We start from the raw sequence: 52598 nt of genomic DNA on the forward strand, positions 1-52598 counted from the left end.
CTTTCTTCTTGTTGGTAGGCTGAATTGCCAGTCCATGGCAAGATATTCTTCCATATCATGGAAATAAGCAAGCAATTTTTATTGCTATCCCTTGGCGTGCTATCCTTCCATTATCTGGAAATGAGGAATGCTATGAACAAGATCAAAGTACTGCTGGCAGACGATCATCCCGTAGTAATGGGCGGTTTTGCGATGGCGCTGGCCGGTTTCGGCGTAGAAGTTGTTGGCCAAGTACGGACGCCGGCCGAAGCGGTGGAGGCTTACCAGGCACTGGTACCAGACGTTGCCATTCTCGATATGCGCTTCGGCGAACAGATGACGGCCTGGATGCGGCGCGCCGGATCCTGGCCGTATCCCCCAAAGCGCACATCATCTTCCTGACCCAGTTCGACCAGGACGCGCTGGTCAAAGAGGCCTACCGCATCGGCGCGCGGGCGCTGGTGACGAAAGACTGCGACCCGTCCGAGCTTTTCAGCGCCGTGCAGCGCGCCGCGCAAGGCGAGCTGTATTTCATGCCCGCCATCGCGGAACGCCTGGCCAGCCTGTCGGTGCTGGGCGAGCAATCGCCGCAGGCGCTGCTCGACGAACGTTCGCTGGAAATCTTCAAGCTGATGGCGGAAGGCCTGACCAACGCGGAAATCGCCGATAAACTCGGCGTCTCCAGCAAGACGATCAGCAACTCCAGCCAGGCCATCAAGGACAAACTGGGCGTTGAACGCGCGGCCGATATCACCCGCCTGGCGGTGCGCCACGGCGTGCTGCAAGCCTGATGCGCGCCACTTGGCGCGTCGGCACGCGCGGGCGGCTGCTGGCAATTACCTTGCTGCCCGTGCTGGCCTTGTTCTCGACACTCACCTGGTACAACTACCAGTCGCGCCAGTCCGAGGTGCATGCGGAGTTGGCGGAGCGCGGGCAGCTACTGGCCAGTGCGCTGGTGGCGAGCAGCGAAATCAGCCTGGTGCACGGGCAGTTCGACGAGCTGCGGGCCACGATCAACGGCATGCTGCAAACCGATAGTGCAATCAATCGCGTGACCCTGCTCGATGCGGAGCGCAAGCCCTTGCTGGAAGTGGCGGCGCGCGGTGATGCGCTGCCCGAGTCGCGCTATTACGAAGCGGCAGTGCATAAACGCTTGTTGTACGTGACCGGCGGCGGCAATCGCAATGTGGGCACGATGGGTTATGTGCAGGTGCGGATGTCGCCGACAGCCTTGCTGCGCAAGGCGCGCGCGCGCTTCCAGCTGGAATTGGCGGTGGCGCTGGCGGGCCTGCTGGTATGCGCGGGCCTTGCATGGCAGATGACCAGCGGCTTTGCTTCATCGCTGCAGGCGTCGATGCAGGCGGTGCGTGCGGCGGATGCGGAGAAGCGCCGCCTGCTGCAGCGCGTAACCACGGCGGTGGAGGATGAGCGCAAGGCCATCGCACTGGAGATCCATGATGAACTGAATGCGACGCTGATCGCGGTGCGGCTGGAGGCACAGCAGATCGCGGGCCTGGCTGCCGCGCTGCAGCCGGCCGAACCCGCGGAGAAGGTCCGCGACAAGGCGCAGGCGATCACCAAGCTGGCTTTGGGCTTGTACAACAGCGGCCGCACACTGGTGCGCCGCTTGCGCCCGGAGATGCTGGACATGCTTGGCCTGCAGGGTGCGTTGGAAGAAATGGTGCGCCAGGTCGGCAGCAGCCATCCTGCCTGCCGTTTTTCGCTGCGCACCGATGGCGAATTTTCCGGGCTGGATGGCGACGCTGCGATCTCGGCCTACCGCATCGTGCAGGAAGCGCTGTCGAACATCGTGAAGCACGCCCGCGCCAGCACCGCCAGCGTGGAAGTCGCGCGGCACGGCGATGCGTTGCAGATCGCCGTAGCCGACGATGGCATCGGCTTCGACCCGGCGCGTACCGCTGCGGGCGTGGGCCTGGCGGGCATGCGCGAACGGGTACAGGCGCTGGGCGGCAGCTTCGCTATGGACTGCTCGTCCGGCACCCGCATTGCCATTACGCTACCGGTGGAGGCGTGGCGCGCGGAAACTTGACGCGCACCAGCAAACCGCGTCCACCCGCGCCCCGGTCGAGTTCAAGCTCGGCGTGGTGCAGCACCGCGATATCGCGCACAATTGCCAGTCCCAGGCCGGAACCGCCCGGGTTGGCCTGCATGGTCGACGCGGCGCGGTAGAAGGGCGAGAACACCCGGTCGCGATCTTCGGCTGCAATGCCGGGACCACTGTCCTCCACCTCCAGCACCACCTGCGTTTCGCCAGGCAGCACGCGCAGCACCACGCTGCCGCCGCGCGGCGTGTAGTGCAGCGCGTTGTCGACCAGGTTCGACACCAGTTCATGCAGCAGCAGGGACTGGCCATTGACGCTGGCTTCGCTGTCGCCTTCCAGCGAAAGGTCGATGCCGCGACTCACGGCCGACAAGGCCAGCTCCAATGCGACTTGCTGCACGGTCTCGCGCATTGGTACCGGCACTGGTTCGCGATGCTCGCTATGCTCGATGCGCGCCAGCATCAGCAGGCGATTGGCCAGGTGTACTGTGGAGTCGGTGGTGGCGGCCATGCTGGCCACCACGTTGCGCAGCTCCGGCGAGACCGAAGCCGCCCGTTCCAGCTCGCGCTGCGCCAGTTCGGCTTGCGTCTTCAGCACCGTCAGCGGGGTGCGCAACTGGTGCGAGGCGTCGGCGATGAAGCGCCGCTGGCTCGCAATCAGGCCCGCGATGCGCGTGGTCGAGGCATTCATGGCCTGCACCAGCGGCCGCACTTCCTTGTGCACCAGGGCCGGATCGAGGTCGGACAGGGCGGATACGTCGCGCGATTCGACCTCGTGCTTCAAGCGCATCAACGGGCGCAGCACCAGCTTGACCGCGAACCACACCAGCAAGCCAGCCAGCAGCACCACGCTGGATTGCCACGCAATGGTGTCGTACAGGATTTTCAGCGTCAGGCCTTTGCGCGCATCGAGCGTCTCGCCCACCTGGATCAGGGCGATGCCACGCATATTGTCGTCATACACCGGTTGCAGCAGCGCTGCGATGCGGATCGGCTGTCCGTTGTAGTTGGCGTGGTAGAAGCGCACCAGGGCAGGGTAGTTCTCGGAGCGCGGCACATTTGCCGGTACTGCGGGCAGATCGTCGTAGCCGGACACGGTTTCGCCTTTGATGCCGGTGACCTTGTAGTAGATGCGGCCCAGGGTGTCGGTCTCAAAGCTGTCCAGTGCTACGTAAGGAACGTCGACCACCACCTTGCCGCCTTCCACCGATACGCGTTCCGCCAGGGCGCGGGTGGAGGCCAGCAGCGAGCGGTCGTAAGCCATGTCGGCCGCGTCCACCGCGTTGTAGTAGACGGAGATGGTGTTGATGATTTCCAGCAGGACCAGCGGCAGCAGCAGCCAGCGCAGCAACTGGCCGCGCAAGCTGCCCATTGCGAGCATGGCTTTCATCAGGCTTTCGCTTCGGCCGGCTGCAGCAGGTAGCCGATGCCGCGCAAGGTGGTGATGGCGGCGGCGCCAGGCTCCTTGCGGTCAAGCTTCTTGCGCACGCGGTGGATGTACAGCTCGATGGCGTCGAGGTTGGCGTCATCGGCCAGCGAGAACACCTGGTCGAACAATTTTTCTTTCGCCACCGGCTTGCCGCCTTTGGTGATCAGCGCTTCCAGCACTGCATGCTCGCGCGGCGTGAGCTGCAGGTTCTCGCCGAAATAGGAAAACATGCGGCTGACCGTATCGAAGCGCAGCGCGCCGCATTCGTACACCAGTGATTCATTGCCTGCGCTGCGGCGCAGCAAAGCCTTCACGCGCGCTTCCAGTTCGGCCAGTTCGAAAGGTTTGGCGAGGTAATCGTCGGCGCCCAGGTTCAGGCCTTGCACGCGGTCTTCCAGGCCGCCGCGTGCGGTCAGGATCAACACTGGCGTCCTGCCGCCGCGCGCGCGCAGGCGTTTCAGTACTTCCAGCCCGTCCATGCGGGGCAGGGTCAGGTCGAGGATCACCAGGCCATATTCCTGGGTCAGAAGCAAGGAGTCGGCATCGGCGCCGTTATCGGCGCATTCGACTGAAAGGTTGGCATCGCGCAGGGCTTTGGAAAGCCAGTGTTGTAATTCGGTGTGGTCTTCCACTAACAGTATTCGCATGGCATTTGCCTGAAAGGCGTTTGAAAGGTTGGCGATTTTATAGTTGAACCGTGCCAGAGCGAGGCATGACTGAAATAACTATAAACCCAGGAGACTGATTGTGAAAAGAACTTCGATGGCAGCGGCCGTCGTATTGATGCTTGCCGCCTATTCTTCCGCCAACGCCCAATCCAATGTTCAGGTGTACGGCCTGCTCGACATGGGTGTCGACATTTCCAACAATGCCCAACCAGGCGGCGGCAGCGTAACCCACGTCAGTTCCGGCGGCATGAATACTTCGCGGTGGGGCATCAAAGGCAGCGAAGACCTGGGCGGCGGCCTGAAAGCCGTGTTCCAGCTCGAAAGCGGCATCCTGATGGACACCGGCGCGCAGGACGGCAACCTGTTCAAGCGCCAGGCCAACGTGGGCCTGGAAGGCAACTGGGGCCGCGTGGTGCTGGGGCGCTCCTTCACCAGCGTATACGACACCGTCATCCGTTTCGACCCGATGGGCTTTGCGCCTTACTACTCCTGGGCTACCGGCGGCAGCGCCACGCTGGCAAGCAAGTACGGCATGACCACCGGTTTCGACAACCTGATCAAATACTCCGGCAAGACTGGCGACTGGAACTACGGCTTCAGCTACGGCATGGGCGAGCAGCAGGGCGCCGGTGCGAGTTCGGCCGACAGCGCCAAGTATGCCGGCGCCGTCAGCTACCAGTCCGAGTCCCTGGGCGCCATGTTCACCGCGGAGCGCGTCAACGGCAATAACGTAGTCGCCACCGGCAACCGTGACGAGACCACCGCATATCACCTGGGCGGTTATTACGCCACCGGCGACTTCAAGTTCTGGCTTGGCGGCCGTACTTACAAGCTGGTGGCAGGCAAAGCTGCCACGGCTGATATAAAAGGCAACACGCTGTGGGCTGGCGTGGCATACAAGCCGCAGCCAAACGTCACCATCACCGGCGCCGTGTACCACATCGACCAGCGCAACCTGGCAGCCGGCAAGGACGCCGATCCGACCATGTATGTGCTGCGCTATCGCTACGCAGCATCCAAGCGTACCGACCTGTATGCAACTGTCGGTTACACCAAAGGCAAGCATGACCAGCTGGTCGGCCTGTCGCGCGACGATGCTGCCTTCGGCGACAGCCAGCACGGCGTAATGGTTGGCATCCAGCACCGCTTCTGATAATAATGAAGCCATGAAGATCCTGTTCTCCATCTTCGCTACGGTCCTGCTGTTGGCAGGGCAGGTGCAAGCCGCTGAGTGCATCGTGCCGTCCAAGCCCGGCGGTGCGATGGACCTGACGTGCAAGCTGGCCCAGAGAGGCCTGGCGACGGTGCCGGGCGGCCAGCCAATGAAGCTGGTGTATCGCCCGGGCGGGATCGGTGCTGTGGCATGGCACTCGCTGGTATCGCAGCGCCGCGCCGAACCGAACACCCTGGTCGCGTTTTCCGGCGGTTCGCTGCTGAACCTCGCGCAGGGCAAGTTCGGCAAGGCGACGGCGGACGATGTGCGCTGGGTGGCGGCGTTGGGCGCGGACTACGGCATGATCGCAGTACGCTCCGATTCGCCATACAAATCGCTGGCCGACCTGGTGTCGGCGCTCAAGCGCGATCCTTCCAAAGTGCTGATCGGCGTCAGCGGCACCATCGGCAGCCAGGACTGGCTGAAGGTGGCACTGCTGGTGCGCCAGGCAGGCCTGGACCCGAAAGTGCTGCGTTTCGTGGCGCTGGAAGGCGGCGGCGAGTCATTCACTGCGATGCAGGCGAACCATGTGCAGGTGGTGTCGGGCGACGCTTCCGAAGCCAACCTGGCCGGCAGCACGATCCGCGTGCTGGCTGTGATGTCGGAAGAGCGCTTGCCAGGCAAGCTGGCGGCAGTGCCGACGGCGCGCGAGCAAGGCTACAACATCGTCTGGCCGGTGATTCGCGGCGTCTGGATGGGGCCCCAGGTTGCCGATGCCGACTACCAGCAATGGGTGAAGACCTTCGAGCACCTCATGTCAACACCGGAGTTCGCGAAGCTGCGAACGGACGCGGGGCTATATCCTTTCAGCCTGACAGGACAGGCACTCAACGAGTATGTGCATAAAGCCGTGGACGATTACGGCAAACGCGCCAGCCATCTAGGCCTGGTGCGCTAAACATCCTTCAAAAAATTCTAGGAGACACAAATGATCAAGACGACCCTGGTGGCCGCCGCGGGCCTGTTCGCGTGCACCGCATTCGCACAATCGCCTGCCGGCTACCCTGCCGATTACCAGAAAGTGATCGATGCGGCGAAAAAAGAGGGCAAGCTGGTGGTGTACGGCGCCACTGACAGCAAGGCTGCACAGCCGCTGGTGCGCGACTTCAACGCCCTGTACCCAGGCATCACCGTCGAATACAACGACATGAATTCGACCGAGGTGTACAACCGCTTCATCTCCGAGATGGCGGCCGGCGGCAATACCGCCGACGTGATGTGGTCCTCCGCGATGGACCTGCAGATGCGGCTGGCATCCGACGGCTACGCACTGAAATACAAATCGGTGGAAGCGTCCAAGATTCCTGGCTGGGCGGTGTGGGACGACCAGGCCTACGGCACCACCTTCGAGCCTGCCGCCATCGTCTACAACAAACGCCTGGTCGATGCCAAGGAAGTACCGCAGACCCATGCCGACTTCGTGAAGCTGATCCAGCAGCCGAAGTTCAAAGACAAGGTCACCACCTACGATATCGAAAAATCCGGCGTCGGCTTCATGTTCATGAGCCAGGACGCGAAGGAATATCCGAAATTCCTGGAACTGGAAAATGCATTCGGCGAGGCGAAGGTTCGCGTGCAGTCCTCCACCGGCACCATGATGGAGCGTATTTCGTCCGGCGAAAACCTGATTGGATACAACGTGCTGGGTTCCTATGCCCTGGTGCGTGCCAAGACCGATCCATCGATCGGCGTGCAACTGCCGAAGGACTACACCCTGGTGATGTCGCGCGTGATCTTCATCAACAAAGGCGCCAAGAACATCAACGCCGCCAAGCTGTGGCTCGACTACACCCTGTCGCACCGCGGCCAGACCATCATCGCCAACGAATCCAAGCTGTTTGCGATCCGCGCCGACGTGACTGGCGAAACCACATCGTCCGACCTGGTCAAGCAGATCGGCCAGGACAAGATCAAGCCAGTGCCGGTGCATCCAATCCTGTTGCAGTTCCTGGGCCCGCAAAAACGCATGGCCTTCCTGAAGCAGTGGAAAGAAACCGCGGGCAAGAAATAAGGAGCTGTAAATGACAACCGCGACTTTGCAGGGAACCGGGCGCGCCGGCATTGCCAACATCAACTGGCCGCGCGGGATTGTGGCAGTGCTGACCTGCACCGCTATCTTCCTGCCGCTGTTCCTGATCTTCTACCAGAGCTTCCTGTCGGCGCCTTTCTTCATGCCTGGCAAGGAAGTGGGACTGGATGCCTTCCGCTTCATCTTCGATGACCCGGATTTTGCGGTGGCATTCAAGAACGGCTTGCTGCTGGCGGCCGGCCTGGCCGCCATCGCCGTGCCTTTGGGCGGCATGCTGGCTTTCCTGATGGTGCGTACCGACCTGCCGGGTCGCGGCTGGATTTCCCCGCTGCTGCTGGTGCCGATCTTCGTCTCGCCAATGGTGATGGGATTTGGCTATGTGGTGTCGATGGGCCCTGTGGGCTTTTACTCCACCTGGGTGAAAGACCTGATCGGCTTCATTCCGTGGAACGTCTACTCCTTCACCAGCATTGTGATCATTGCCGGCCTGACCCACGTGCCGCACGTCTACCTGTACGCTTCGTCGGCGCTGAAGAGCCTTGGCTCGGACGTGGAAGAAGCGGCCCGTGTGGCAGGCGCCTCGCCGCTGCAGGTGATGTTCAATGTGTCGCTGCCGATGATCATGCCGGCGCTGGCATATGCGGGCGTGCTGGTGTTCTTCCTCGGCTTTGAGGTATTCGGCCTGGTGCTGGTGCTGGGCGATCCGGAAGGCCACCTGGTATTGCCGACCTACCTGTACAAGCTGACCAACAAGCTGGGTACCCCGTCCTATCACCTGATGGCGGCAGTGGCAGTATGCCTGGTGGCGGTGACCATGCCGCTGGTGATGATCCAGCGCTGGCTGCTGAAATCGGCCAACAAATATGTGTCGATCAAGGGCAAGGGCGCGCGCAGCAAGGCGCTGCCACTGGGCCGCTGGAAGTGGCTGGCGTTTGCCGTGCTGGGCGCATGGCTGCTGGTCACCATTGTGATGCCGCTGTCCGGCATTGCACTGCGCTCCTTCGTGCAGTACTGGGGCGAGGGTGTGAAGCTGGCAGACGTATTGACGCTGCAGCACTTCCGCGACATCTTCGAACAGCATGCACTGATCCGCGGCATTATCAACACGGTGCTGATCGGCGTGATCGGTGGCGGCCTGGCGATCTTCTGCTACAGCTTTATCGCCCTGGCCATGCACCGCAAGCCGGACCTGCTGACCCGCATCCTGGATTACAGCGTGCTGGTACCGCGTGCGATACCGGGCCTGCTGGCTGGCCTGGCCTTCCTGTGGGTGTTCCTGTTCGTGCCTAGCTGGCTCGATGGCATGCTCAAAGGTTCCGGCAACGGCTTGGCCGTATGGCTGGTAGAGAACGCGATTCCGGCGCTGCGCAGCCTGCGCACCACGATCTTCGCGGTGTGGCTGGCGTATTCGGTGGTGTGGATGGCCTACGGCATGCGCCTGATTTCCACTGCGCTGCTCCAAGTCGGTCCCGAGCTGGAGGAAGCGGCGCGCGCTGTCGGCGCCCGCCGTGGCCAGGTAACCCGCGACGTGACCCTGCCGCTGATCAAATACGGCTTGCTGGGCGCATGGCTGATGATTTTCCTGATCTTCGAACGTGAATACTCGACAGGCGTGTACCTGCTGTCGCCCGGTACCGAAGTAATTGGCGCGCTGATCGTGTCGCTGTGGGCGGGTGGCTCTACCGACCTGGTGGCGGCCCTGTCCTTTATCAACATCACCCTGGTCGGCATCGGCCTGGGCATCGCGCTGCGCTTCGGCGTCAAGCTGCACAACTGAGACATAGATCATGAAACGAGACCTCAAAATGAACGAACTGTCCGTCGAAGACCTGCATCTGGATTACGGCACCGGCGCTCACGCCAATCCGATCCTGAAGGGCGTGTCGATGCACCTGCAGAAGGGCGAAGTGGTGGCGCTGCTGGGCCCTTCGGGCAGCGGCAAGACCACGCTGCTGCGCGCAGTGGCCGGCCTGGAAAGCCCGCGCCAGGGTTCTATCGACATCGGCGACCGCCGCGTGTTCGACGGCAGCAAGAGCTTCGAAATGCCGGCAGAGCAGCGCAACCTTGGCCTGGTGTTCCAGTCGTATGCGCTGTGGCCGCACAAGACGGTGTCGGAGAACGTGGCCTACGGCCTCAAGCTGCGCAAGATGAACAAAGAGGAAATCGGCCGCCGCGTGACCGAGGTGCTGAAGCAGCTTGGCCTGGGTCACCTGGGCGAGCGCTTCCCGCACCAGCTGTCGGGTGGCCAGCAGCAGCGCGTGGCGATTGCCCGCGCACTGGTGTACAACCCTCCGGTGATCCTGCTGGACGAGCCGCTGTCCAACCTCGATGCAAAACTGCGCGAGGAAGCGCGCGCCTTCCTGCGCGAACTGATCGTGCGCCTCGGCCTGTCGGCCCTGATGGTGACCCACGACCAGGATGAGGCGATGGCGATTTCCGACCGCATCCTGCTGCTCAATAACGGCAAGATCGAGCAACAGGGCACGCCGCAGTCGATGTACGAAACCCCGGAAACCTTGTTCACGGCTGAATTCATGGGCAGTAACAACCGCCTGCCTGGCACGCTGGTTTCGCGTGAAGGCGACAGCGTAGTGGTCGATGTTGCTGGCACCAGGCTGCAGGCCACTGCGCGCGGCAAGGGCGGCGATACGATTGCTCCGCTGATCCGTGTTGAAGAAGTGCGCGTGAACAGCAGCCAGGCCGAAAACTCGCTGCAACTCGCGCTGGTCACCTGCATGTACCTGGGAGACCGCTGGGAGTGCCTGTTCAAGTGCGGCGATATCAGCGTGCGTGCCCATTCCAAATACCGCCTGCAGGACGGCCAGTATTGGCTGCAACTGCCGGCCGACAAGCTGTGGGTCTTCTGACCCGCCACCGTTGCTTCCTCCAAGCTTTAGCGGCCGGCTTGCTGGCCGCTTTTTTTTGCAGGTGGCTTGATACTCCGCTGCCCTGGCTGATCGGGCCGTTGTTCGCCAGTGCGGCGCTGCGCATCGCAGGCGTTGAGCTGTGCTGCCCGGTTGCCGCGCGTGCTGCCGGGCAGTGGGCGATCGGTACGGTGCTTGGACTGTATTTCACCCCCGCGGTGCTGGCGGTGGTGACGGCGCGTGCCGCTTATATCGCGGGGGCAGTGGTGTTTGCCCTGGCGCTGGGATGCCTGTGCGCCTGGCTGCTCAAGCGGCTGGCGGACGTCAGCGCTGCCACCGCGTTCTTCTCAATGGCGCTGGGCGGAGCATCCGAGATGGCGGTGCAGGGGGAGCGGCACGGTGCGGTAGCGCAGCACGTGGCGGCGGCGCAGGGCGTGCGGCTGATGTTCGTGGTCAGCTTCCTGCCGTTCCTGCTGCGCTATTGGAGCGGGCATGGCATGCCGCCGTTGCCGGTGGCGCCGGTCGCCTTCGGCGGCGCGGCAGGCGTGATGGAGAGTGCATTGTTCGCCTTCTGCCTGCTGGCTGCGGCCACTTGCGCCGCTGGCTGGCTTTTGTGGAAGCTTGGCGTGCCGAATGCCTGGGTGCTCGGCCCCCTGGTCGCGGCCGGCGTGCTGGCGGCGGCGCAGTTGCCCGTCGGTGGCGTGCCGGAATGGATGGTGCGCACCGGCCAGCTGTGCATCGGCCTGTCGCTTGGTACGCGCTTCACACCCGGCTTCCTGCATACCGCCCCGCGCTTCATGGCGGCGGTGGCCGCCTGCACCGCGACCGCGCTGGGATTGGCCGCGCTTTTCGGGCTGCTGCTAGCGAAAATCGGTGGCCTGCATCCCGCCACAGCGTTGCTGGCGACGTCCCCCGGCGGCATCGCGGAAATGGCCTTGACGGCACGCGCGCTGCATGTCGAAGTACCGGTGGTGACGGCCTTTCATGTATGCCGAATGGTGGTGCTAGTATTGGCGGTCGGCCCGGCATTTCGCCGCCTGCTACGCACGTGATTTGGTTGTCGTAAAGTATTGAATTGCGATACTTTGACAAGTTGGGTTGAGAGCTTGCGCAATGTGCTGTATGTTGTCGATATTTTCACTATTCCCGTGACGCAACATGAGCCATCCCAGCCAGTTCGATCTCCTGAAACAGCGCCGTTTCGCGCCGTTTTTCTGGACCCAATTTCTCGGCGCCTTTAACGACAACCTGTTCAAAACCGCTCTGATCGTGGCGCTGGCGTTCGAGGCGTCCAGTTGGACCACCCTGGATCCTTCGTTGGTCACCAACCTGGTACCCGGCCTGTTCATCCTGCCATATGTGCTGTTCTCCGCCACCTCCGGCCAGATCGCCGAAAAAGTAGAGAAGAGCAAGCTGGCGCGCTTTATCAAATGGCTGGAGATCGGCATCATGGGGGTGGCAGCCATCGGCTGGTTCAGCCACACGCTGGTTCTGCTGATGATCGCCATCTTCGGCATGGGCATGCACTCGACCCTGTTTGGCCCTGTTAAATACGCGTATATGCCGCAGCACCTGAAGTCGGAAGAACTCACCGGCGGCAACGGCATCGTTGAAATGGGCACTTTCGTCGGCATCCTGCTAGGCCAGGTATTCGGCGCAATCATCGTCAATCACAAGCCGGACGGCATTACCTGGCTGGCCGTCGCCACCGTGTTCTTCGCGATTGCAGGCCTGGTCACAGCACACGGCATTCCGAATACGCCGGCGCCGCAGCCTGACCTGAAAGTGAACTGGAACCCGTTCACCGAATCGATCCGCAACCTGCGCTTCTCGGCCGGCAACCGCTCCGTCTTCCTCTCCATGCTGGGCAACTCCTGGTTCTGGTTCTACGGCGCGATCGTGCTGGCCCAGTTCCCGGTGTACGCCAAGGACTACCTGAAAGGCGACAACAGCGTCTTCGTGCTGCTGCTGACGATGTTCTCGCTGGGGATCGGCGCCGGCTCGCTGCTGTGCGAAAAGCTCTCCGGCCGCAAAGTGGAAATCGGCCTGGTACCGTTCGGCTCCATCGGCCTGTCGGTGTTCGGCATCGACCTGTACCTGGCGAGCCAGGGCTACAGCGCACCGGGCCAAGTGGATGCCTACGCCATGGTGATGCTGCCAGGTGCATGGCGCATCATCTTCGACGTGGTGATGATCGGCGTATTCGGCGGCTTCTTCATCGTTCCACTGTTCGCACTGATCCAGTTGCGTGCCGACCCGAAGCACCTGTCGCGCACCATCGCCGGCATGAACATCATGAACGCCCTGTTCATGGTGGTGGCAACCGGCGTGGCGATCCTGCTGCTGGGCCAAGGCTTTACGATTCCGGAAGTTTTCCTGGCCACTGCGATCATGAACGCCATCGTGGCGGTGTACATCTTCTCGCTGGTGCCTGAATTCCTGATGCGCTTCCTGGCATGGCTGCTGATTCATACCGTGCACAACGTGAAGACGGTCGACGCCGACCGCATTCCGGAAGAGGGCGGCGCTGTCCTGGTGTGCAACCACGTCAGCTACGTCGACGCGATCGTGATCGTGGCAGCCAGCCCGCGCCCGATACGTTTCGTCATGGATCACCGTATTTTCAAAACTCCGTTCTTCGGCTGGATCTTCCGTACCGCCAAGGCGATTCCGATTGCGCCTGCCAAGGAAGACCCGTGGCTGATGGAGAAAGCCTTCGTCGACATCGCACAAGCGCTGCATGAAGGCGAGCTGGTTTGCATTTTCCCTGAAGGTAAGCTGACCAGCACCGGTGAGATGAATGAGTTCAAGGGCGGCATCAGCAAGATCATCGAGCGCACCAAAGTGCCAGTGATCCCAATGGCATTGCGCGGCCTGTGGGGCCATTTGCTTAGCCGCAGCAAGGACGGCCTGCTGGAGCGTGCTTTCCGCAAAGGCTTCCGTTCCCATCTCTCGCTGGCGGTCGGCGAGCCTGTCGAACCTTTGGAAGTGAGCCCGGAACTGCTGTATCGCCAGGTAGCAGAACTCAGGGGTGACTGGAAGTAGAAATATGTAGTCAATGGTCCGAGTGGGCTACATACCTCTACATACAAAGGCGCCATCCCGGCGCCTTTGCTCCTTTTTACAATTGGTTTTCCAAAAACTTTTGTGAGAAGGGCGGTCAATGAAAACAATCCTGAAAACCGGCATCTCCGTCGCCATGCTGTCTGTGCTGGCTGCTTGCGGTGGTAGCAATGGTACTGACAAAGCTCCCAAGCAGGTCTCGGCAGCGGTGGACTTCGACAAGGACGGCGTTACCGGCTGGACCGGCAGTTCCTCCGACTACACGCCAGAGACCGCGCCGACCAACGTGGTATTCGAGCAGCGCACGCTGCCAGCTCCGCTGACCGGCAAGGGCTACCTGGTTGGCGGCACCAATCGCAGCGACGACCTGTTCCTGTTCGTGAAGAAGCAGTTCTTCGGACTGGAAAAGAACACTACCTACAACATCAACTTCTCGCTCAAATTTGCCAGCAACGCGCAAACCGGTTGCATGGGTGTGGGCGGTGCGCCTGGCGAAGCGGTGTGGGTCTATGCAGGCGCCACGGCTGCCGAACCAAAGGCTGTCACAGTCAATAATGCGATCCGTATGAACATCGAGCGCGGTAACCAGGCCGAAGGTGGCAAGGACGCGCAGGTGATCGGCAATATCGCCAACGGCCAGACTTGCGGCACCGCAGTGTCGTATGCCAGCAAGACCGTGAAGAGCGAGAAGGTGCAGAAGGTGACCACCGATGCGAATGGCGCGCTGTGGATCATCCTGGGCATCGATTCAGGCTTCGAGTCGTATTCGCAGGTGTTCCTGCAAAGCGTTCAGCTCGACGCGACTCCAGTGACGCAGTAATCGTCACGGTGTTGACCTTCAGGCAAATTTAACCTACTGTGTCGGCGGGGCGGAACCGCCAAGCCGGCCTGTCTTTGCCATGTGCAGGGACAGCCTCTGCGGGGTTACCCCGCGGGATGTTTGATGTTCTGCATTTCGCCGCATGAGCCGCATTGCGTTCCCACGCATAGTCTGCTCACGCATCACGAGACTCGTTGACGGCTCTCCGCTCCTTCAATTCATGAATATCGAAAAACTTACCGCGCTGGCGCTTGCCGACACGATGCTGGCAACCGATGGCAGCCCGGAGAACCTGGTCGCTGCGTGCACCCGCGTGTTCGATGCTTCGCAGCCATGGGCGCCTGGTGTCTGCATGGCGCTCATCTTGCGGACGGGCGATAACTTCCATTACTTCAGCCGGCATGAGTTGGCGAATATCCTTTGGGAGCTTCTTGGCCGTGGCTACGTTGACCTTGACGAAGATGAAGATGAAGATGTGGAGGCGGACTATGAGGACGACGAAGCCGACGAGCCACCTTTCATCGAACTGCCAGACGTACGGCGCTACTGCATCGACCAGCCGATACGTCCTCCAAAGCCGGCATGGCTGGCCGCACTTGCGTTGCCGGAACTGGCAACAGTTGGCGACCTGGCAGCTTGGCTGAACGAGCCTGTCGGAGCGCTGCGCTGGTTTGCCGACCAGTGGCGCATCGCACGCGACGAGCAATCGAGGCTTCAGCATTACCACTATCGCTGGGTGCCCAAACGCAGCGGCGGCGTGCGCTTGATCGAGATTCCCAAGGAACGCCTGCGCCGCATCCAGCAGAAAATCCTGCGCCACATCGTGGACCTGGTACCGCCGCATACGACCGCGCATGGCTTCAGGCGCGGGCACTCCTGCGTCACGCACGCCGCACGGCACACGGGCCAGCACGCCGTCATCCGCATGGACCTGAAGGATTTCTTTCCAAGCATTCAGCACTCACGCATCCAGGCGTTGTTTGAAAAGCTCGGTTACCCGGAAAGCGTCGCGGGAATGCTTGCGCGCATTTGCGTCAACCGCGCGCCGCATGGCCTGTTTCGCGACAAGCAGGCCGGAGGTTCGCTGTCATGGTCCGAACGCCAGGCCCTGAAATCGCCGCACCTGCCGCAGGGCTCACCGTGTTCGCCCGCGCTGGCCAATCTGTGCGCTTACCGACTGGACATAAGGCTTGATTCGCTGGCGCGCTCGCTTGGTGCTTCATACAGCCGCTATGCCGACGACCTGGCCTTTTCCGGAGGGGACGAATTTGCACGGTCCGCAGAACGCTTCCATATCCAGGTCGCGGCAATCGCGCTGGAAGAGGGCTTCCGCGTGAATACCCGCAAAACCCGGTTGATGCGCGAAGGGACGCGCCAGCAAGTGACTGGCATCGTCGTCAATGCTCATCCGAATATCGCGCGCGATGAGTACGACAAACTCAAAGCGACGCTGACGAATTGCGTGCGCCATGGCCCGGAATCCCAGAACCGGGAGAGCCATCCCAACTTCCAGGCGTACCTCGCAGGCAGGATTTCTTATGTGGCGATGGTAAATTCCGACCGCGCGGCCAAGCTGCAGCGGATTCTGGAGACCATAGTTTGGCCAACTTGATTACAATGTCTGATTCTTTTAATCGTATTCGATGTAATTCATGCACATTTGGGTAGATGCGGACGCCTGTCCCGCTGTAATCAAGGACATCCTGTTCCGCGTGGCGGAGCGTACGCAGATCAGTGTCACGCTGGTTGCGAACCAATTGATCCGAGTCCCTGGCTCGCGCTTTATCCGCGCGCTGCAGGTACCGGCAGGTGCCGATGTAGCCGACGCGGAAATCGTCGAGCGGGTTAGCGCCGGTGATATCGTCGTTACCGCGGATATTCCTCTGGCCGCCCTGGTATTGGAGAAGGGCGGCCTGCCACTCAATCCTCGCGGCGAGTGGTACACCAAAGACACTATCGCGCAGCAGCTGACGATGCGATCCTTCATGGAAGAACTGCGTGGCGCCGGCGTCGACACCGGCGGTCCCGCTGCGTTCAATCAAGGCGACCGGCAGAATTTCGCCAATGCGCTTGATCGTGAGCTAGCGCGTAGAAGGCATGTCCGACCTGCCTGAAGTTCGCTCTATTACAGAATGAAGTGGAACGGGCGCTTTCGTCGGCAGGGTTTCCACATAAGACCCGGCGTGAAACACGTTCCAGCCGCTTACGTCGGTCTGCAGGTCGAGATCTTTCAAAGCCCGTCCGTAAGTTAATTCGCCTCGCCAGGTTTCGCCGTCTTTGACGGTCATCGAATAAGATATCTGGAGCCCACGGCGTTGCAGTGTTCCCCGGAATTTAAGCGGCTGGGCGCTTCTTTTCTCGGCGGCTGGCAAGTCTTCATGGCCAAAGTTGATGGTCTCTCCATCAGGGATGGCGCAAGGGCCGATCATACGTGGCCAAGTCCCACTCGCCATTGGCGGCTCAACAATCATAGCGATCTCGGCGAATTCGAGCGGATTGGGTTTGTCACGTCCAAACGTCAACTGCGTTGAATCGCCATTAATGGGGCTGCGTACATCGATCATGCCAGCTGAATCACTGTCAATGTCGAGATGAACTACCAAGGCGTTAGAGAAATTCTCGACCCTGGCAAGTGCGATGTGGCCATCGCGCTCAGTAATACGACTGGCATACACTGCGTCTCGCCACTTAAACTCTTGCGGACACTGATCCTGGGCAAACGCGTGGGATGTTCCCAGCAAGGTTGCAAAAAGAAGAGGGCCAGGTCCACGTTTCATTACGTGTCGAGACCTTTAGTCAGAACCTCGGCGACAACGGTGTTCAGGTCAAGCCCACGTTCGTCCGCTACGGCATGCAAGCGCTTCACCAATTCGCTATTGAGTTTGACCGCAAACGGTACCAGGCCAAGCGCCTGATCGCGTTTGCGCTGTTCACGCTTGTCGATGGCAGGGCTGGCGGATGCGCCAAATGAAGCAGCTCCCGGTGCCACCATTTTGCCCATCAGTTTTTTCGCGTCGTTCTTTGCCAGGTCGGTTTTCTTCACAATGCTCTCTAGTTCAAAGGCGCCATTCTACGCGCTCGGCTGATAGGCGCGCTCTTGGAAGTTGCTTGCTTAGCGCAGCTTAAGATTTTTATCGGCCAATTCGACGTTGTCGGATGAGAGCCATCGGATACTGCGTCGCCCCGGCATCGTCTTTCTCACTAAGTAGAATTACTGACTGATGAGTCAGAATTCCAAATTATGTTAGAATGATCGTTCATTCTAAGTCTTTCGGAAAAAAGATGAAAAACATGCAAAAGAATTTCATGCTGCTGGGTGCCGCTGCTGCGGTAGCAGCAATGGTCGCCGGTTGCGGCGGCAAACAGGCTGGCCCAGCCCAGGGTGGCGCCCAGCCGGCACCGGAAGTGGCGGTTTTCACCGTGGCGCCGCAATCGCTTGCCATGAGCACCGAACTGCCGGGCCGCACCGCTGCCTACCAGGTTGCCGAAGTGCGCCCGCAGGTTGGTGGCTTGATCCAGAAGCGGCTGTTCACTGAAGGCGGGGACGTCAAGGCCGGCGTCCAGCTTTACCAGATCGATGCCGCGACCTACGAGGCGGCTTTTAATTCCGCCAAGGCCAACCTGGCCAAGGCCAAAGCCAACCTGGCTGCCGCCGCCCCGAAAGTCGCCCGCTATAAAGAGCTGGTGGCAATCGAAGGCGTGAGCCGCCAGGATTACGACGATGCAGTGGCCGCCCACGAACAGGCCAAGGCCGAAGTGGAAGCTGCACAAGCTGCCGTCGATTCGGCGCGCATCAACGTCGATTACACCAAGGTGGCGTCGCCGATCTCCGGCCGCATCAGCCGTTCCAACGTGACGCCGGGTGCGCTGGTGACTGCCGGCCAGGCCACTGCCCTGACCACCGTCCAGCAACTGGATCCGATCTATGTCGACGTCACCCAGTCCAGCGAAGAACTGCTGCGCCTTAAGCGCGAGATGGATAGCGGCTCGCTCAAGAAGGCCAACGGCCAGGCCGCAGTAACGCTGCTGCTGGCTGACGGCAGCAAGTATGCGTTGCCGGGCAAGCTGCAGTTTTCCGACGTGAGCGTTGATCCGGGTACCGGCAACGTCACCCTGCGCGCGCTGTTCCCGAACCCGAAGCATGACCTGCTGCCGGGGATGTTCGTACGGGCCGTGCTGGAAACCGGCGTTAGCGAGCAAGCCATCGCCGTGCCGCAAATGGGTGTGACCCGCAACCCGAAAGGCGAGGCCACGGCCCTGGTGCTGAACAAGGAAGGCAAGGTTGAACAGCGCGTGCTGCAAACCGGCGGCACTATCGGCGACAAATGGCTGGTGAAATCCGGCCTGGTCGCCGGCGACCGCGTCATCGTTGAAGGCCTGCAGAAAGTGAAGCCTGGTGCTCCGGCCGTAGTGGCAAAGAACACCGCCGGTTCGGTCACCACCGCAGCTGCGGACAAGCCAGCTGTCGCGGCGCGCTAAGCGGAGGTTTCCATCATGTCCCGCTTCTTTATCAATCGCCCCATTTTCGCCTGGGTTCTCGCCATCGTTGTGATGCTGGCGGGTGTGATGGCGATCAAGGGGCTGCCAATTTCGCAGTACCCGAGTATTGCGCCGCCATCGATCTCGATCACCGGTTCCTATCCGGGCGCGTCGGCCAAGACGGTCGAAGACGCCGTGACCCAGATCATCGAGCAGAAGATGAAGGGTATCGACGGTTTGCGCTATATGTCGTCGAACAGCGATTCGACCGGCGGCATCAACATTACGCTGACCTTCAACAGCGGCACCAATCCGGACATCGCGCAGGTGCAGGTGCAGAACAAGCTGCAGCTCGCAACGCCGCTGCTGCCTAGCGCTGTAACCCAGCAGGGCCTAGTGGTGTCGAAAGCGACCCGCAACTTCCTGCTGGTGCTTGGCTTCGTCTCCGAAGACGGCAAGATGAAGCAATCCGACCTGGGCGACTATGTGGCCGCCAACGTGATCGACCCGCTGAGCCGCGTGCAAGGCGTGGGGCGACGTGACCCTGTTCGGCTCCCAGTACGCGATGCGTATCTGGCTCGACCCGCAGAAGCTGCAAGGCTTCCAGCTCACGCCTGCCGACGTGACGGCCGCCATCCAGGCGCAGAATGCCGAAGTTTCGGCCGGTGAACTGGGCGGCGCGCCTGCCATGCCGGACCAGCAATTGAATGCCACCGTGACGGCGCAAAGCCGCCTGCAAACCCCCGAGCAATTCGGCGCCATCCTGCTGAAGACCACCGCCAGCGGCGCCGCCGTGCATCTGCGCGACGTGGCACGCATTGAACTGGGCAACGAAAACTACAACACCGTGGCGCGCTACAACGGCTCGCCTGCAGTAGGCGTGGCGATCAAGCTGGCCACCGGTGCGAACGCGCTGGATACCGCCGAAGCGGTGAAGAAGAAAATCGAAGTGATGGGCAAGCAGTTCCCGCAAGGGATGAAGGCTGCCGTGGCTTTCGACACCACGCCCTTCGTCAAGCTGTCGATTGAAGAAGTGGTCAAGACCCTGATTGAAGCGGTGATCCTGGTGTTCATCGTGATGTACGTCTTCCTGCAGAACTTCCGCGCTACCCTGATCCCGACCTTTGCGGTGCCGGTCGTGTTGCTGGGCACCTTCGGCGTGCTGTTCTCGCTCGGCTACTCGATCAATACGCTGACCATGTTCGCCATGGTGCTGGCCATCGGCCTGCTGGTGGACGATGCCATCGTGGTGGTGGAGAACGTCGAGCGTGTGATGACGGAGGAGGGCTTGTCGCCGAAAGAGGCGACCATCAAGTCCATGGGCCAGATTTCCGGCGCGCTGGTGGGTATCGCGCTGGTGCTGTCCGCTGTATTCGTGCCGATGGCTTTCTTCGGCGGCTCGACCGGCGTGATTTACCGCCAGTTCTCGGTGACCATCGTGTCTGCCATGGTGCTGTCGGTGCTGGTGGCAATGGTGTTCACTCCCGCGCTGTGCGCGACTTTCCTGAAACCTGGCTCCCACGTTTCCGAGAAGGGCTTCTTTGCGTGGTTCAACCGCAGCTTCGACCGCAGCAGCACCAAGTACCAGGGCTGGGTTGGCAAGATGATCGCCCGTAGCGGCCGCTCGCTGCTGGTGTACGGCGCACTGTTGGCAGTGCTGGCTGTGTCCTTCATGCGCCTGCCAACTTCCTTCCTGCCGGAAGAAGACCAGGGCGTGCTGTTCTCCATGGTGCAGTTGCCAACCGGCGCTACCCAGCAACGCACGCTGAAAGTGCTGGAAAAGCTGGAGCACCACTTCCTGGAGGACGAGAAAGCCTCCGTGGCTTCCGTGTTTACCGTGGCGGGCTTCAGTTTTGCCGGTAACGGCCAGAACGCCGGTCTTGCCTTCGTGCGCCTGAAAGACTGGTCCGAGCGCAAGAGCCCGGACCAGAAAGTGAAAGCGATTGCCGGCCGCGCCATGGGCGCCTTCTCGCAAATCCGCGAAGCGATGGTGTTTGCCTTTGCGCCGCCAGCCGTGATGGAACTCGGCAACGCCAGCGGCTTCGACCTGCAGCTGCAAGACCAGGGCGGTGTGGGCCACGAAGCGCTGATGGCTGCGCGTAACCAGTTGCTTGGCATGGCCGCCAAGAACCCGCTGCTGATGGCAGTGCGTCCGAACGGCCAGGAAGATACGCCGCAGTTCAAGCTGGATATCGACCAGCAGAAAGCCACTGCGCTGGGCCTGTCGGTGGCGGACGTGAACCGGGTATTGAGCGTGGGCTGGGGTTCTTCCTACGTGAACGACTTCGTCGACCGTGGCCGCGTAAAGCGCGTCTACCTGCAAGGCACGCCTGAATCGCGCATGGCGCCGGAAGACCTGAACAAGTGGTTCGTGCGTAACGCACAGGGTGAGATGGTGCCGTTCTCCGCCTTCGCCACCGGCCGCTGGATCTACGCTTCGCCGCGACTCGAACGTTATAACGGCGTGCCGTCGATGAACGTGCAAGGCATGCCGGCGCCGGGTGTCAGCTCCGGTGTGGCCATGGCTGAAGTGGAAAAACTGGCGGCGCAACTGCCGGCCGGTATCGGTTTCGAGTGGACCGGCCTGTCGGTGGAAGAGCGCGACTCCGGTTCGCAGACCACGGTGCTGTACACCATCTCCGTGCTGATCGTGTTCCTATGCCTGGCCGCGCTGTATGAAAGCTGGTCGGTGCCGTTCTCGGTGCTGCTGGTGGTGCCGCTCGGCGTGATCGGTACCGTGCTGGCCACATGGGGCTTCCACCTGGCAAACGACGTGTACTTCCAGGTCGGCCTGTTGACCGTGGTCGGCCTGTCGGCGAAGAACGCGATCCTGATCGTGGAATTCGCCAAGGAACTGCAGGAAAAAGGCATCGAGCTGCGTGAGGCCACGCTGCAGGCGGTCAAGCTGCGCCTGCGTCCGATCCTGATGACATCGATCGCCTTCGGCCTCGGCGTGCTGCCGCTGGCACTGGCAAGTGGCGCAGGTTCCGGTAGCCAGAACGCGATCGGCGTGGGTGTGCTGGGCGGCATGCTGACGGCGACTTTCCTCGGCATCTTCTTTGTGCCGGTATTCTTCGTGGTGGTGCGTGCATGGGTAGGGCGCAGGGCCGCCAAGGCAGCACCTGCCGCACCGGCCATCGCTTCGGAGGCGAACTGATATGAACAAGACTCTCTTTACCCTTGCAGCGGCAGCTTTGCTGGCCGGCTGCAGCCTGGCGCCGACTTACCAGCGTCCGGACTCGCCGGTAGCTGCGGCCTGGCCGCAGGGCGAGGCCTACAAGCCAGCCAATATCGCGGCCGATGCCAAGCCAGCCAGCGAAATCGCCTGGCAAGACTTCATCGGCGACCAGCAACTGCGTGAAGTCGTGGAGCTGGCGCTGAAGAACAACCGCGACCTGCGCGTATCGGCGCTGAACATCGAAAAGGCGAGGGCGCAGTACGGCATCGACCGTTCCGCCCAACTGCCCAAGGTGAATGCCCAGGTAGGCCAGAGCGCTTCCCGCGCTCCGGGCGGCGACATCAGCCGCCAATACACCGGCGGCCTGGCAATTCCAGCCTATGAGCTGGACCTGTTCGGAAAGCTGCGTAATTCGTCGGAATCGGGCCTGCAAACCTATCTCGGCACGCAGGAAGCGCAGCGCGCCCAGCGTCTCAGCCTGGTGGCCGAAGTGGCCAGCACCTGGCTTGGCCTGGCAGCCGACAAGGAGCGCCTGTTGCTGGCGCAGGACACGCTGAAAAGCCAGCAGATCACCTATGAGCTGAGCAAGCGCCGCTTTGAATCCGGCGCCACCTCGGGTCTCGATATGTACGACGCACAAACCAGTGTCGAGGCCGCGCGCAGCGACATGGCCCTGTACACCGCCCAGGTAGCGGCCGGCGAGAACGCGCTGGCCCTGCTGGTCGGTACCCAAGTGCCGGCAAGCCTGTTGCCGCAAGCCCTGCCGACCGCGGTGGCCACGCTGGCCGAATTGCCGGAAGGCGTGCCGTCCTCGGTGCTGCTGCAACGCCCGGACGTACTGGAAGCCGAGCACACGCTGAGAGCCGCCAACGCCAATATCGGCGTGGCGCGCGCAGCCTTCTTCCCGAGCATTACGCTGACCGGGACGGCAGGCAGCGCGAGCAGCAGCCTTGGCAACTTGTTCAAGGCCGGTACCGGTGCATGGACCTTCCTGCCGCAACTGACGCTGCCGCTGTTCGACTCCGGCGCCAACAAAGCAAGGCTGGACATCGCCAAGGCGGACAATGGCATCGCCGTGGCGCGCTATGAAAAGGCGATCCAGTCGGCTTTCCGCGAAGTGGCGGATGCGTTGGCGCAGCGTGGCACGCTGGACGAACGTGTGGAATCGCAGACCGCGCTGGCCGAAGCGGCAAGCCGCAGCTACCGCATTCACGAAGCGCGGTACCAGAAAGGGGCGGAGTCTTACCTGAACGCCCTGGTGTCGCAGCGTACCCTCTACGCCGCGCAGCAAAGCCTGATCAGCGTGCGCCTGGCCAAGGCGACCAACCAGGTCACCCTGTACAAGGTGCTTGGCGGCTGGGCTTAGCCAGGGGTTAGTCGATACCGGCTGGCGGCATCCACTCCATGATGTTGTAGATGCCATCCGCCGCCAGGATGTCGAAACCGCAGCGCAGCAGCAGGCGCTGCGCCGGACTGCCCAGCGGAACGTTGATCCGCACCGGCAGGCGCAGGCGCTCGCCCTGGGCTTGCAGGCTACGCAACAAGCCAAGCCCGATGCCGCGGTTGCGGTATTCGGGCAGCAGGCAAATATCGAGGATGCGCAATTCGCCCGGGCCGTAATCGACGTACAAGCGACCCATCGGGCGTTCGCGGTCCATGATCACGGCCAGGTCGGCATTGGGGTATTGGGTTTCGTACCAGGTTTGCTGCGCCTTGAACTGCAAGCCTTGCAGCAGGGTTTCGGTGGCAAGGTCACAGCCCCCCATCCGAACTTCAGCGCTGCGCGTGCTGGAATAAAGTTGCTGCATGAACGGCAGGTCGCCCGCTTCGGCGGGCCGCATCTCAATTGAGCGAGAGGTACGGGAGGGCATATCACTCTTTCCTTTAAGAATGAAGTAACTGCCTGTCAATCATAGCACGTTGTAATTTGACAAAGCTCACTACCTTGGCCAGAGTTACGCCTTATGACTGAAAAACGCCACATTGACCCAGAGCGCGCCGCCAATCGCCGCCGCCAGGTACTGGATGCCGCCGCCACCTGTTTCCGCCGTAGCGGATTCCACGGCGCCAGCATGTCCGAGATTTCCAAAGCGGCCGGCATGAGCGCCGGCCATATCTACAACTACTTCGCCAGCAAAGATGCAATCATCGCCGCCTTCGTGGAAGAAAACGAAACGCGGGTGCATGAAATCATCAGCAATATTGGCAGCCAGCCGGATCCGCTGCAGGCGATCGTCGACGATGTCGAGCAGAGTGTCCACAACAACCTCGACCCCGATCACTGGGCGCTGCCGCTGGAAATCGCAGCGGAAAGCGCTCGCAATCCCGCAATAGCAGCCTTGAGCCAGGATGCCGACCGGCGTATGTGCGCAAGCCTGCTGGCGCTGCTGAAGGCCGGCCGCGAAAAGCATGGCCTGCCGGCCGATGACGTCACCGTGGAAGGGCGCATGCAGGCCGTGATTTGCCTGCACCAGGGCCTGCAATTGCGGCTGCTGAACTATCCCGATTTGCCCATCCCGGAGCTGATTGCATCCTTCCGCATCGCCATGCGGGCGCTCCTGTTCACCTGAGGATATTGAGAATGTCTGAATACGTATTCCCGCCGCACCAGGCCGCGGCACTGCAAATTAGCGGTACCGACGCACGTTTCCCGGTACGCCGCGTCTACTGCGTGGGCCGGAATTATGCCGGGCACGCGCGCGAAATGGGCTCCGACCCGGACCGCGAACCTCCGTTCTTCTTCTGCAAGCCGGGCGATGCAGCGGCCGTGGTGCCGGTGGCGCCAGGCACGGTGGCCGAACTGCCATACCCGCCGCAGACCAGCAATTTCCACTATGAGTGCGAACTGGTGGTAGCGATCGGCACCGGTGGCAGCAACATTTCGGTGGCCGACGCACCGAAGCATATCTTCGGCTACGCCGTGGGCCTGGACATGACGCGCCGCGATTTGCAGGGCAAGATGAAGGATGCCGGCCGTCCGTGGGAAATCGGCAAAGCCTTCGATTATTCAGCGCCAGTGGGCGAATTGCGCCGCGCAACCGAAGCGCCAGGCATTGAAAGCGCCGCCATTACGCTGGCGCTGGACGGCACGGTTAAGCAGTCCGGCAGCATCGACCACATGATCTGGTCAGTGTCCGAAACCATCGCCAACCTCTCCACGCTATTCCGCCTCGAGCCCGGCGACCTGATTTTCACCGGCACCCCCGAAGGCGTCGGCGCAGTCGTGCGCGGTCAATCCCTGACCGCCAGCATCGAAGGCCTGTCCACCCTCTCCGTAAAATTCGCCTAATCGTTTTTGGGTCAGACCCTTGGGTCTGACCCAGGTTCACCGGTTTTAGCTACGCCCCCCGCAACCGCCAGCAAGCCTTCCAGCGCGCCTGCAGCGATGCCGACATCAGCCACGTTGCCGACAACATGCTCGCGCGGATTAATCCGCACCATCCTCCCGCCGCGCTGCACCACCCCATGCCCAAAGTGCCGCACCGAAGGAATCGCCGTCCCGGCTCCTAGTTCAATCACCACTGCCTGCGCACCTTTCCCAGCCAAGCCTCCAACCGCGCCGCCTGCATCTCGCTACGGCGCTCCACCCATCCCCAATCCCCAAACATCAAAATATTCGGCCGCGCCAACCCACCGCAATCCGGGCAGCGGGGCGGCTCGTTCCGCAAACGGCAAGCGTCAGCATCCACCTCCGGCACGAAATCGTCCGCCGGCCAGATCTTGCTGCAGCAGGGTTCCAGGCATTGCAGATGATGGATCGACCCATGACACTCGTAGATTGAGCGCGGATCGAAGCCAGCCCTCTGAAACTGTCCATCCACATTGCTGGTGAAGACAAAGCTGCCGTGGTCCATCGACTCGGCCCAGGCTTTCAGCAGCGCGAACCCTTCATGCGGCACAGTTTCGCGGTAGAGTTTCAGGCGATGGCCGTAGAAGCCCCAAGCCAGCGCCGGGTCGTCCTGGAAGGTGCGCGGCGACGCCACGCTGGTGAACTCCATCCGCGCCCGTCCCAAGGCAGGGTAGGCTTGCCAGAAGCCCTCATTGCCACGGAAATCCGGCAAGCCCGAGTCCACACCAATGCCGGCGCCGGCCGCAATCACCAGTCCGTCCGACTGCGCAATGAGTTCGGCCGCACGGGCGGCCAGGTCTGGGTCGATCATCATTCGTACAGTTTGAGGTAACTTTGACAAATCTACAAATTGCTCTGATATAATCCGTGGCTCGAGTCGGGGCGTAGCGCAGCCTGGTAGCGTACCTGCATGGGGTGCAGGGGGTCGGAAGTTCGAATCTTCTCGCCCCGACCATTAGAATCATAGGGTTACAGTTTTAAAACTGTGACCCTTTTCTTTTTTTGGCCCCCCATATAAGGAGCGCGGCGCAGCGCCTCCTGCGACGGGACTATGGGAGCAAGTGCTACAATCTGCAGTCCGCCTTTCGATTGTAGAGATATGTACGACTCAGTGCCTTTCGACCCACCATTCGTAGTCAAAGCAAACAGCCAAGAAGGCGATCGTTGGGTCGAAGTACGTGAGGACGGAACTGAGGTCCCGTGCGAGGCACCATTGACTTGGCCGTTGCATGCTACGCAAACGGCGGCAGTATCGCCTCCTGCTTCAACTGGTTCCAGAGGGTCCCCAAACACTGTTCTGAACGTGCCTTTTTCCGAGAAGGATGAGGCAAAGAGGTTGGGTGCGAAATGGGACGCCGCTCGCAAGAAATGGTACGTTCCGCAAGGCGTGAACGTCGAGCCATTCAGTCGCTGGGTTTCAGGCAATTAAGTCTAGTTCATGGCATAGCACAGCATCTTGGAACAGGGCGTCACATCGATGTCCCCAGACGGTAGCTGTCGAAATTCCCATCGCTGAATCGTCGTGCGAATAGGTGCGCACGCGGAGCGCACTCTTTCCGTACAGAGGACAGAATGAGGAAGATAATCGCTGCCTTGCAAGTCTCCCTTGATGGCTTCATTGAGGGCGAGGATGCCGAACTGGATTGGGTTGAAAGCTGGGGCGACTGTTTTGATCTGACGCCGCGGATCGATGCCTGCCTGCTCGGTGCCCGCATGTACCCAGCCTATGAAGGCTATTGGACAGCAATTCTCGCCAACCCGTCAGCTGTTCTTGAGAACACTGGACGCCGGCCTGCACCGGGTGAGATCGAGTACGCAAGTTTCGCTGCGCGCACCCCCCATTACGTGCTGTCTAAGACCTTGGACAAGGTGGGGTGGTCCAACACCAGTATCCTGAATGACCTCAACCAGGTGCGCGAATTAAAGCAGGCGATGGGAAAGGACATCCACGCAGTGGGCGGGGCATCCCTGGTCTCCAGCTTGCTGAACGCAGGCCTATTGGATGAGCTCCAATTGGTGGTCCACCCCGTGCTGCTAGGGGCTGGCAAACCCCTGTTCGAGCCACTGCCGGAACGTCATTGGTTGCGCGCGAAAGGTGTCTCGCAACTGTCGGACGGACGCGTAAAACTCGACTACTTGTGTAGCTGATCCAAAAAGAAAATAGGTGCTGCGCACCCGGGAAACTGGGTGCCAGTACCAATTCGTTCATCGTCTCGCTTCCCTAAAGTGCACTGCATGCAGCGCCATCGCGATGCTGCAGGACACTTGAGCGAGGAATACCATGAGCAAGCAATCCCAAGATTCAGCGAAACCGATCACCGTCCAGGTATCGACCGGCGAACGTCCGGAATTCAAGCAGCCGCTCGCGGCCTACGTGTACGACCAGCACGGGCAGGAAGCGAAACGCATTGATATCCGCGAAGGCCGGTTCGAATTGCCGATGCCGGACAAAGGCATGGGCCATCTCCGTGTGCTGATCGCACCCGTCAGTGAACGCATTGACGCGGCCGAGCCCAGCGCCGACCGCTTGAAACGCATGGGCGCGTACGAGCCGGTGCTGCACCGTGAGCGAGATTTCACGCGCATTGAAGTACCAGGCATCATCATCGACTGGTGGCCATTTTGCTTCTGCTGGGTGCACGGCAAGGTGGTGCGCAAGTCCGACAACCGCTCCGTTTGCAATGCGCGCGTCCATATCTGCGAAGTCGACCGTATTCCGCTCTGGATCCTGAAACTGCCGGACCGCGACATTTTCAGGCTGCGCGACGACCTGATTCAAGTCCTGGAGAAACCGCCGATACCGATTCCCGGTCCTGGTCCGCGCCGTGCTGCCTTGCGCTTTGATCCGCAGCCCGAGCCGCCGGCGCCGATCGACTTGCCAGCCAAACTCGCGCTGCACCTGCGCAGCGGCTCAGTCGATTTGTTGCGCAATGCCCTGGCCGAGAACTGGCAATTGCTGGTGCCGTGGTTCTGTTATTGGCCGCACTGGTGGTGGCTGTTCCGCTGCGATGAAATGGCCGTTGTCATGACCGACGAATTCGGCAATTTCGAGACAACCTTGATCTATCGCTGCGGTGGCGACCATCCCGACCTGTATTTCTGGGTCGAATACGATTTCGGCAACGGCTACGAAGTGGTTTACCGGCCGTCGAAGTATTGCCACACCTACTGGAACTACCAGTGCGGCAGCGAGGTCACCATCCGCGTGACCGATCCGCGTGTGCCAGGCTGTGATCGGGAGCCGGACTTGCCGGGGCGCCAGGTCGTCGTCCTGTCGATTGGGCGGAACGTCGCCGTGCAAACGGTGCAGTCGGCAGGCATGGAAGGCTTGACCCAAGAGGGCTATCCGTTTGGCGCGACGCTGGAACCGAGGGTCGACTTCAGCCGCACGGAACTGCTTGCCAGCGGCATCGCCTATTACCGTTGGTCTTACCGGCGCCTGAGTGTCCGGATGGCGCAACCACCGTGGTCGATCCGGCTTCCGAGTCAATCTCTCTCGTGCCGACAGCGATGATCTCCGACGTCTACCGCCACTATAAATCCGGCACCAGCACCTATGCCTCCTACCATGTCGGCCCCTTGCCGATCGACGGACCGGATCCGGCGCCCAAGCCGAACCTGTTCCGCATCCATCCTGCGGTCTCGCCTTCGGGCCAGGAATGGTATGTGCTGGATGAACGTGTTGACCTAGCGACCGCTTACTTCCATACGCATCTGCTGATGGGGGCGCCGAGCGGCCCGTTACCGGCCGACGATTTGGCGGCAGGGCGCTACGAGATTCGGCTGGAGCTATTCGATACGGCCGGGAACCTGGTGAACTGGACCAATGCGGGCATCGACCTGAAAGTGCCGACGGTCCCGGCTCCATTCGGAACCGGCGATGTACATGCCGACCATGCGGATCCCTACAACCGTATCCTGGCTGCCGACGGCAAGACCTTGGGTTTCCGGATGGTGGTTCGGGTCGATAACAATCGCTGCCAGGCAGACGTCCACCCGGTTGGCGGAACAGTGACGCCGGATGCGCTGTGCGGCTTCCACAACTATGGTAGTCCGGGCGATACCGCGACGCTCTCGTTCATGGCACGCCATCCGAACAATTTTGCGACCTATGCGTTCTCCACTGTGCGTGGCGATGGGCCGGAGCTTGCTGTGGCCGGCACTAGCGGGACGGTTGGCGATGGCGGTCACAATGCCTTTGTGCCGGCTGGAGCCTTCCAGTATGCCAAGCCGATTTCCGTGTCGGCCCTGCTGGGGCCGTGCCCTAACGCTGCGTTCTCGGAGCTGCTGACCGTGGGGGCAACGGCGACCGATGGCTACAGTACGCTGAGCGGCTATAACATGACCGACCATGCGGCGTTCGCACTGGCCAAGCCTTGTCCGAGCTGCGGCCAGCCTTGACATGAAAAGACCCGAAAGCTGGCTTGCTGCTTTCGGGGTTCAGTTGGCGGAAATCAGCGGCCGGGGCTGTTGATCGTGGCCGACTGGTTCTGCACCTGGCGTGCCAGTTCCTCTTTATCGATGGTTTGCGTATTGGTGAAGGTAGGAGTGCCAGATTTGCGTGGGATGTGCGAACCGGTCGTCACGACCATCTCTTCCTTGGCACCGCTATCTTGTTGCGGCAAGTCGGCACAACCGGAGACGAGAATTGCGGTTACCGCAGCAAAGATCACTTTTTTCATACTTATTCCTGTTTATGTGAATATGGAAAACCTGGAGCGCTCACGCTTCAGGTGCACCCATGAATCTAGCATGCCATTTGTCACATATTTGTATTTTTTAATAATATTTGTGTTTGTGACAATCTGCGAATTTCTTGCCGAAACGAAATGCTATATTCGCGGCGAGGAGCGTATTCGCATCTTTTTTTCAACTGATGTCGATTTGAAGAAAGCTGGCGCGTCGTAGGAGTACAAACCACCCTGTTAATTCCTTTTGAGAGGCCAGCATGAACAAACAAATCTTCGTCAACCTGCCCGTCAAGAACCTGGAAAAGTCGAAGGCATTCTTCGCCGCCCTGGGTTACACGTTCAACCCCCAGTTCACTGACGAAAACGCCGCCAGCATGGTAATTCACGACGGCAGCATCTATGCGATGTTGCTGGTCGAAGACTTCTTCCGCACCTTCACTTCGAAGCCGATCGCCAATGCCAAGGAAGCGACCGAGGTGCTGGTCTGCCTCTCTTGCGAAAGTCGGGAAGAGGTCGACGAACTGGTGCGCAAGGCCGTCGCCGCAGGCGGCAAGACGCCGCGCGAGCCGAAAGATTACGGCTTCATGTACGCTCATGGTTTCGAAGACCTCGACGGCCATATCTGGGAGCTGGTCTATATGGCCCAGCAACCTCAGCAGTAAAATTTCTGTGCCTGTGACAATAGAATAGAATCCCGGCAAATTTCGACACTAAACTAATCAGTAGATAAAGTTTGCCGGAGGTTATCGTGTTGTCCTCTTGGGTACGCTGGTTATTGATCGGAACTGTGGGACTCGGGATATCCATGTATGCCATGGATACAGTACGTGTGGCCTCGAGTTTGCCGGTGCCGCCGCCGTCGCAGGCGATGAAATCGCAGAAGGATGTGAAGCGGCCTGCCAATGCCATCGCCAAGGCGTCGCAAATGGACAAAGTGGCGGATGCACTGGCCGGCAACTGATTCCAAAAATCGCCGCGTCGCGCCAAACGACGCGCAAAATTTCATCATGTGTTCATAGAAATGTTTCCATGAGGTAAGTTACCATCGAGCCCGCGCGGCATCTTCTCCGCGCGTCGTTCGAAAGGTGACCATGTCCAAGCAAGACCAAGTTGTTTCTCTTCCCCGCAGGACCTTTTGCGCCGGCTCGCTCGGCTTGGCAACGCTCGGCCCATTGGCGCTCGGCGGCTGCGGTGGCGGAGGGAAGGGTGCCTTAGGTGCAACAGACTCCGCCAGCCCGCAAGCTGCGCAATCCGCCTCACCCGCGCAACCGGCGCAGCCGGCACCCAATGCGCAGGGCCGCACCTTCAAGCATCCGGGCCTGTTGCATACCGAAGAAGACTTTGCCCGTATGCGCGCCAAAGTGGCCGCCGGTGCGCAGCCTTGGACGGATGGGTGGAACGCCTTGCTTGGCAGCGGCCGCTCGCACCTTAATAACAGCCCGCGCCCCTTGCAGACCGTGATCCGCGGCGGCACCGACAGCAATTTTTCCCAGCTCTATGTCGATGTGGCGCGGGCCTATCAGCTGGCGCTGCGCTGGAAGGTTTCCGGCGACACTGCCTATGCCGACAAGGCGGTCGAATTCCTGAACGCGTGGTCGTCGACGCTGACTACGATCACCGGCAATTCCGACCGCTTCCTGGCTGCCGGCATTTACGGCTTCCAGTTCGCCAACGCCGCCGAGATCATGCGCAGTTACAAGGGCTGGGCCGCCGCCGACCTGCAGCGCTTCCAGTCCATGATGCTGAATGTGTTCTATCCCCTGAACCACCAGTTCCTGCTCGATCACAACGGCTCCGAAATCACCAACTATTGGGCTAACTGGGACCAGTGCAATCTGGCGACTATCCTGGCCATCGGCGTGCTGTGCGACCGCGAAGACCTGTATAGCGAGGCGGTCTCCTATTACCTGACTGGCCGTGGCAATGGTGCGTCGAGCCAGGCCGTGCCGTTCGTCCACCCCGGCTACCTTGGCCAATGGCAGGAGAGCTCACGTGACCAGGGCCATTGCACGCTCGGTATCGGACTGGCGGGGGTCTTCTGTGAAATGGCCTGGAACCAGGGCGATGATTTCTACGGCTACGACAACAACCGCTTCCTGGCTGGCGCCGAGTATGTGGCCAAGTCCAACCTGAACGATGCGGGTGGCAATCCTTACTATACGTCGATGCCGTTTGACACCTATATCAACAGGCAGGGCACGGGCACGGGAATTTCGCCAGCCGCTCTGCCTCATATACGGCCAGTATGGGAGATGGTCTACAACCACTACGTGAACCGGCGCGGACTTGCGGCGCCGTTCTGTGCCCAGATGGCAGGCAAGGTGCGCGCTGAGAGTGATGGCGGCAATGGCGACCAGCTTGGCCTGGGTACGCTTGCTTTCAGCCGCGATCCGCTGGCGCAGGGTGTGGCACCGAGCGGGCTGACGGCGCGGCTGGTGGGCGGTAAAGTCGAGCTGTCCTGGTGGGGAACGGCTACAGCCAGCAGCTACACAGTCTTGCGGTCGACCGTCGCGGGCGGTCCGTACACCACCGTTGCCAGCGGTATCAGCGGCTTGCTGACGTACACCGATAGCGGCATGGCGCCCGATACCTATTTCTACGCGATCACGGCGCAGGCTCCGGGCGGCAATAGTGCAGCTTCCACCGAAGCACGGGTGATCACTGCTGTTGCGCCACATACGGTGCTCCAGTTCAGCGAGACCCAGGGCACGACAGCGTCGGATTCCAGTGGCAATGCCCGTCATGGAAGCCTGTTGAACGGCGCCCAATGGACGGCCGGGAGGCAGGGCAACGCTGTCTTGCTCGACGGCGTGGACGATTACGTGGCGCTGCCTGCGAAGCTGGTGGATGGCCTGGCCGACTTCACTATCGCAGCCAGGGTGTGGTGGGACGGTGGCCGCAACTGGGCGCGCATCTTCGACTTCGGCGCAGGCACCACCCATTACATGTTCCTGACGCCGCAAGCTGCCGGCGCTGGCGTGCGCTTCTCCATCAGCCTTGCCAATGGATGGGGCGAGCAGTCGCTGGCGTCTGCGCCGCTGCCGTCAGGACAATGGGTGCATGTGGCGGTCACTTTGTCGGGCAGCACGGGCACTTTGTACGTGAACGGCAGCCCGGTCGCCACCAACAGCGAAATGACCCATGCGCCTTTCCGCATGCGCAGCACGACGCAGAACTGGATCGGCCGTTCGCGGTTTTCTGCCGACCCTTATTTCAACGGGAGAATCGACGACTTCCGCATCTATAATGGTGCCCTCAGCGCGGCGGAAGTCGCCGCCTTGGCCACCTAGGAGAGTAAGCGATGCGCATTGCTGTGATGTCGGATATCCATGGAAACCTGTGGGCTTTGGATGCAGTACTGGCCGACATCGCCCGGCGCAACGTTGACGTCACGGTGAATTTGGGGGACATCCTGTCCGGCCCGCTGTTGCCGGCGGAAACCGCCGAACGCCTGATGGCGCAGGACTTGCCGACGATTCGTGGTAATCACGAGCGCCAGGTGCTGGAGCACGATCCCGCACGCATGGGTGCCTCGGACCGCTGGGCACACGAGCACATTGCACCGGTCCACCGCGGGTGGATCGCGTCCCTGCCTTCTTCCATGCGCTTGCAGGATGATGTGCTGATGGTGCACGGCACGCCGGGCTCGGACCTGGTGTACTGGATGGAGACTGTCGACCCGGCAGGGCAGCGCATCGCGACCTATGCGGAAGTGCAGGAGCGGGCGGGCGATGCGCAGGCGTCGCTGATCCTGTGCGGGCATACCCACGTGCCGCGCTCAGTGCTGCTGGACGATGGGCGGCTGATCGTGAATCCGGGCAGCGTCGGCTTGCAGGCGTATGACGACGACTTGCCGTATCCGCATAAGGCTGAAAACGGCACGCCGCACGCGCGTTACGCGGTAGTCGAACGCACTGCCAGTGGTTGGGCAGTCGAGCAATATGCGATCGCATACGATTGGAATGCCGCGGCGGAAGTGGCGCAACGCCACGGCCGTCCCGATTGGGCATTTGCCCTGCGCACCGGGCGAATGAGCTAAGCGGGGCGGTGGCTGACTTCGATAAGCATGCCGCCGGGAGCCTGGCACCAGAAGGCCAGGCAGCCATAGCTCACGGCAGGGGCGGGCGGCAGGGGGAGGCCGGCATCGGCCAGGCGCCGGTAGGCCGCGTGCACCGCCGCGTCGGAAGGCTGCAGGAAGCCGATGTGGAAGCCGGCCGGGTAGTCAACCTGCTTCGCCTGTTGCAGGATCAGGGCGAAACCGTCTTCACCCCTTAGAATTGCCATGCCATTGGCGGGAGCATGCAGCCGTTCGAAGCCAAAACCGTGCTGGAAATAGTGGGCCGCCGCTTCCAGGTCGGTTACGGGCAAATCAATATGGTTAAGCTTCATTGTTGATCTCCGGTATTAATGGCATATTTCTATCCTAAGCCGGAAATGCTTTGGAGAGCGAAATGCCGAAACGTGTACTGTGCGCTGTCTTTGCCTTCGCGTTGCCCTTGTGCTGCGCGGCGGCCGAACCCGATAGCTGGATCACCACCGACAGGCCGGATTTCGTCGATGCGCCCGAGGTCGTTGGCAAGGGCCGCATTCAGTTGGAGACCGGCGTCCTGCAATCGAAGGAAGCCCGCAGCACGCCCTCGCTGTTGCGCGTCGGCGTCACGGACAGCCTGGAACTGCGCCTCGAATCCGACGGCCGCCTGACCGACCGCAGCGACCCGGCACGCCCGCAAGGCTGGGGCGATGCCGCCGTGAGCGTTAAATGGCAAATGCACGAGGGAGAAGGCGCTGTGCCTTCGGTCGGCCTGATCATGCAGGCGGATTTCGCAACGGGATCGCGCGATTTCAAAGGCAACGGCAGCCGGCCGTCGTTCCGCATCCCGCTTGAATGGGAACTGCCGCACGACCTGGAACTGGGCGTCATGCCCGGCTATTACCTCGATCGCGATGAGCACGGGCGCCACGTCTCCACCGGGCAGTTCGGCATCACCCTGGCGAAAAACCTCGGCGAGCGCGCCTACACCTTTATCGAGCTGGCGGCGCCCCGCATCTCCCACGCACGCGATGGCGGCACCACGGCCAGCTTCGACTTCGGCGGCGGATATTCATTCACGCGCGACCTGCACGTCGATGCCGGCGTCATGCTCGGCCTGAACCACCGCACGCCGGACCTGGCGTTCACCATTGGCCTGTCGGTGCGCCTGTGAAAAAGGGCATGCCGGGGCAAGTGGTACTGGTGCTGCAGGGCGGCGGCGCGCTGGGCGCTTACCAGCTTGGCGTCTACCAGGCCATGCACGAAGCGGGTGTCGAGCCGGACTGGGTAATCGGGACCTCGATCGGCGCACTGAATGGCGCCATCATCGCCGGCAATCCCCCGGAGCAGCGCTTGCCGCGCCTGCGCGCGTTCTGGGAAGCGATGGAGCGTCACGATATATTCGGCAGCCTGCCGCCGGCATTTGCCAATGCGCTCACGCTGGCGCAAGGCATTCCCGCCTTCTTCGATCCCAACCCGCTCGCGTGGTGGAATCCTGCCGCCCCGCTGGGCGTGGAGCATGCTTCGTTTTACCGCACCAATGCGCTGCGCAATACGCTCGAAGGCCTGGTGGACCTGGCCTACCTGAATGAGCGCCACACCCGCCTGACCGTCGGCGCGGTCAATGCACGCAACGGTGTCATGCGCTATTTCGACACGCGCAAGGAAGCGCTGGAGCTGTCGCACGTGATTGCATCGGGCGCCATTCCACCGGCCTTTCCGGCGGTGCGTATCGGCAGCGAACCCTTTTGGGACGGCGGCATCTACTCCAACACACCGATCGAGGCGGTGCTGGATGACGAGCCGCGCCGCGATTCGGTGATTTTCTCGGTCCAGGTGTGGAACCCGGACGGCAGCGAGCCGCAAAGCGTGCTGGATGTACTTGAGAAGCACAAGGAGATCCAGTATGCCAGCCGCGCCAGCCATATCGAACAGCAGCGCAAGCTGCACCGCCTGCGGCGCGTGATCCGCGAACTGGCGATGAAGGTGCCGGAAGATGTGCGCACCTCGCCGGAAGTGCGCGAACTGGCGCTGTGGGGCTGCGGCACGGCGATGCACGTGGTGCTGCTGAAGGCGCCCCACCTGAGCTGCGAAGACCATACCAAGGACATCGACTTCTCGAGCGCTGGCATCAATCAGCGCTGGCAGGCCGGCTACGCGGATGCGCAGCGGGCTTTCAAGGCAAAGCCATGGGCCGCAGGAGCGGACACTTTCGAGGGGATCGCCATTCACGAACAATTTTAACTATCATTTTCATAGAATTAATCAAATTTATCAATCGCTCGTGTCTCTTTAGAATGATTTCACCAATCACATGAAGGAGCCAGTAAATGAGCCAGACCCCTATCACCACCGCATCCGGCATTCCAGTTGTCGACAACCAGAACTCACTGACTGCCGGCCCGCGTGGCCCCGTCCTGCTGCAGGACTTCCACCTGATTGAAAAGCTCCAGCATTTCAACCGCGAGCGCATCCCTGAGCGCGTCGTGCATGCCAAAGGCTCCGGCGCTTACGGCACCTTCACCGTCACCCACGACATCGGCAAATACACCAAGGCCAAGCTGTTCTCGGCTGTCGGCAAGCAGACCGAAACCTTTGTGCGCTTTTCCACCGTTGGCGGCGAGCGTGGCAGCGCCGACACCGAGCGCGATCCGCGTGGCTTCGCAGTGCGTTTCTACACTGAGGAAGGCAACTGGGACCTGGTCGGCAATAACACCCCGATGTTCTTCATCAAGGACGGTATCAAGTTCCCGGACTTCATCCACACCCAGAAACGCGACCCGCAAACCAACCTGAAATCGCCGACCATGATGTTCGATTTCTGGAGCAGGACGCCGGAGTCGCTGCACCAGGTCACGATGCTGTTCAGCGACCGCGGCACGCCCGACGGCTACCGCCACATGGACGGTTTCGGCAGCCACACCTTCAGCCTGATTAACGCTGCCGGTGAACGCGTTTACGTGAAGTGGCACCTGAAGACCAGGCAGGGCATCAAGAACCTGAGCCCGGCCGAGGCAACGCGCCTGGCCGGCGCCGACCCGGATCATGCGCAGCGCGACCTGTTCAACGCCATCGCATCCGGCGATTTCCCGCAGTGGGAGGTGAAGATCCAGGTGGCGACCGAGCAGCAATTGGCAGTGTGGGAAAAGCGCACCGGCTGGAATCCGTTCGACCTGACCAAGGTGTGGCCGCATGCGGACTTCCCCTTGATTCCTGTCGGCGTGCTGGAGTTGAACCGCAATCCGGTCAATTACCATGCGGAGGTGGAGCAGGCGGCGCTGTCGCCGGCCAATGTGGTGCCGGGCATGGGCTATTCGCCGGACAAGATGCTGCAGGCGCGCTTGTTCGCTTATCACGATGCGCAGTTGTACCGTGTGGGCACCAACCACCAGCATCTGCCGGTGAATGCGCCGCGCTGTCCATTCCATAATCAGCAGCGCGATGGCGCGATGGCGGCGGGCTTTGGCGGCGCGGAGCAGAATTATGCGCCGACCGATGCGGCCGGCAGCAATCCCGAGGGCATGGGGCATGGCGAGCCGGTGCTGGCGCTGAATGGCGGGGCGGGGCGCTTCGATGGGCGGGGCCGGGAGGATGATTACACTCAGGCGGGGAACCTGTTCCGGCTCTTGCCGGCGCAGGAGAAGCTGAACCTGTTCGAGAATATTGCCGGGCCGCTGAGCCAGGTCAACGATGAGATTATTCAGCGGCAGCTGGGGCATTTCGACAAGGCGGATGCGGCATACGGCGCGGGAGTGCGGGCGGCGTTGAAGGCGCGGGGACGGAACGTCGACTAGAACCGCTACCCCGATGTCTGACCCGCAGGGTCATAGGTGTCTGACCCTGCGGGTCAGACACCGGGTTACCGGTTTGGATGTGTACAATAGCGGTTCCGATCAACCCAAGCCTCTGAACGGGATCGTAATGACCATCAAAATCAGCCAGAATTTCGACTCTGGCGCCATCGAAGTAGTCCGCGCCGACAACGCTGCGAACATCGAACTGAAACTGCGCAAGGACAACGCCGCCGACATCCACCAGTGGTTCCACTTCCGCCTGCAGGGCGTGCGTGGCGAAGCGGTGACGATGAAGTTCGTGAACGCAGGCGACGCTACCTATGCCAAAGGCTTCGAAGACTACAACGCTGCCGCCAGCTACGATGGCGAGAACTGGTTCCGCGTCCCGACCTCGTTTGATGGCCAGGTAATGACCATCAAGCACACGCCGCATAACGACAGCGTGTACTACGCTTACTTCGAGCCCTATTCGTGGGAACGCCACCTGCGCCTGCTGGGCGAAGTGGCAGAGAACCCGATCGCGCGCGTGCTGGATATCGGCTCCTCGATCGATGGCCGCGACATGAACCTGGTCGTCATCGGCGAACCGGAAGCTGAAAAGAAAATCTGGTTCATCGCCCGCCAGCACCCGGGCGAGTCGATGGCTGAATGGTTTACCGAAGGCCTGATCGATTCCCTGCTGGATGACGCCAACCCGATCGCGCGCAAGCTGCTGCAGCGCTGCTGCTTCTACATCGTGCCGAACATGAATCCGGACGGCTCGGTGCGCGGCAACCTGCGCACCAACGCCGCCGGCGCGAACCTGAACCGCGAGTGGATGACGCCTTCGCTGGAACGCTCCCCTGAAGTGCTGTGCGTGAAACAGAAGATCCACGAAACCGGCGTCGACATGTTCTTCGACATCCACGGCGACGAGGCGCTGCCTTACAACTTCGTGGCCGGTAACGAAATGCTGGAGAACTTCACGCCGGAGCAGATGGCGCGCCAGAAGAACTTCATCGACCGCTACAAGAACGCGACTCCCGACTTCCAGGATGCGGTGGGCTATGCGCCTTCCAAGTACAAGGAAGACATGCTGACGCTGGCGTCCAAGTACATCGGCCACCACTTCAAGGTGCTGTCGCTGACGCTGGAGATGCCGTTCAAGGATAACGCGGACCTGCCGGTTCCGACCGTGGGCTGGAATGGTGCGCGTAGCGCGGCCCTGGGCGCTGCGATCCTGCAGCCTATCCTGCTGTCGCTGGACGAGTAAGCTGATGGGTGTCGAGATCGAGCGTAAATTCCTGGTGAAGAGTGATGGCTGGCGCGTGCAAGGCGAGCCGGTGCTGCTGCGCCAGGGTTACCTGTCTTCGCATGCCGAGCGCACCGTGCGCGTGCGGATCGAAGGCGAGCGCGCGGTCTTGACCATCAAGAGCAAGAACGTGGGCGCGGCGCGCGGCGAATGGGAATATCCTGTTCCCGTCGCCGACGCCGCTGAACTGCTGGACCGGCTGTGCGAGCGGCCGCTGATCGAGAAATACCGCCGCCGTATCCCTTACGCTGGCTTGGTGTGGGAAGTGGACGAGTTCCTCGGCGAGAACGCCGGCCTCGTCGTCGCCGAGATCGAATTGCCGGCCGAGGACGCAGTGTTCGACAAGCCGGAATGGGCTGGCGAAGAGGTTACACACGATTTGCGCTACTTCAATTCGAACCTGGTCAAGCAGCCGTATTCCACCTGGAAGTGAATTGCCTGCGGCGTGGGCATGGATCCCGGCACAGCAACCGATGCCCCAGCCCCAAGAAAAAGCCCGCGTTGACCGCGGGCTTTTCTTCTTAGTGGAAGTGCTCGCTGCCTGAGGCGGCGTCTTCCGGCATTTCGGCGTGGACCAGTTCGCCTGACGGGTCGGCGAAGAGCGGGGCGCCGCAATCGTCGCAGTATTCGGCGACATACTGCTCGCCCAACTTCTTCACCTGCGATACGCCGGCGGCGTTCAGGTGTTCGACGATTTCTTCGACCGGCGTGCGCGGCTTGAGCAGTTCGGCCATGCTGCCGGACAGGCCTTCAGCCGGGGTGCCTTCTTCATCTTCCTGGCCGTACAGCGGCCACACCACGCCGTACATCACGTCGCTGTCGGAACGGCGGGTGAAGGCGACGCGGTATTCATCGACCTGGCCATCCGGCGCGGACTCGTCGCCGAAGCCGGCGATCACCGCGCGCAGGTCCGATGGCTCGCAAGCCAGCGAATGCGTCAGGTAGTGCACGGCAGCGCGGATCGAGACCGGGCGAATCAGCTTGTCGGCTTCGCGGCAGCCGGTGTAATAGGCTTCCGGCAGCAGCATTTCGATGCCGCAGCCAGTCAGCAGGCGCGCCACGGTCGGCGTGGCTTGAGTGGTCCAGGCGGCCAGCGCATCGCGCCGTGCTTCGGCTTGCGTGGCGTGCTGGGCCGGCATCTGCCAGGTGAACATCGGCGCATTATGCGGGGCCACCACGGCCACCATCAGGTAGCGGGTGTCGGCCAGGAACGGCGCGGTTTCCAAGGCCTTGGGTTCGGACTTGATGGCCTGGCCTTTCAGGGCCGCCTGCGCCAGCTTGTGCACCTTGGAATAGGCTTCGGCGTGGGTGCGCGGCAGCTGGTCGATCGAGTACAGGGTGGACGACATCGCCATGTGCGTGCCATCCGCCAGCAGGTGGGCGGAGAAGTGCGCCGACAGCGTATTCAGGATGTCGGCCGGAATCGGGCCGGAGGCGATCGAAAAACGCGTCCAGGCCAGCACCGGGGCGGCCACCAGCAGGATGTCGTACTCGCGCGATTCGCCATCGACCTCCACCACGATGGAGTCGGACTCGCTGACCGCCTCCACGCTATCCATCAGGATGTCGTAGCCAGGCAGGTCCACGCTGAACAGCGAGTTCAGGGCTGAGTCGACAGTGTCCTGATGTCCTGTGCGCAGCAATTTGTGCAGTTGGGCATCCAGCACCCTTTCCCAGTTACGCTCTTCAATGCGGCTGGCGGCCTGGCCCAGGGCTTGGGCGAGGGAGATAAGGCGCTGGCTGTCGGCAGATAATTTATGGGTTGAATCTTTGGATGGGCGACGCATAGCGCTTTTCTTAGTGAAAAAGGAAACCTTGGTACCCTTATTGTAGTGGATTCAGCAAGACTCGGCGTTTTAAACCGGTAAACCGGTGTCAGACCCAAGGGTCAGACTCAAAAACAAACGCCGGGCACAGGCCCGGCGTTCGAGTTGGCGGCAGAGCATGCGGGTCTGACCCTTGGGTCAGACCCTGCCTTACCGGTTTTAGGCAGCCAGCAGCTGGCGCAGCACGAATGGCAGAATACCGCCGTGCTTGTAGTAGTCCACTTCGATCGGGGTGTCGATACGCAGCAGGACTTGCACTTCCTTGCTCGAGCCGTCAGCGTGGTGGATCACCAGGGTGGCTTGCTGTTGAGGCTTGATGTCGCCTTCCAGGCCCTTCAGGTCGTAGGTTTCGCCCTTGCCGGTGATGCCCAGCGATTCCACGGAGTCGTTGCCGATGAATTGCAGTGGCAGCACGCCCATGCCCACCAGGTTGGAACGATGGATACGCTCGAAGGAACGGCAGATCACCGCCTTCACGCCCAGCAGCTGGGTGCCCTTGGCTGCCCAGTCACGGGAGGAGCCGGTGCCGTATTCTTCGCCGCCGAAGATCATGGTCGGGGTGCCTTCTTCAACGTAGCGCATTGCTGCGTCGTAGATCGACAGTTGTTCGCCCGATGGCTGGTGCAGGGTGATGCCGCCTTCAACCGCGGAACCGTCAGCCTTGGCAGGGATCATCTTGTTCTTGATACGCACGTTGGCGAAGGTGCCGCGCATCATGATCTCGTGGTTGCCGCGGCGCGAGCCGTAGGAGTTGAAATCGGCCTTCATCACGCCGTTTTCCTTCAGCCACTTGCCTGCCGGGCCGTCTTCCTTGATCGAGCCTGCCGGCGAGATGTGGTCGGTGGTGATGGAGTCACCGAACACGCCCAATGCGCGCGCGCCCTTGATGCCGGTTTCCGCCGCCTTAGGTTTCATCTCGAAGCCATCGAAGAATGGAGGTTCTGCGATGTAGGTCGAATCTGGCCAGTTGTACACTTGGCCTTCGGTCGACGATACGGCTTCCCACAGCTTGCCTGGGTTGCCTTTGACGTCGGCGTAGTTGGACTTGAAGACTTTGGAGTTCATCGCGAACTTCATCAGCGCTGCGATCTCTTTCGAGGTCGGCCAGATGTCGCCCAGGTACACGTCCTTGCCATCCTTGCCCTGGCCGACCGGTTCGGTCATCAGGTCGCGGGTCACGTTGCCGGCGATCGCGTAAGCGACGACCAGCGGCGGCGATGCCAGGAAGTTGGAGCGGATGTTCGGGTGAATACGCGCTTCAAAGTTACGGTTACCGGACAGCACGGCAGCAGCAACGATGTCGTTGCCGGTGATGGTGGCGTTCAGTTCCGGGGTCAGGTCGCCAGCGTTGCCGATGCAGGTGGTGCAGCCGTAAGCGGTCACGCCGAAGCCCAGTTTTTCCAGGTATGGCAGCAGGCCGGCGGCGGTCAGGTACTCGGTCACAACGCGGGAGCCAGGAGCCAGGGACGATTTGATGTGCGGAGCCACGGTCAGGCCGGCTTCCACAGCTTTCTTGGCCAGCAGGCCAGCTGCCAGCAGCACGCTCGGGTTCGAGGTGTTGGTGCAGGAGGTGATAGCGGCGATCAGCACGTCACCGTTCTTGACGTTCACGCCATTGCTGGTGGTGTAGGTCTTGGTCAGTTCGTCGGCCTTCTTGTTGAAGCCGTTCTCGGTGGTTGGCTTGGAGAACAGTTCGGTGAAGGTGGACTTGACGTTGCCGATTTCGATACGGTCTTGCGGACGCTTAGGACCGGCCAGCGAAGGAGCAACGGTGGACAGGTCCAGGTGCAGTTCGCGGGTGAAGTCGATTTCGCCTTTCTTCGGCACGCCGTACATGCCCTGTGCCTTGAAGTAGGACTGGAATGCAGCGATTTCTTCCTTGGTGCGGCCGGTGCCTTCGAAGTATTCGATGGTCGCGTCGTCGACCGGGAAGAAGCCCATGGTCGCGCCGTATTCCGGCGCCATGTTGGCGATGGTTGCGCGGTCGGTCACGGACAGGGACTCGGTGCCTTCGCCGAAGAACTCGACGAACTTGCCCACGACTTTCTCTTTACGCAGCATTTCGGTGATGGTCAGCACCAGGTCGGTCGCGGTGCAGCCTTCGCGCAGCACGCCGGTCAGGTTGACGCCGATCACGTCCGGGGTCAGGAAGTACACTGGCTGGCCCAGCATGCCGGCTTCCGCCTCGATGCCGCCCACGCCCCAGCCCACTACGCCGATACCGTTGATCATGGTGGTGTGGGAGTCGGTGCCTACCAGCGAGTCAGGGTAGTACACGCCGGAGCCATTGTGCACGCCGCGTGCCAGGTATTCCAGGTTGACCTGGTGAACGATACCGAAGCCTGGAGGAACCACGCCGAAGGTGTCGAAGGCTTGCATGCCCCACTTCATGAACTGGTAGCGCTCGTTATTGCGCGAGAATTCCAGCTTCATGTTCAGGTCCAGCGCCTTAGGCTCGCGGAAGTGGTCGATGGTGACCGAGTGGTCAACCACCAGGTCAACCGGCACCAGGGGTTCGATCTTCTTAGGGTTGACGCCCATTTTGGAGGCGACGTTACGCATGGCAGCCAGGTCGGCCAGCAGCGGAACGCCGGTGAAGTCCTGCAGCACAACGCGGGCTACGACGAATGGGATTTCGTCGGTGCGGGCAGCGGTAGCGCCCCAGTTAGCCAACTGCTTGACGTGCTCTTCGGTCACTTTCTTACCGTCGCAGTTACGCAGAACGGATTCCAGTACGACGCGAATCGATACCGGCAGGCGGGAAATCTTGGCGCCCAGTTCCTTTTCCAGGGCCGGCAGGGAGTAGAACTTACCCTTCTTTGCCCCGATCGGGAAATCCTTAAGCGTATTCAGTGTGTTGCGGGACATGTCCTCTCCTTATTGATTAAAGTCCGAGCGCTTGATCAGATGTCTTGCATTCGTTCGCCAGTTGGCGGTTCACCTTGGAATCCAGCAGCATGCCCTTGGCAGGGATGCCGATCCAGATCAAGCCTGCAATCTTGTTCTCGAAGCGAGCCGCACCGGTGGAGGTGGCTTCGCGAGTCAGACGGTGCAGGCGGTTCTTCCAGCGCATAACGATGCTGTTGCCGTCGTCCGCGTTGCTGTAAATGGTGATCTTGTTGCCCAGTTCGCAGGCGTAATTGGTGGCAGTGCGCCCGCTCACGCTCGATTCCGGCTCGCCTTGGGTGGCAGCTGGCTTGGCGGCTTTCTTAGGGGCTGCGTGGGCGGAAGGGGCTGCGATGGCGAGGGCCATGGCGCAGGCGGTGATCAGTTTCATAAACGACATTATTGGGTTCCTTTTGATTCGGCCACCCCGACTAGGGCGGCAACGGAGTCCGGCAGCGGCAGGCCTGCGAGCTTGGCTCGCTGCAGAACCGTCCAATAATAGCGATAGCTCGCGCGGTCATGCAAGCGACCATGCTGGTTAATCGGGCCCCACTGTACCTTCTCTGCCTCATGCAGGATGGTTGCGGCCTCGTTTACCTCGGATGCGCGCGGCGTAAATGCTTTTATGACAGGTTTTATCTGGCTCGGGTGGATGCTCCACATGCGGGTGAAGCCGAATTCCGCGGCTGCGCGCTGGGCATCGGTCGCCACCACGGCGGAATCCTTGATTTCAGTGGTCACGTTATGCGACGGCACCTTGCCGTGCGCATGGCAGGCGGCGGCGATTTCCAGCTTGGCGCGCACCACCAGCGGATGGGTGAACTGGCCCGGCGTGCGCATGGCGCTGCCCGGCACTGCGCCGTAGTGGGCCGAGACGAAGTCCATGATGCCGAAGGACAGGCATTCGACCTGGGGCAGGGCGGCGATATCGTGCACGTCGCGCAATGCGCCATGGGTTTCGATCAGCACGTGCACCGGCACCGGAGATGCGCGGCCGGACTTGGCGGCATGCTGGTTCACCAGTTCGATGGCGCGCGCGACTTCCTGCACGCTTTCCGGCTTGGGGATCACGATGTAGGCCAGTTTGTGGCCCGCTTCGGTGCAGATGATTTCGACGTCGCGTTCGAAGAACGGGCTGTTGATGTCGTGCACGCGGGCGCCGATGCGGTTGAATGCATTGGCTTCGTCCAGCAGCAGCAGGGCGACCAGCTTGGCGTGGGATTCTTCGTTGCCGGCGGCGGCGCCGTCCTCGCAATCGAAGGTGATGTCGAACAGGGGACCAAGCTCTTGTTGCAGGGCCATGGATTTGCGCATCAGCTTTTCACTGCCGGCGTAGTGGTCGCAGGCAGGGAGCAGCAGCGGCTGGCGTGTGCCCTGGAATAAAACCTCGGATGGATGCATTGGTACGTTAGATGAAACAGCAGCCGCGCTGCCATCGGCAGCGCGGCGGGTACGGCGGATCGGTGGTTTAACCGGTTCCACTGTAAAAGACGATTATGGCAGCAGGTGCTTCACGCCTTCACGCTCTTCGGTCAGTTCCTTCAGCGTGATGTTGATGCGCTCTTGCGAGAATGCGTCGATGTCCAGGCCCTGGACGATCGTGTATTCGCCGTTTTCGCAGGTTACCGGGAAGCCGAACATGGTGCCTTCAGGGATGCCGTAAGAGCCGTCGGAAGGGATGCCCATGGTGGTCCACTTGCCGTTGGTGCCCAGTACCCAGTCATGCACGTGGTCGATCGCAGCGTTGGCTGCGGAAGCTGCGGAAGACAGGCCGCGTGCTTCGATGATCGCCGCGCCGCGCTTGCCCACGGTTGGCAGGAAGGTGTTGGCGTTCCATTCCTGGTCGTTGATCATGTCCTTGACCGATGCGCCGCCGATGGTGGCGAAGCGGTAGTCGGCGTACATGGTTGGGGAGTGGTTGCCCCATACGCACAGCTTTTCGATGTCTTTGACAGCCTTGCCGGTCTTGGCAGCAACTTGCGACAGGGCGCGGTTGTGGTCCAGGCGCAGCATGGCGGTGAAGTTCTTCGCTGGCAGGGAAGGAGCGGACTTCATGGCGATGAAGGCGTTGGTGTTGGCTGGGTTGCCGACCACCAGAACTTTGACATTGCGCGAAGCGACGGCGTCCAGTGCCTTGCCCTGCACGGTGAAGATCTGTGCGTTGGCTTCCAGCAGGTCTTTACGCTCCATGCCTGGGCCGCGCGGACGGGCGCCAACCAGCAGGGCCACGTCGGCATCCTTGAAGGCGGTCATCGGGTCGGCGTGGGCGGTCATGCCGGCCAGCAGCGGGAATGCGCAATCGTCGATTTCCATCATCACGCCTTTCAGCGCTTTCTGGGCCTTCTCGTCAGGGATTTCCAGCAGTTGCAGGATGACTGGCTGGTCTTTGCCCAGCATGTCGCCGTTGGCGATACGGAACAGCAGGGAATAGCCGATCTGGCCGGCGGCGCCGGTAACGGCAACACGCATTGGGGTTTTAGCCATGGTGAATCTCCAAAGTGGACGTGAAAACGGTATAAGCTCGTAATGATACGACAATTCGGGCGAGTGTAGGCGCCTGTCGACTGGCTGTCAATCCTATCTTATGTCTTATATAAGACATATAAGTTATAGGATTTTTCTGGACGGCAGGGGGCGGATGTGGTGGAATAGCGGGCTATGAATCCCGTCACGCCCAACCAGACCACTTCTGACGCCTTAGGCGCGGCCGGCGCTCCGTCCCCCACTTTTTCTCCCCTGTACCAGCAGATCAAAGGCCTGATCACCCAGAGCCTGCAGTCCGGCGAATGGAAGCCGGGCGAGATGATCCCCAGCGAAGTCGAATTGGCCAACCGTTTCAAGGTCAGCCAGGGCACCGTGCGCAAGGCGATCGACGAACTGGCGGCGGAAAACCTGGTCATGCGCCGCCAGGGCAAGGGGACGTTCGTGTCCACCCACCACGAGGCGCGCGCGCATTTCCGCTTCCTGCGCCTGGTGCCGGACGAAGGTGTGCCGCATTATCCCGAATCCCGGTTTATTGAAGTCAAGCGCCTGCGCGCGCCGGCTGAAGTGGCGCGCCTGCTCGACCTGAAGTCGGGCGATGCGGTGGTCTACATCAAGCGCGTGCAAAGTTTCGACAACGTGCCCACCCATCGTCGAAGAGCTGTGGCTGCCCGGCGTGATCTTCAAAGGCCTGACGGCGGAACGCCTGAATGAATACAAGGGCCCGATGTACGGCCTGTTCGAATCCGAATTCGGTACCCGCATGATCCGGGCGGAAGAAAAGATCCGCGCCGTGTGCGCCGAGGAGGGCGATGCCGCACTGCTGAAAGTTGCGGCAGGCATGCCGCTGCTGTGCGCCGAGCGCGTTTCCTTCACTTACGGCGACAAACCGGTCGAATTGCGCCGCGGCCTGTACCTGACGGAACGCCATCATTATCAAAATGATCTCAGTTAAGGTGCGCTGCAATAATATTTTGGTGATATGTAACCAATACATATTGGTCGTAAGAGCAAAAATCGGCGAAAATCGTAGCTTCGCCAAGTTTGGCAAATCATTTGTAATAAAGCATAGGGAGGTTGTATATGACTGAAGCCGTGCGGGAAACCCCAAAAAAAGAGCGGCCAGAATTCCCGTAACATCCACGTTACGGATCTGATGAACTACCGGTTGCCGATGGCTGGCATCGTCTCCATCCTGCACCGCATCAGCGGCGCCCTGATGTTCCTGCTGTTGCCGTTCGTGCTGTACCTGCTGCAGGAGTCGCTGCGCCTCCGAGTCCACCTTCGGCAATTTCATGCTGATCGCCTCCCACCCGATCGCGAAACTGGTCATGCTGGCACTGATCTGGGGCTACAACCCAGCACTTCTGCGCCGGCGTACGTCACCTGATCATGGACCACCCACGTGGGCCTGGACAAGGATTCCGCGCGCAAGTCCGCCACCGTCGTGGTCGTGATCACCGTTGTCGTGACCGCGCTGGTCGCACTGAAATTTGTTTGGAGTGTTCTAAATGGCTAACAATAACATCGGCCCAAAACGCCTGGTTGTCGGCGCCCACTACGGCGTCAAGGATTGGCTGGTCCAGCGTGTGACCGCCGTGCTGATGGTGGTGTACACCGCCCGTCCTGTTTTTCCCTGATCTTTACTTCGTCGAACCCATCGTACGAAGGCTGGGCAGGCCTGTTCGCGCAGCAGTGGTTCCAAGCTGTTCAGCGCAGTCACCCTGTTGGCGCTGTTCTATCACGCCTGGGTCGGCATCCGCGACATCTGGATGGACTACATCAAGCCGGTCGGCCTGCGCCTGTTCCTGCAATCGATCGCAACCATTGGCTGGCTGATCGTCTGCGCCGCCTGGTCGATGCAAATTCTGTGGAGTGTGTAAATCGTGGCAGCTATCAAATCTGCAATCCCTACCCGCCGCTTTGACGCGGTGATCGTTGGCGCCGGCGGTTCCGGCATGCGCGCCTCCCTGCAACTGGCGGAAGCCGGCCTGAACGTGGCCGTGCTGTCCAAGGTGTTCCCGACACCGCTCCCACACCGTGGCAGCGCAGGGCGGCATCGGCGCCTCGCTGGGCAATATGTCGGAAGACAACTGGTACTGGCACATGTTCGACACCGTCAAGGGTGGCGACTACCTGGGCGACCAGGATGCGATTGAATTCATGTGCCGCGAAGCACCGAAAGTCGTCTACGAGCTGGAACACTTCGGCATGCCTTTCGACCGCAACCCGGACGGCACCATTTACCAGCGTCCGTTCGGCGGCCACACCGCGAACCTGGGCGAGAAGCCTGGTGCAGCGCGCGCTTGCGCCGCGGCTGACCGTACCGGCCACGCACTGCTGCACACCCTGTACCAGCGCAACGTGCGTGCCCGCACCCACTTCTTCGTTGAGTGGATGGCCCTGGACCTGGTGCGCGATGCCGACGGCGACGTGGTTTGGCGTGGTTGCCCTGGAAATGGAAACCGGCGAATGCATGATCCTGGAAGCCAAGACCACCACTCATCATCGCAACCGGCGGCGCAGGCCGCATCTTCGCAGCATCGACCAACGCCTTCATCAACACCCGTGTGACGGCATGGGCATGGCGGCACGTGCCGGCCTGCCGCTGCAAGACATGGAATTCTGGCAGTTCCACCCGACCGGGCGTAGCCGGCGCGGGCGTGCTGATCACCGAAGGCGTGCGCGGCGAAGGCGGCATCCTGATCAACTCGAACGGCGAACGCTTCATGGTAGCGCTACGCTCCGACCCTGAAAGACCTGGCCCGCGCGACTTCGTATCGCGCTCGATGGACCAGGAGATCAAGGAAGGCCGCGGCTGCGGTCCTAACAAGGGACCACGTCCTGCTGGACCTGCGCCACATCGGTTCGGACACCATCCAGAAGCGCCTGCCATCGATCCTGGAAATCGGCCACAAGTTCGCCAACGTCGACGCGACCAAGGAACCGATCCCGGTGGTACCGACCATTCACTACCAGATGGGCGGCATCCCGACCAATATCCACGGCCAGGTAGTCGTGCCTAACGGCGACGGCAGCCAGAAGATCGTGAATGGCCTGTACGCAATCGGCGAATGCGCCTGCGTCTCCGTGCACGGCGCCAACCGCCTGGGCACCAACTCCCTGCTGGACCTGGTGGTATTCGGCCGCGCAGCCGGCAACCACGTGGTGGCACAGAAACCTGAAGCAGAAGGAAAACAAGCCGCTGCCGAAGGACGTCCGCCGACTTCGCAATGAACCGCCTGAACCACCTGGAAACCTCCACTGGTGGCGAGCGCGTGCAAGACGTCGCCAACGACATCCGCGCCACCATGCAGAAGTACTGCGGCGTGTTCCGTACCGACGAAATGCTGGCCAAGGGCGTGGAAGAGATCCTGAAGCTGGACGAACGCCGCAAGCACGTGTCGTACAACGACAAGTCCAAGGTATTCAACACCGCCCGCGTGGAAGCACTGGAACTGGACAACCTGATCGAAACTGCGAAAGCGACCATCGTCTCGGCCAACGCGCGTAAGGAATCCCGTGGCGCCCACGCCCAGGACGATCACCCGAACCGCAATTGACGAAGAATGGATGAAGCACACGCTGTGGTTCTCGGAAGGCAACCGCCTGGAATACAAGGCAGTCGTCACCAAGCCGCTGACGGTTGATACCTTCAAACCGAAACCACGTACTTTCTAAGCAAGGGCCTCACAACATGGCACGCACTCTCAAATTCAAGATTTACCGTTACGATCCGGACAAGGACGCCAAGCCGTACATGCAAGACCTGACGGTCGAGCTGAAAGACACCGACAAGATGCTGCTGGACGCACTGCAGCGCATCAAGTCCGACGTTGACGACTCGCTGTCGCTGCGCCGCTCCTGCCGCGAAGGCGTGTGCGGTTCCGACGCGATGAACATCAACGGCAAGAACGGCCTGGCCTGCACCACCAACCTGAACGAGCTGAGCGAGCCGATCGTGCTGCGCCCGCTGCCAGGCCTGCCGGTGTGTGCGCGACCTGATCGTCGACATGACCCAGTTCTTCAAGCAATACCACTCGATCAAGCCGTTCCTGATCAACGACTCGATCCCTCCGGGAGAAAGAGCGCCTGCAGTCGCCTGCGGAGCGCGAAGAGCTGGACGGCCTGTACGAGTGCATACCTGTTGCGCCTGCTGCTCGACTTCCTGCCCATCGTTCTGGTGGAACCCGGACAAGTTCGTCGGCCCGGCCGGCCTGCTGCAAGCCTACCGCTTCATCGCCGACTCGCGCGACGAAGCCACCGGCGAGCGCCTGGATAACCTGGAAGACCCGTACCGTCTGTTCCGTTGCCACTCGATCATGAACTGCGTCGGACGTGTGCCCGAAAGGCCTGAACCCTAACAAGGCGATCGGCAAGATCAAGGAACTGATGGTGCGTCGCGCCATTTAATAAATATGGCCGAACTCGAAAAACGAGGCGCATCAGGCCGATCCGACCAACCGTGCGCGCCTACGCTGGCGCGCACGACGGGGCCTGCTGGAAAACGACCTTATCCTGACTCGTTTCCTCGATGCGCACGAAGCAGGATTGACCGACGAGGAAGTGGACGCGTTCACGCGACTCCTCGATTTGTCGGACAATGCACTGATGGATCTGGTCTTGGCCCGTAAGGAGCCGGAAGGCGAAATAGACCTGCCGCATGTACATGCGTTACTGGCTCGCCTGCCGCCAAGCCTGAGTTAAGTTTTTTTATTTGCTGCATCTCTCCCAAAGGAAGAGTCCATGAACATCTCTGATACCAAAGCAACGCTATCGTTCTCCGACGGCAGCCCATCGGTCGAAATGCCGATCTACAAGGGCACCGTGGGCCCGGACGTCATCGACATCCGCAAGCTGTACGGCACCACCGGCAAGTTCACCTACGACCCAGGCTTCATGTCGACCGCGTCGTGCAACTCCTCGATCACCTACATCGACGGTGACAAGGGTGAGCTGCAGTACCGCGGCCTACCCGATCGAGCAACTGGCCGTGAACGCCGACTTCATGGAATCGTGCTACCTGCTGCTGAACGGCGACCTGCCGAACGCAGTGCAGAAGAAGCAGTTCGTCGACACCGTGACCAAGCACACCATGGTGCACGAGCAGATGCAATTCTTCTTCCGCGGCTTCCGCCGCGACGTCGCACCCGATGTCCGTGCTGGTTGGCACCGTCGGCGCGCTGGCATCGTTCTACCACGACTCGCTGGACATCAACGATGCCAAGCAGCGTGAAATTTCCGCCATCCGCCTGATCGCCAAGCTGCCGACCCTGGTCGCCATGGCATACAAGTACTCGGTTGGCCAGCCGTTCGTGTACCCACGCAACGACCTGTCGTACTCCGCGCCAACTTCATGCGCATGATGTTCGGCCAATCCATGTGAAGAGTACAAGGTCAACGACGTGCTGGTGCGCGCCCTGGACCGCATCCTGATCCTGCACGCAGACCACGAGCAGAACGCTTCGACCTCGACCGTCCGTCTGGCCGGTTCGTCGGGCGCCAACCCGTTCGCCTGTATCGCTGCCGGTATCGCTTGCCTGTGGGGCCCTGCCCACGGCGGCGCGAACGAAGCTGCGCTGAACATGTTGAAAGAAATCGGCACCGTCGACAAGATCCCAGCCTTCATCGCTCAGGTGAAAGACAAGAACTCCGGCGTCAAGCTGATGGGCTTCGGTCACCGCGTGTACAAAAACTTCGACCCGCGTGCGAAGCTGATGCGCGAAACCTGCCACGAAGTGCTGCAAGAGCTGGGCCTGCAAGACGACCCACTGTTCAAGCTGGCCATGGAACTGGAAAAGATTGCGCTGAACGACGAATACTTCGTGTCCCGCAAGCTGTACCCGAACGTGGACTTCTACTCCGGCATCGTGCAGTCGGCACATGGGCATCCCGGTGTCCCTGTTCACCGGCATCTTCGCCATGGCCCGTACCATCGGCTGGATCGCCCAGTGGAACGAAATGATCGCCGACCCAGAGCAGAAGATCGGCCGCCCACGCCAGCTGTTCGTCGGCTCGGCAGTGCGCGACGTGCCTCCGCTGAAAGACCGCAAGTAATCTTGCAGCTTTCCTGGCAATAAAAAAAGCGAGCTTCGGCTCGCTTTTTTTTGGGGAAAATTCGGCGCCAAATTCGGTGCCAGGTCTGTCATTCGGACAAGCATGAAGCACTATTGATTTAGCTCGAAAAGTCATTTTCCGCGACGTCGCGGGTGATGTGTGAACGCCCGTATTGGAGAGTATTGAGAATTATCAAAAGTGCGTGTTGGCTGTCCGAATGACAGACCTGGCACCGAATTGGGCACCGAATTGTGGCAGACGAATTCGCCAGGCTCGGTATCGTTAATTGCTACTCATGGGAGCGCCATGCTAGCACTGAAAATCGAACTGCGGATCCCCTAGAATAGGGACGTCCAAGCATGCCATGATGCTAATCCTTATATTTAGCAAGGAAATAACGCATGTTGAA

At 61.1% G+C, this 52598-nt stretch carries 45 protein-coding genes, 1 tRNA gene and 9 pseudogenes; 42 read left to right on the forward strand and 13 right to left on the reverse strand.

The annotated features are described in order from the left end of the window. Positions 1 to 132: 132 nt before the first annotated feature. The 4 genes and pseudogenes from ACQ4MM_RS09975 to ACQ4MM_RS09990 all read left to right on the forward strand — a co-directional run bounded on the left by ACQ4MM_RS09975 (position 133) and on the right by ACQ4MM_RS09990 (position 2029). Positions 133 to 381: a response regulator transcription factor gene (locus ACQ4MM_RS09975; RefSeq protein ID WP_431477228.1), complete on the forward strand. Its 249-nt coding sequence runs from the start codon at positions 133 to 135 to the stop codon at positions 379 to 381. Beyond that, positions 372 to 425 (forward strand): annotated as a pseudogene (locus ACQ4MM_RS09980) (hypothetical protein); the annotation flags it as partial. The gene ACQ4MM_RS09975 and the pseudogene ACQ4MM_RS09980, both read left to right, overlap by 10 nt. A 15-nt stretch (positions 426 to 440) precedes the next feature. After that, positions 441 to 770, forward strand: coding sequence for a response regulator transcription factor (locus ACQ4MM_RS09985; protein ID WP_431477229.1), 330 nt, complete (start codon positions 441 to 443; stop codon positions 768 to 770). Then, a complete protein-coding gene (locus ACQ4MM_RS09990; protein WP_431477230.1) occupies positions 770 to 2029 on the forward strand; it encodes a sensor histidine kinase in 1260 nt (419 codons plus the stop codon). The genes ACQ4MM_RS09985 and ACQ4MM_RS09990 overlap by 1 nt, the downstream gene beginning before the upstream one ends. Here ACQ4MM_RS09990 and ACQ4MM_RS09995 read toward each other — a convergent pair. Both ACQ4MM_RS09995 and ACQ4MM_RS10000 read right to left on the reverse strand, forming a co-directional pair. Beyond that, entirely contained in the window at positions 1992 to 3431 is a 1440-nt protein-coding gene (locus ACQ4MM_RS09995; RefSeq protein WP_431477231.1) for a sensor histidine kinase, read from the reverse strand. The genes ACQ4MM_RS09990 and ACQ4MM_RS09995 overlap by 38 nt on opposite strands. Further along, entirely contained in the window at positions 3431 to 4117 is a 687-nt protein-coding gene (locus tag ACQ4MM_RS10000; protein WP_431477232.1) for a response regulator, read from the reverse strand. Before ACQ4MM_RS10000 ends, ACQ4MM_RS09995 begins: the two co-directional genes overlap by 1 nt. A 100-nt stretch (positions 4118 to 4217) precedes the next feature. On the opposite strand from ACQ4MM_RS10000, the gene ACQ4MM_RS10005 reads away from it, so the two are divergent. The 10 genes from ACQ4MM_RS10005 to ACQ4MM_RS10050 all read left to right on the forward strand — a co-directional run bounded on the left by ACQ4MM_RS10005 (position 4218) and on the right by ACQ4MM_RS10050 (position 16241). Next, positions 4218 to 5291 carry a porin gene (locus tag ACQ4MM_RS10005; protein WP_431477233.1) on the forward strand — a complete coding sequence of 358 codons (1074 nt, stop codon included), beginning with the start codon at positions 4218 to 4220 and terminating at the stop codon, positions 5289 to 5291. Positions 5292 to 5304: 13 nt separating this feature from the next. Next, complete coding sequence (locus ACQ4MM_RS10010; protein ID WP_431477234.1) at positions 5305 to 6249, forward strand: tripartite tricarboxylate transporter substrate binding protein; 945 nt, start codon at positions 5305 to 5307, stop codon at positions 6247 to 6249. Positions 6250 to 6279: 30 nt separating this feature from the next. Continuing rightward, the gene (locus ACQ4MM_RS10015; protein WP_431477235.1) at positions 6280 to 7362 is read left to right on the forward strand and encodes an ABC transporter substrate-binding protein; all 1083 of its coding nucleotides are present in this window, start codon (positions 6280 to 6282) and stop codon (positions 7360 to 7362) included. 10 nt (positions 7363 to 7372) lie between these two features. Continuing rightward, positions 7373 to 9157: an ABC transporter permease gene (locus tag ACQ4MM_RS10020; RefSeq protein ID WP_431477236.1), complete on the forward strand. Its 1785-nt coding sequence runs from the start codon at positions 7373 to 7375 to the stop codon at positions 9155 to 9157. A gap of 28 nt (positions 9158 to 9185) precedes the next feature. Further along, complete coding sequence (locus ACQ4MM_RS10025; RefSeq protein ID WP_431477237.1) at positions 9186 to 10247, forward strand: ABC transporter ATP-binding protein; 1062 nt, start codon at positions 9186 to 9188, stop codon at positions 10245 to 10247. After that, the gene (locus tag ACQ4MM_RS10030) at positions 10235 to 11296 is read left to right on the forward strand and encodes an AbrB family transcriptional regulator (RefSeq protein WP_431477238.1); all 1062 of its coding nucleotides are present in this window, start codon (positions 10235 to 10237) and stop codon (positions 11294 to 11296) included. The genes ACQ4MM_RS10025 and ACQ4MM_RS10030 overlap by 13 nt, the downstream gene beginning before the upstream one ends. Positions 11297 to 11402: 106 nt before the next feature. Continuing rightward, the gene (locus ACQ4MM_RS10035; protein WP_431477239.1) at positions 11403 to 13289 is read left to right on the forward strand and encodes an MFS transporter; all 1887 of its coding nucleotides are present in this window, start codon (positions 11403 to 11405) and stop codon (positions 13287 to 13289) included. Between the two features lie 118 nt (positions 13290 to 13407). Further along, positions 13408 to 14127, forward strand: a complete 720-nt coding sequence (locus ACQ4MM_RS10040) for a hypothetical protein (RefSeq protein WP_431477240.1) — start codon at positions 13408 to 13410, stop codon at positions 14125 to 14127. Positions 14128 to 14269: 142 nt separating this feature from the next. Continuing rightward, complete coding sequence (locus ACQ4MM_RS10045) at positions 14270 to 15739, forward strand: reverse transcriptase family protein (protein WP_431477241.1); 1470 nt, start codon at positions 14270 to 14272, stop codon at positions 15737 to 15739. 40 nt (positions 15740 to 15779) lie between these two features. Next, a complete protein-coding gene (locus tag ACQ4MM_RS10050; RefSeq protein WP_431477242.1) occupies positions 15780 to 16241 on the forward strand; it encodes a YaiI/YqxD family protein in 462 nt (153 codons plus the stop codon). On the opposite strand, the gene ACQ4MM_RS10055 is transcribed toward ACQ4MM_RS10050, so the two are convergent. Then, the gene (locus ACQ4MM_RS10055; protein ID WP_431477243.1) at positions 16209 to 16904 is read right to left on the reverse strand and encodes a hypothetical protein; all 696 of its coding nucleotides are present in this window, start codon (positions 16902 to 16904) and stop codon (positions 16209 to 16211) included. The two genes, ACQ4MM_RS10050 and ACQ4MM_RS10055, sit on opposite strands and share 33 nt — an antisense overlap. After that, on the reverse strand, positions 16904 to 17170 hold the full coding sequence (locus ACQ4MM_RS10060) for a hypothetical protein (RefSeq protein WP_431477244.1): 267 nt from the start codon (positions 17168 to 17170) through the stop codon (positions 16904 to 16906). Before ACQ4MM_RS10060 ends, ACQ4MM_RS10055 begins: the two co-directional genes overlap by 1 nt. Before the next feature lie 248 nt (positions 17171 to 17418). On the opposite strand from ACQ4MM_RS10060, the gene ACQ4MM_RS10065 reads away from it, so the two are divergent. The 3 genes and pseudogenes from ACQ4MM_RS10065 (at position 17419) to ACQ4MM_RS10075 (ending at position 23150) form a co-directional block, all read left to right on the forward strand. Continuing rightward, positions 17419 to 18606, forward strand: a complete 1188-nt coding sequence (locus tag ACQ4MM_RS10065) for an efflux RND transporter periplasmic adaptor subunit (protein WP_431477270.1) — start codon at positions 17419 to 17421, stop codon at positions 18604 to 18606. A 15-nt stretch (positions 18607 to 18621) separates the two neighbouring features. Beyond that, positions 18622 to 21763: pseudogene (locus ACQ4MM_RS10070) on the forward strand (efflux RND transporter permease subunit). Between the two features lies 1 nt (position 21764). Further along, on the forward strand, positions 21765 to 23150 hold the full coding sequence (locus ACQ4MM_RS10075; RefSeq protein WP_431477245.1) for an efflux transporter outer membrane subunit: 1386 nt from the start codon (positions 21765 to 21767) through the stop codon (positions 23148 to 23150). Positions 23151 to 23157: 7 nt separating this feature from the next. Here ACQ4MM_RS10075 and ACQ4MM_RS10080 read toward each other — a convergent pair whose 3' ends face one another. Beyond that, complete coding sequence (locus ACQ4MM_RS10080) at positions 23158 to 23655, reverse strand: GNAT family N-acetyltransferase (protein WP_431477246.1); 498 nt, start codon at positions 23653 to 23655, stop codon at positions 23158 to 23160. Between the two features lie 93 nt (positions 23656 to 23748). On the opposite strand from ACQ4MM_RS10080, the gene ACQ4MM_RS10085 reads away from it, so the two are divergent. Continuing rightward, positions 23749 to 24354, forward strand: a complete 606-nt coding sequence (locus ACQ4MM_RS10085) for a TetR/AcrR family transcriptional regulator (RefSeq protein WP_431477247.1) — start codon at positions 23749 to 23751, stop codon at positions 24352 to 24354. A gap of 11 nt (positions 24355 to 24365) precedes the next feature. Next, entirely contained in the window at positions 24366 to 25073 is a 708-nt protein-coding gene (locus tag ACQ4MM_RS10090; RefSeq protein WP_431477248.1) for a fumarylacetoacetate hydrolase family protein, read from the forward strand. An 11-nt stretch (positions 25074 to 25084) separates the two neighbouring features. Here ACQ4MM_RS10090 and ACQ4MM_RS10095 read toward each other — a convergent pair. Continuing rightward, positions 25085 to 25944: pseudogene (locus ACQ4MM_RS10095) on the reverse strand (SIR2 family NAD-dependent protein deacylase). 67 nt (positions 25945 to 26011) lie between these two features. Here ACQ4MM_RS10095 and ACQ4MM_RS10100 point away from each other — a divergent pair. From ACQ4MM_RS10100 to ACQ4MM_RS10120, 5 genes are all read left to right on the forward strand, one after another. After that, positions 26012 to 26088 (forward strand) — tRNA-Pro (locus tag ACQ4MM_RS10100). Positions 26089 to 26232: 144 nt separating this feature from the next. Then, entirely contained in the window at positions 26233 to 26562 is a 330-nt protein-coding gene (locus tag ACQ4MM_RS10105; protein ID WP_431477249.1) for a DUF5710 domain-containing protein, read from the forward strand. 143 nt (positions 26563 to 26705) lie between these two features. Beyond that, positions 26706 to 27281: a dihydrofolate reductase family protein gene (locus ACQ4MM_RS10110; RefSeq protein ID WP_431477250.1), complete on the forward strand. Its 576-nt coding sequence runs from the start codon at positions 26706 to 26708 to the stop codon at positions 27279 to 27281. A gap of 133 nt (positions 27282 to 27414) precedes the next feature. Beyond that, positions 27415 to 28647 (forward strand): hypothetical protein, encoded by a 1233-nt coding sequence (locus ACQ4MM_RS10115; RefSeq protein WP_431477251.1) that lies wholly within the window; start codon positions 27415 to 27417, stop codon positions 28645 to 28647. Beyond that, positions 28644 to 29534, forward strand: coding sequence for a hypothetical protein (locus tag ACQ4MM_RS10120; protein WP_431477252.1), 891 nt, complete (start codon positions 28644 to 28646; stop codon positions 29532 to 29534). The genes ACQ4MM_RS10115 and ACQ4MM_RS10120 overlap by 4 nt, the downstream gene beginning before the upstream one ends. Positions 29535 to 29587: 53 nt before the next feature. Here the strand turns inward: ACQ4MM_RS10120 and ACQ4MM_RS10125 are convergent, their stop codons facing one another. After that, positions 29588 to 29815, reverse strand: coding sequence for a membrane lipoprotein lipid attachment site-containing protein (locus ACQ4MM_RS10125; protein WP_431477253.1), 228 nt, complete (start codon positions 29813 to 29815; stop codon positions 29588 to 29590). Between the two features lie 266 nt (positions 29816 to 30081). Between ACQ4MM_RS10125 and ACQ4MM_RS10130 the strand changes: the two genes are divergently transcribed. From ACQ4MM_RS10130 to ACQ4MM_RS10145, 4 genes are all read left to right on the forward strand, one after another. After that, on the forward strand, positions 30082 to 30486 hold the full coding sequence (locus ACQ4MM_RS10130; protein ID WP_431477254.1) for a VOC family protein: 405 nt from the start codon (positions 30082 to 30084) through the stop codon (positions 30484 to 30486). A gap of 152 nt (positions 30487 to 30638) precedes the next feature. Next, positions 30639 to 30785 carry a hypothetical protein gene (locus ACQ4MM_RS10135; protein ID WP_431477255.1) on the forward strand — a complete coding sequence of 49 codons (147 nt, stop codon included), beginning with the start codon at positions 30639 to 30641 and terminating at the stop codon, positions 30783 to 30785. A gap of 130 nt (positions 30786 to 30915) precedes the next feature. Next, positions 30916 to 33114 carry a LamG-like jellyroll fold domain-containing protein gene (locus ACQ4MM_RS10140; RefSeq protein ID WP_431477256.1) on the forward strand — a complete coding sequence of 733 codons (2199 nt, stop codon included), beginning with the start codon at positions 30916 to 30918 and terminating at the stop codon, positions 33112 to 33114. Between the two features lie 11 nt (positions 33115 to 33125). Then, a complete protein-coding gene (locus ACQ4MM_RS10145; RefSeq protein WP_431477257.1) occupies positions 33126 to 33863 on the forward strand; it encodes a metallophosphoesterase family protein in 738 nt (245 codons plus the stop codon). On the opposite strand, the gene ACQ4MM_RS10150 is transcribed toward ACQ4MM_RS10145, so the two are convergent. Then, on the reverse strand, positions 33860 to 34213 hold the full coding sequence (locus tag ACQ4MM_RS10150; protein ID WP_431477258.1) for a VOC family protein: 354 nt from the start codon (positions 34211 to 34213) through the stop codon (positions 33860 to 33862). The two genes, ACQ4MM_RS10145 and ACQ4MM_RS10150, sit on opposite strands and share 4 nt — an antisense overlap. 62 nt (positions 34214 to 34275) lie before the next feature. Here ACQ4MM_RS10150 and ACQ4MM_RS10155 point away from each other — a divergent pair, with 62 nt between their 5' ends. From ACQ4MM_RS10155 to ACQ4MM_RS10175, 5 genes are all read left to right on the forward strand, one after another. Further along, the gene (locus ACQ4MM_RS10155; RefSeq protein WP_431477259.1) at positions 34276 to 35028 is read left to right on the forward strand and encodes a transporter; all 753 of its coding nucleotides are present in this window, start codon (positions 34276 to 34278) and stop codon (positions 35026 to 35028) included. Between the two features lie 8 nt (positions 35029 to 35036). Continuing rightward, positions 35037 to 36098, forward strand: coding sequence for a patatin-like phospholipase family protein (locus tag ACQ4MM_RS10160; RefSeq protein ID WP_431477260.1), 1062 nt, complete (start codon positions 35037 to 35039; stop codon positions 36096 to 36098). 86 nt (positions 36099 to 36184) lie between these two features. Next, positions 36185 to 37648 carry a catalase gene (locus tag ACQ4MM_RS10165; protein ID WP_431477261.1) on the forward strand — a complete coding sequence of 488 codons (1464 nt, stop codon included), beginning with the start codon at positions 36185 to 36187 and terminating at the stop codon, positions 37646 to 37648. 127 nt (positions 37649 to 37775) lie between these two features. After that, on the forward strand, positions 37776 to 38900 hold the full coding sequence (locus tag ACQ4MM_RS10170; protein WP_431477262.1) for a M14 family metallopeptidase: 1125 nt from the start codon (positions 37776 to 37778) through the stop codon (positions 38898 to 38900). Between the two features lie 4 nt (positions 38901 to 38904). Continuing rightward, positions 38905 to 39372: a CYTH domain-containing protein gene (locus tag ACQ4MM_RS10175; RefSeq protein WP_431477263.1), complete on the forward strand. Its 468-nt coding sequence runs from the start codon at positions 38905 to 38907 to the stop codon at positions 39370 to 39372. A gap of 88 nt (positions 39373 to 39460) precedes the next feature. Here ACQ4MM_RS10175 and ACQ4MM_RS10180 read toward each other — a convergent pair whose 3' ends face one another. The 5 genes from ACQ4MM_RS10180 to ACQ4MM_RS10200 form a co-directional block, all read right to left on the reverse strand. After that, a complete protein-coding gene (locus ACQ4MM_RS10180; protein ID WP_431477264.1) occupies positions 39461 to 40726 on the reverse strand; it encodes a DUF2863 family protein in 1266 nt (421 codons plus the stop codon). 198 nt (positions 40727 to 40924) lie between these two features. Continuing rightward, entirely contained in the window at positions 40925 to 43633 is a 2709-nt protein-coding gene (gene acnA / locus ACQ4MM_RS10185) for an aconitate hydratase AcnA (protein WP_431477265.1), read from the reverse strand. Between the two features lie 16 nt (positions 43634 to 43649). Next, positions 43650 to 44051 carry a hypothetical protein gene (locus ACQ4MM_RS10190; RefSeq protein WP_431477266.1) on the reverse strand — a complete coding sequence of 134 codons (402 nt, stop codon included), beginning with the start codon at positions 44049 to 44051 and terminating at the stop codon, positions 43650 to 43652. Further along, positions 44051 to 45052, reverse strand: coding sequence for an HpcH/HpaI aldolase/citrate lyase family protein (locus ACQ4MM_RS10195; protein WP_431477267.1), 1002 nt, complete (start codon positions 45050 to 45052; stop codon positions 44051 to 44053). The genes ACQ4MM_RS10190 and ACQ4MM_RS10195 overlap by 1 nt, the downstream gene beginning before the upstream one ends. 93 nt (positions 45053 to 45145) lie before the next feature. Next, on the reverse strand, positions 45146 to 46135 hold the full coding sequence (locus tag ACQ4MM_RS10200) for a malate dehydrogenase (protein ID WP_431477268.1): 990 nt from the start codon (positions 46133 to 46135) through the stop codon (positions 45146 to 45148). Between the two features lie 174 nt (positions 46136 to 46309). Here ACQ4MM_RS10200 and ACQ4MM_RS10205 point away from each other — a divergent pair. The 9 genes and pseudogenes from ACQ4MM_RS10205 to ACQ4MM_RS10245 all read left to right on the forward strand — a co-directional run bounded on the left by ACQ4MM_RS10205 (position 46310) and on the right by ACQ4MM_RS10245 (position 52212). Next, a pseudogene (locus ACQ4MM_RS10205) lies at positions 46310 to 47087 on the forward strand (GntR family transcriptional regulator). A gap of 140 nt (positions 47088 to 47227) precedes the next feature. Further along, positions 47228 to 47643: pseudogene (gene sdhC / locus ACQ4MM_RS10210) on the forward strand (succinate dehydrogenase, cytochrome b556 subunit). Continuing rightward, positions 47644 to 48015 (forward strand): annotated as a pseudogene (gene sdhD, locus ACQ4MM_RS10215) (succinate dehydrogenase, hydrophobic membrane anchor protein). Positions 48016 to 48018: 3 nt separating this feature from the next. Further along, a pseudogene (sdhA, locus tag ACQ4MM_RS10220) lies at positions 48019 to 49813 on the forward strand (succinate dehydrogenase flavoprotein subunit). Positions 49814 to 49892: 79 nt separating this feature from the next. Further along, positions 49893 to 50066 (forward strand): annotated as a pseudogene (locus ACQ4MM_RS10225) (2Fe-2S iron-sulfur cluster-binding protein); the annotation flags it as partial. Positions 50067 to 50145: 79 nt separating this feature from the next. Further along, complete coding sequence (locus ACQ4MM_RS10230) at positions 50146 to 50496, forward strand: 4Fe-4S dicluster domain-containing protein (RefSeq protein ID WP_431477271.1); 351 nt, start codon at positions 50146 to 50148, stop codon at positions 50494 to 50496. Positions 50497 to 50548: 52 nt separating this feature from the next. Next, complete coding sequence (locus ACQ4MM_RS10235) at positions 50549 to 50839, forward strand: succinate dehydrogenase assembly factor 2 (protein WP_431477272.1); 291 nt, start codon at positions 50549 to 50551, stop codon at positions 50837 to 50839. A 244-nt stretch (positions 50840 to 51083) separates the two neighbouring features. Beyond that, positions 51084 to 51368 carry a citrate/2-methylcitrate synthase gene (locus tag ACQ4MM_RS10240; protein WP_431477269.1) on the forward strand — a complete coding sequence of 95 codons (285 nt, stop codon included), beginning with the start codon at positions 51084 to 51086 and terminating at the stop codon, positions 51366 to 51368. After that, positions 51292 to 52212: pseudogene (locus ACQ4MM_RS10245) on the forward strand (citrate/2-methylcitrate synthase). The gene ACQ4MM_RS10240 and the pseudogene ACQ4MM_RS10245 overlap by 77 nt, the downstream one beginning before the upstream one ends. The last annotated feature ends 386 nt before the right edge of the window (positions 52213 to 52598 follow it).

This window comes from Massilia eburnea (assembly GCF_050709955.1).
GTDB classification, from domain to species: domain Bacteria; phylum Pseudomonadota; class Gammaproteobacteria; order Burkholderiales; family Burkholderiaceae_D; genus Rugamonas; species Rugamonas eburnea_A.

What these genes read in the sequence shown, in the direction of transcription:
- ACQ4MM_RS10160 (WP_431477260.1), top strand. Translation starts at nt 35,037, where the DNA reads ATGCCGGGGCAAGTGGTACTGGTGCTGCAGGGCGGCGGCGCGCTGGGC.
- ACQ4MM_RS10230 (WP_431477271.1), top strand. Translation starts at nt 50,146, where the DNA reads ATGACCCAGTTCTTCAAGCAATACCACTCGATCAAGCCGTTCCTGATC.
- ACQ4MM_RS10135 (WP_431477255.1), top strand. Translation starts at nt 30,639, where the DNA reads ATGGATACAGTACGTGTGGCCTCGAGTTTGCCGGTGCCGCCGCCGTCG.
- ACQ4MM_RS10190 (WP_431477266.1), bottom strand. Translation starts at nt 44,051, where the DNA reads ATGTCGTTTATGAAACTGATCACCGCCTGCGCCATGGCCCTCGCCATC.
- ACQ4MM_RS10115 (WP_431477251.1), top strand. Translation starts at nt 27,415, where the DNA reads ATGAGCAAGCAATCCCAAGATTCAGCGAAACCGATCACCGTCCAGGTA.
- ACQ4MM_RS10195 (WP_431477267.1), bottom strand. Translation starts at nt 45,052, where the DNA reads ATGCATCCATCCGAGGTTTTATTCCAGGGCACACGCCAGCCGCTGCTG.
- ACQ4MM_RS10130 (WP_431477254.1), top strand. Translation starts at nt 30,082, where the DNA reads ATGAACAAACAAATCTTCGTCAACCTGCCCGTCAAGAACCTGGAAAAG.
- ACQ4MM_RS10120 (WP_431477252.1), top strand. Translation starts at nt 28,644, where the DNA reads ATGATCTCCGACGTCTACCGCCACTATAAATCCGGCACCAGCACCTAT.
- ACQ4MM_RS10065 (WP_431477270.1), top strand. Translation starts at nt 17,419, where the DNA reads ATGCAAAAGAATTTCATGCTGCTGGGTGCCGCTGCTGCGGTAGCAGCA.
- ACQ4MM_RS09995 (WP_431477231.1), bottom strand. Translation starts at nt 3,431, where the DNA reads ATGAAAGCCATGCTCGCAATGGGCAGCTTGCGCGGCCAGTTGCTGCGC.
- ACQ4MM_RS10155 (WP_431477259.1), top strand. Translation starts at nt 34,276, where the DNA reads ATGCCGAAACGTGTACTGTGCGCTGTCTTTGCCTTCGCGTTGCCCTTG.
- ACQ4MM_RS10035 (WP_431477239.1), top strand. Translation starts at nt 11,403, where the DNA reads ATGAGCCATCCCAGCCAGTTCGATCTCCTGAAACAGCGCCGTTTCGCG.
- ACQ4MM_RS10175 (WP_431477263.1), top strand. Translation starts at nt 38,905, where the DNA reads ATGGGTGTCGAGATCGAGCGTAAATTCCTGGTGAAGAGTGATGGCTGG.
- ACQ4MM_RS10180 (WP_431477264.1), bottom strand. Translation starts at nt 40,726, where the DNA reads ATGCGTCGCCCATCCAAAGATTCAACCCATAAATTATCTGCCGACAGC.
- ACQ4MM_RS10000 (WP_431477232.1), bottom strand. Translation starts at nt 4,117, where the DNA reads ATGCGAATACTGTTAGTGGAAGACCACACCGAATTACAACACTGGCTT.
- ACQ4MM_RS10010 (WP_431477234.1), top strand. Translation starts at nt 5,305, where the DNA reads ATGAAGATCCTGTTCTCCATCTTCGCTACGGTCCTGCTGTTGGCAGGG.
- ACQ4MM_RS10075 (WP_431477245.1), top strand. Translation starts at nt 21,765, where the DNA reads ATGAACAAGACTCTCTTTACCCTTGCAGCGGCAGCTTTGCTGGCCGGC.
- ACQ4MM_RS10020 (WP_431477236.1), top strand. Translation starts at nt 7,373, where the DNA reads ATGACAACCGCGACTTTGCAGGGAACCGGGCGCGCCGGCATTGCCAAC.
- ACQ4MM_RS10200 (WP_431477268.1), bottom strand. Translation starts at nt 46,135, where the DNA reads ATGGCTAAAACCCCAATGCGTGTTGCCGTTACCGGCGCCGCCGGCCAG.
- ACQ4MM_RS10105 (WP_431477249.1), top strand. Translation starts at nt 26,233, where the DNA reads ATGTACGACTCAGTGCCTTTCGACCCACCATTCGTAGTCAAAGCAAAC.
- ACQ4MM_RS09975 (WP_431477228.1), top strand. Translation starts at nt 133, where the DNA reads ATGAACAAGATCAAAGTACTGCTGGCAGACGATCATCCCGTAGTAATG.
- ACQ4MM_RS10125 (WP_431477253.1), bottom strand. Translation starts at nt 29,815, where the DNA reads ATGAAAAAAGTGATCTTTGCTGCGGTAACCGCAATTCTCGTCTCCGGT.
- ACQ4MM_RS10145 (WP_431477257.1), top strand. Translation starts at nt 33,126, where the DNA reads ATGCGCATTGCTGTGATGTCGGATATCCATGGAAACCTGTGGGCTTTG.
- ACQ4MM_RS10015 (WP_431477235.1), top strand. Translation starts at nt 6,280, where the DNA reads ATGATCAAGACGACCCTGGTGGCCGCCGCGGGCCTGTTCGCGTGCACC.
- ACQ4MM_RS10040 (WP_431477240.1), top strand. Translation starts at nt 13,408, where the DNA reads ATGAAAACAATCCTGAAAACCGGCATCTCCGTCGCCATGCTGTCTGTG.
- ACQ4MM_RS10165 (WP_431477261.1), top strand. Translation starts at nt 36,185, where the DNA reads ATGAGCCAGACCCCTATCACCACCGCATCCGGCATTCCAGTTGTCGAC.
- ACQ4MM_RS10150 (WP_431477258.1), bottom strand. Translation starts at nt 34,213, where the DNA reads ATGAAGCTTAACCATATTGATTTGCCCGTAACCGACCTGGAAGCGGCG.
- ACQ4MM_RS10025 (WP_431477237.1), top strand. Translation starts at nt 9,186, where the DNA reads ATGAACGAACTGTCCGTCGAAGACCTGCATCTGGATTACGGCACCGGC.
- ACQ4MM_RS09990 (WP_431477230.1), top strand. Translation starts at nt 770, where the DNA reads ATGCGCGCCACTTGGCGCGTCGGCACGCGCGGGCGGCTGCTGGCAATT.
- ACQ4MM_RS10050 (WP_431477242.1), top strand. Translation starts at nt 15,780, where the DNA reads ATGCACATTTGGGTAGATGCGGACGCCTGTCCCGCTGTAATCAAGGAC.
- ACQ4MM_RS10170 (WP_431477262.1), top strand. Translation starts at nt 37,776, where the DNA reads ATGACCATCAAAATCAGCCAGAATTTCGACTCTGGCGCCATCGAAGTA.
- ACQ4MM_RS10085 (WP_431477247.1), top strand. Translation starts at nt 23,749, where the DNA reads ATGACTGAAAAACGCCACATTGACCCAGAGCGCGCCGCCAATCGCCGC.
- ACQ4MM_RS10140 (WP_431477256.1), top strand. Translation starts at nt 30,916, where the DNA reads ATGTCCAAGCAAGACCAAGTTGTTTCTCTTCCCCGCAGGACCTTTTGC.
- ACQ4MM_RS10110 (WP_431477250.1), top strand. Translation starts at nt 26,706, where the DNA reads ATGAGGAAGATAATCGCTGCCTTGCAAGTCTCCCTTGATGGCTTCATT.
- ACQ4MM_RS10080 (WP_431477246.1), bottom strand. Translation starts at nt 23,655, where the DNA reads ATGCCCTCCCGTACCTCTCGCTCAATTGAGATGCGGCCCGCCGAAGCG.
- acnA (WP_431477265.1), bottom strand. Translation starts at nt 43,633, where the DNA reads ATGTCCCGCAACACACTGAATACGCTTAAGGATTTCCCGATCGGGGCA.
- ACQ4MM_RS10045 (WP_431477241.1), top strand. Translation starts at nt 14,270, where the DNA reads ATGAGCCGCATTGCGTTCCCACGCATAGTCTGCTCACGCATCACGAGA.
- ACQ4MM_RS10055 (WP_431477243.1), bottom strand. Translation starts at nt 16,904, where the DNA reads ATGAAACGTGGACCTGGCCCTCTTCTTTTTGCAACCTTGCTGGGAACA.
- ACQ4MM_RS10090 (WP_431477248.1), top strand. Translation starts at nt 24,366, where the DNA reads ATGTCTGAATACGTATTCCCGCCGCACCAGGCCGCGGCACTGCAAATT.